51 protein-coding genes, 1 pseudogene and 1 riboswitch (2 of these 53 cut by a window edge) are annotated in these 56533 nt (G+C 68.2%); of the genes and pseudogenes, 19 read left to right on the forward strand and 33 right to left on the reverse strand.

What is annotated here, in order from left to right:
- Both murU and JYG32_RS16990 read right to left on the reverse strand, forming a co-directional pair.
- A protein-coding gene (gene murU / locus JYG32_RS16985) for an N-acetylmuramate alpha-1-phosphate uridylyltransferase MurU (protein WP_213264165.1) crosses the window boundary here: on the reverse strand, nt 1–129 show its 5' end (the start). 591 nt of this gene lie to the left of the window's left edge; the window shows 129 of its 720 coding nt (coding positions 1–129); the start codon lies at nt 127–129; its stop codon lies off the left edge, out of view.
- A gap of 31 nt (nt 130–160) precedes the next feature.
- On the reverse strand, nt 161–1210 hold the full coding sequence (locus JYG32_RS16990) for an aminoglycoside phosphotransferase family protein (protein WP_213264166.1): 1050 nt from the start codon (nt 1208–1210) through the stop codon (nt 161–163).
- A 223-nt stretch (nt 1211–1433) separates the two neighbouring features.
- On the opposite strand from JYG32_RS16990, the gene JYG32_RS16995 reads away from it, so the two are divergent.
- From JYG32_RS16995 to rsmA, 4 genes are read left to right on the forward strand one after another with little or no spacing between them, the layout of a single operon-like run.
- Nucleotides 1434–3794, forward strand: a complete 2361-nt coding sequence (locus JYG32_RS16995) for an LPS-assembly protein LptD (protein WP_213264167.1) — start codon at nt 1434–1436, stop codon at nt 3792–3794.
- A 51-nt stretch (nt 3795–3845) separates the two neighbouring features.
- Entirely contained in the window at nt 3846–5204 is a 1359-nt protein-coding gene (locus JYG32_RS17000; protein ID WP_174381563.1) for a peptidylprolyl isomerase, read from the forward strand.
- 11 nt (nt 5205–5215) lie between these two features.
- Nucleotides 5216–6202, forward strand: coding sequence for a 4-hydroxythreonine-4-phosphate dehydrogenase PdxA (pdxA, locus tag JYG32_RS17005; protein ID WP_213264168.1), 987 nt, complete (start codon nt 5216–5218; stop codon nt 6200–6202).
- 47 nt (nt 6203–6249) lie between these two features.
- Nucleotides 6250–7077, forward strand: a complete 828-nt coding sequence (rsmA, locus tag JYG32_RS17010) for a 16S rRNA (adenine(1518)-N(6)/adenine(1519)-N(6))-dimethyltransferase RsmA (RefSeq protein ID WP_174381565.1) — start codon at nt 6250–6252, stop codon at nt 7075–7077.
- 101 nt (nt 7078–7178) lie between these two features.
- Here the strand turns inward: rsmA and JYG32_RS17015 are convergent, their stop codons facing one another.
- Nucleotides 7179–8114, reverse strand: coding sequence for a DMT family transporter (locus tag JYG32_RS17015; RefSeq protein WP_213264169.1), 936 nt, complete (start codon nt 8112–8114; stop codon nt 7179–7181).
- A 334-nt stretch (nt 8115–8448) separates the two neighbouring features.
- Here JYG32_RS17015 and gloA point away from each other — a divergent pair, with 334 nt between their 5' ends.
- Nucleotides 8449–8838 carry a lactoylglutathione lyase gene (gene gloA, locus JYG32_RS17020; RefSeq protein ID WP_174381567.1) on the forward strand — a complete coding sequence of 130 codons (390 nt, stop codon included), beginning with the start codon at nt 8449–8451 and terminating at the stop codon, nt 8836–8838.
- A 109-nt stretch (nt 8839–8947) separates the two neighbouring features.
- Here the strand turns inward: gloA and JYG32_RS17025 are convergent, their stop codons facing one another.
- From JYG32_RS17025 to glyQ, 5 genes are read right to left on the reverse strand one after another with little or no spacing between them, the layout of a single operon-like run.
- The gene (locus JYG32_RS17025) at nt 8948–9835 is read right to left on the reverse strand and encodes a M48 family metallopeptidase (RefSeq protein ID WP_174381568.1); all 888 of its coding nucleotides are present in this window, start codon (nt 9833–9835) and stop codon (nt 8948–8950) included.
- A 46-nt stretch (nt 9836–9881) separates the two neighbouring features.
- Complete coding sequence (locus JYG32_RS17030) at nt 9882–10646, reverse strand: lysophospholipid acyltransferase family protein (RefSeq protein WP_174381569.1); 765 nt, start codon at nt 10644–10646, stop codon at nt 9882–9884.
- Between the two features lie 43 nt (nt 10647–10689).
- On the reverse strand, nt 10690–11253 hold the full coding sequence (gmhB, locus tag JYG32_RS17035; protein ID WP_213264170.1) for a D-glycero-beta-D-manno-heptose 1,7-bisphosphate 7-phosphatase: 564 nt from the start codon (nt 11251–11253) through the stop codon (nt 10690–10692).
- Nucleotides 11254–11263: 10 nt separating this feature from the next.
- Nucleotides 11264–13363 carry a glycine--tRNA ligase subunit beta gene (gene glyS, locus JYG32_RS17040; RefSeq protein WP_213264171.1) on the reverse strand — a complete coding sequence of 700 codons (2100 nt, stop codon included), beginning with the start codon at nt 13361–13363 and terminating at the stop codon, nt 11264–11266.
- A 22-nt stretch (nt 13364–13385) separates the two neighbouring features.
- Complete coding sequence (gene glyQ / locus JYG32_RS17045) at nt 13386–14390, reverse strand: glycine--tRNA ligase subunit alpha (protein WP_174381572.1); 1005 nt, start codon at nt 14388–14390, stop codon at nt 13386–13388.
- 319 nt (nt 14391–14709) lie between these two features.
- Here glyQ and JYG32_RS17050 point away from each other — a divergent pair, with 319 nt between their 5' ends.
- A complete protein-coding gene (locus tag JYG32_RS17050) occupies nt 14710–16365 on the forward strand; it encodes a hypothetical protein (protein WP_213264172.1) in 1656 nt (551 codons plus the stop codon).
- Between the two features lie 112 nt (nt 16366–16477).
- Here JYG32_RS17050 and lnt read toward each other — a convergent pair whose 3' ends face one another.
- From lnt to JYG32_RS17090, 8 genes are all read right to left on the reverse strand, one after another.
- Complete coding sequence (lnt, locus tag JYG32_RS17055; RefSeq protein WP_213264173.1) at nt 16478–18169, reverse strand: apolipoprotein N-acyltransferase; 1692 nt, start codon at nt 18167–18169, stop codon at nt 16478–16480.
- A 52-nt stretch (nt 18170–18221) separates the two neighbouring features.
- Nucleotides 18222–19109, reverse strand: a complete 888-nt coding sequence (locus tag JYG32_RS17060; protein ID WP_174383292.1) for an HlyC/CorC family transporter — start codon at nt 19107–19109, stop codon at nt 18222–18224.
- 304 nt (nt 19110–19413) lie between these two features.
- On the reverse strand, nt 19414–19563 hold the full coding sequence (locus tag JYG32_RS17065) for a hypothetical protein (protein ID WP_213264174.1): 150 nt from the start codon (nt 19561–19563) through the stop codon (nt 19414–19416).
- A gap of 70 nt (nt 19564–19633) precedes the next feature.
- Nucleotides 19634–20266 carry a gamma-glutamylcyclotransferase gene (locus JYG32_RS17070; RefSeq protein ID WP_065499222.1) on the reverse strand — a complete coding sequence of 211 codons (633 nt, stop codon included), beginning with the start codon at nt 20264–20266 and terminating at the stop codon, nt 19634–19636.
- Between the two features lie 12 nt (nt 20267–20278).
- Nucleotides 20279–21055, reverse strand: coding sequence for an rRNA maturation RNase YbeY (ybeY, locus tag JYG32_RS17075; RefSeq protein ID WP_174383294.1), 777 nt, complete (start codon nt 21053–21055; stop codon nt 20279–20281).
- Between the two features lie 142 nt (nt 21056–21197).
- A complete protein-coding gene (locus tag JYG32_RS17080; RefSeq protein ID WP_213264175.1) occupies nt 21198–22241 on the reverse strand; it encodes a PhoH family protein in 1044 nt (347 codons plus the stop codon).
- 29 nt (nt 22242–22270) lie between these two features.
- The gene (miaB, locus tag JYG32_RS17085) at nt 22271–23644 is read right to left on the reverse strand and encodes a tRNA (N6-isopentenyl adenosine(37)-C2)-methylthiotransferase MiaB (RefSeq protein WP_213264176.1); all 1374 of its coding nucleotides are present in this window, start codon (nt 23642–23644) and stop codon (nt 22271–22273) included.
- 214 nt (nt 23645–23858) lie between these two features.
- Entirely contained in the window at nt 23859–24791 is a 933-nt protein-coding gene (locus tag JYG32_RS17090; RefSeq protein WP_213264177.1) for a LysR family transcriptional regulator, read from the reverse strand.
- A gap of 146 nt (nt 24792–24937) precedes the next feature.
- Here JYG32_RS17090 and JYG32_RS17095 point away from each other — a divergent pair, with 146 nt between their 5' ends.
- From JYG32_RS17095 to ribB, 3 genes are all read left to right on the forward strand, one after another.
- Nucleotides 24938–26113 (forward strand): MFS transporter, encoded by a 1176-nt coding sequence (locus JYG32_RS17095; protein WP_174383298.1) that lies wholly within the window; start codon nt 24938–24940, stop codon nt 26111–26113.
- A 228-nt stretch (nt 26114–26341) separates the two neighbouring features.
- A complete protein-coding gene (locus JYG32_RS17100) occupies nt 26342–27025 on the forward strand; it encodes a helix-turn-helix domain-containing protein (RefSeq protein ID WP_174383299.1) in 684 nt (227 codons plus the stop codon).
- A 186-nt stretch (nt 27026–27211) separates the two neighbouring features.
- Nucleotides 27212–27360, forward strand: a riboswitch (FMN riboswitch).
- A 118-nt stretch (nt 27361–27478) separates the two neighbouring features.
- Complete coding sequence (gene ribB / locus JYG32_RS17105; RefSeq protein ID WP_174383300.1) at nt 27479–28189, forward strand: 3,4-dihydroxy-2-butanone-4-phosphate synthase; 711 nt, start codon at nt 27479–27481, stop codon at nt 28187–28189.
- A gap of 91 nt (nt 28190–28280) precedes the next feature.
- On the opposite strand, the gene JYG32_RS17110 is transcribed toward ribB, so the two are convergent.
- The 6 genes from JYG32_RS17110 to JYG32_RS17135 form a co-directional block, all read right to left on the reverse strand.
- Nucleotides 28281–28967: an HAD family hydrolase gene (locus JYG32_RS17110; protein WP_174383309.1), complete on the reverse strand. Its 687-nt coding sequence runs from the start codon at nt 28965–28967 to the stop codon at nt 28281–28283.
- Nucleotides 28968–29152: 185 nt separating this feature from the next.
- Nucleotides 29153–30139 (reverse strand): inositol 2-dehydrogenase, encoded by a 987-nt coding sequence (gene iolG, locus JYG32_RS17115; protein WP_213264178.1) that lies wholly within the window; start codon nt 30137–30139, stop codon nt 29153–29155.
- 71 nt (nt 30140–30210) lie between these two features.
- Entirely contained in the window at nt 30211–31311 is a 1101-nt protein-coding gene (locus JYG32_RS17120) for a porin (protein WP_249744561.1), read from the reverse strand.
- A 144-nt stretch (nt 31312–31455) separates the two neighbouring features.
- Nucleotides 31456–32283, reverse strand: a complete 828-nt coding sequence (locus tag JYG32_RS17125; protein WP_213264180.1) for a TIM barrel protein — start codon at nt 32281–32283, stop codon at nt 31456–31458.
- 39 nt (nt 32284–32322) lie between these two features.
- Nucleotides 32323–33357 carry a xylose isomerase gene (locus tag JYG32_RS17130; RefSeq protein WP_213264181.1) on the reverse strand — a complete coding sequence of 345 codons (1035 nt, stop codon included), beginning with the start codon at nt 33355–33357 and terminating at the stop codon, nt 32323–32325.
- A gap of 136 nt (nt 33358–33493) precedes the next feature.
- Nucleotides 33494–34558 carry a LacI family DNA-binding transcriptional regulator gene (locus JYG32_RS17135; protein WP_213264182.1) on the reverse strand — a complete coding sequence of 355 codons (1065 nt, stop codon included), beginning with the start codon at nt 34556–34558 and terminating at the stop codon, nt 33494–33496.
- A 174-nt stretch (nt 34559–34732) separates the two neighbouring features.
- Here JYG32_RS17135 and JYG32_RS17140 point away from each other — a divergent pair, with 174 nt between their 5' ends.
- The 3 genes from JYG32_RS17140 to JYG32_RS17150 are packed head-to-tail and all read left to right on the forward strand — an operon-like array spanning nt 34733 to nt 37415.
- Nucleotides 34733–35815: a fatty acid desaturase family protein gene (locus tag JYG32_RS17140; protein WP_213264183.1), complete on the forward strand. Its 1083-nt coding sequence runs from the start codon at nt 34733–34735 to the stop codon at nt 35813–35815.
- Between the two features lie 36 nt (nt 35816–35851).
- Complete coding sequence (locus JYG32_RS17145) at nt 35852–36160, forward strand: non-heme iron oxygenase ferredoxin subunit (protein ID WP_174383307.1); 309 nt, start codon at nt 35852–35854, stop codon at nt 36158–36160.
- Nucleotides 36161–36164: 4 nt separating this feature from the next.
- Entirely contained in the window at nt 36165–37415 is a 1251-nt protein-coding gene (locus JYG32_RS17150; RefSeq protein WP_213264184.1) for an NAD(P)/FAD-dependent oxidoreductase, read from the forward strand.
- Between the two features lie 77 nt (nt 37416–37492).
- Here the strand turns inward: JYG32_RS17150 and JYG32_RS17155 are convergent, their stop codons facing one another.
- From JYG32_RS17155 to glpD, 3 genes are all read right to left on the reverse strand, one after another.
- Entirely contained in the window at nt 37493–38209 is a 717-nt protein-coding gene (locus JYG32_RS17155; protein WP_213264185.1) for an MIP/aquaporin family protein, read from the reverse strand.
- An 82-nt stretch (nt 38210–38291) separates the two neighbouring features.
- Complete coding sequence (gene glpK, locus JYG32_RS17160; RefSeq protein ID WP_213264186.1) at nt 38292–39794, reverse strand: glycerol kinase GlpK; 1503 nt, start codon at nt 39792–39794, stop codon at nt 38292–38294.
- 391 nt (nt 39795–40185) lie between these two features.
- Nucleotides 40186–41709, reverse strand: a complete 1524-nt coding sequence (glpD, locus tag JYG32_RS17165) for a glycerol-3-phosphate dehydrogenase (protein ID WP_174383436.1) — start codon at nt 41707–41709, stop codon at nt 40186–40188.
- Nucleotides 41710–41871: 162 nt separating this feature from the next.
- Between glpD and JYG32_RS17170 the strand changes: the two genes are divergently transcribed.
- Nucleotides 41872–42240 carry a hypothetical protein gene (locus JYG32_RS17170; RefSeq protein ID WP_174383435.1) on the forward strand — a complete coding sequence of 123 codons (369 nt, stop codon included), beginning with the start codon at nt 41872–41874 and terminating at the stop codon, nt 42238–42240.
- 125 nt (nt 42241–42365) lie between these two features.
- Here the strand turns inward: JYG32_RS17170 and JYG32_RS17175 are convergent, their stop codons facing one another.
- A complete protein-coding gene (locus JYG32_RS17175) occupies nt 42366–42563 on the reverse strand; it encodes a hypothetical protein (protein ID WP_006477892.1) in 198 nt (65 codons plus the stop codon).
- A gap of 314 nt (nt 42564–42877) precedes the next feature.
- Nucleotides 42878–43657: a DeoR/GlpR family DNA-binding transcription regulator gene (locus JYG32_RS17180; protein ID WP_006493999.1), complete on the reverse strand. Its 780-nt coding sequence runs from the start codon at nt 43655–43657 to the stop codon at nt 42878–42880.
- Nucleotides 43658–43870: 213 nt separating this feature from the next.
- Between JYG32_RS17180 and JYG32_RS17185 the strand changes: the two genes are divergently transcribed.
- The 3 genes from JYG32_RS17185 to JYG32_RS17195 all read left to right on the forward strand — a co-directional run bounded on the left by JYG32_RS17185 (nt 43871) and on the right by JYG32_RS17195 (nt 47244).
- A complete protein-coding gene (locus tag JYG32_RS17185) occupies nt 43871–45511 on the forward strand; it encodes a gamma-glutamyltransferase family protein (RefSeq protein ID WP_213264187.1) in 1641 nt (546 codons plus the stop codon).
- 328 nt (nt 45512–45839) lie between these two features.
- Nucleotides 45840–46667: a ferritin-like domain-containing protein gene (locus JYG32_RS17190; protein WP_174383433.1), complete on the forward strand. Its 828-nt coding sequence runs from the start codon at nt 45840–45842 to the stop codon at nt 46665–46667.
- Nucleotides 46668–46737: 70 nt separating this feature from the next.
- Entirely contained in the window at nt 46738–47244 is a 507-nt protein-coding gene (locus JYG32_RS17195; RefSeq protein ID WP_174383432.1) for a hypothetical protein, read from the forward strand.
- Here JYG32_RS17195 and JYG32_RS17200 read toward each other — a convergent pair.
- From JYG32_RS17200 to JYG32_RS17210, 3 genes are all read right to left on the reverse strand, one after another.
- On the reverse strand, nt 47238–48686 hold the full coding sequence (locus tag JYG32_RS17200) for a DEAD/DEAH box helicase (protein WP_174383431.1): 1449 nt from the start codon (nt 48684–48686) through the stop codon (nt 47238–47240). The genes JYG32_RS17195 and JYG32_RS17200 overlap by 7 nt on opposite strands.
- Before the next feature lie 125 nt (nt 48687–48811).
- Nucleotides 48812–50110: a c-type cytochrome gene (locus tag JYG32_RS17205; protein ID WP_174383430.1), complete on the reverse strand. Its 1299-nt coding sequence runs from the start codon at nt 50108–50110 to the stop codon at nt 48812–48814.
- Between the two features lie 19 nt (nt 50111–50129).
- Entirely contained in the window at nt 50130–50894 is a 765-nt protein-coding gene (locus JYG32_RS17210) for a c-type cytochrome (RefSeq protein ID WP_072443436.1), read from the reverse strand.
- A 378-nt stretch (nt 50895–51272) separates the two neighbouring features.
- Between JYG32_RS17210 and JYG32_RS17215 the strand changes: the two genes are divergently transcribed.
- Nucleotides 51273–52205, forward strand: a complete 933-nt coding sequence (locus JYG32_RS17215; RefSeq protein WP_174383429.1) for a CopD family protein — start codon at nt 51273–51275, stop codon at nt 52203–52205.
- A 156-nt stretch (nt 52206–52361) separates the two neighbouring features.
- On the opposite strand, the gene dgoD is transcribed toward JYG32_RS17215, so the two are convergent.
- Nucleotides 52362–53510 (reverse strand): galactonate dehydratase, encoded by a 1149-nt coding sequence (gene dgoD / locus JYG32_RS17220; RefSeq protein ID WP_213264188.1) that lies wholly within the window; start codon nt 53508–53510, stop codon nt 52362–52364.
- A gap of 170 nt (nt 53511–53680) precedes the next feature.
- On the opposite strand from dgoD, the gene JYG32_RS17225 reads away from it, so the two are divergent.
- Nucleotides 53681–54349, forward strand: coding sequence for a FadR/GntR family transcriptional regulator (locus JYG32_RS17225; protein ID WP_213265444.1), 669 nt, complete (start codon nt 53681–53683; stop codon nt 54347–54349).
- Between the two features lie 27 nt (nt 54350–54376).
- On the opposite strand, the pseudogene JYG32_RS17230 reads toward JYG32_RS17225, so the two are convergent.
- Nucleotides 54377–54637 (reverse strand): annotated as a pseudogene (locus tag JYG32_RS17230) (DUF1272 domain-containing protein).
- Between the two features lie 153 nt (nt 54638–54790).
- On the opposite strand from JYG32_RS17230, the gene JYG32_RS17235 reads away from it, so the two are divergent.
- Nucleotides 54791–55138, forward strand: a complete 348-nt coding sequence (locus JYG32_RS17235; RefSeq protein ID WP_174382201.1) for a GFA family protein — start codon at nt 54791–54793, stop codon at nt 55136–55138.
- A gap of 34 nt (nt 55139–55172) precedes the next feature.
- Here JYG32_RS17235 and JYG32_RS17240 read toward each other — a convergent pair whose 3' ends face one another.
- Nucleotides 55173–56533: the 3' portion of a biosynthetic peptidoglycan transglycosylase gene (locus JYG32_RS17240; protein ID WP_213264189.1), read on the reverse strand. It continues 1747 nt past the right edge of the window; 1361 of the gene's 3108 nt are visible here — the last part of the coding sequence; its start codon lies off the right edge, out of view — the gene reads right to left on this strand; it ends in the stop codon at nt 55173–55175.

The raw sequence follows: 56533 nt of genomic DNA on the forward strand, positions 1-56533 counted from the left end.
GATCTGCCAGACGATCAGCGGCTTGCCGCCGGCTTCGAGCAGCGGCTTCGGGCGGGTGTCGGTCAGCGGGCGCATCCGTTCGCCGCGCCCGGCGGCGAAGATCATCGCCGTGGTCAGGGTGTCGCTCATGTTCGGCTGGGTGTCAGGACAGTCAGGACGGTCAGAACGTATAGCCCACGTCGGCCGCCGCGTTGCCCTCGAGTTCGTCGAGCAGCTTTGCGAACGGCACGAGCGGGCGGTAGCGCAGCGCGACCTTGCGCGCGTACGCGAGGAAGCGCGGCAGGTCGTTCAGGTAGTGCGGCTTGCCGTCGCGGTAATTGATGCGCGCGAACAGGCCGAGGATCTTGATATGGCGCTGCAGCCCCATCCATTCGAGCTGGCGGTAGAACTCGCCGAAATCGGGATCGACCGGCAGGCCGACCTTTTTCGCCTTTTCCCAGTAATACGCGAAGCAGTCGAGCTCGAACTCCTCGTCCCAGCTGATGAACGCGTCGCGCAGCAGCGACACGACGTCGTAGGTCAGCGGCCCGTACACGGCGTCCTGGAAGTCGAGCACGCCCGGATTCGGCTCGCAGACCATCAGGTTGCGCGGCATGAAGTCGCGCAGCATGAAACCCTGCGGCTGCGCGTGCGCGCTGGCGACCAGCAGCGCGAAGGTGCGCTCGAGCGTGCCGCGCATCGCGTCGGTGACGGGCTTGCCGAGGTGGCGGCCGACGAACCATTCGGGCAGCAGCTCCATTTCGCGGCGCAGGAACGCTTCGTCGAACGGCGGCAGCACGTCGGGCTTCGACGTGAGCTGGAAGCGGATCAGCGCGTCGAGCGCGTCGCGCATCAGCGGCCGCGCGGCGGCCGGGTCGGCCGGATCGAGCACCGAGATGTACGACGTGCGGCCGAGGTCCGTCACGAGCATGAAGCCTGCGTCGAAATCGTGGGCCAGCACGTCCGGCACGTGATCGCCGGCCGCGGCGAGCAGTTGCGCGACCTGGACGAACTCGCGGCACTTCTCGGGCGGCGGCGCGTCGACGGCGATCAGCGTGCCGCCGGGGCTCGTGGCCGACGCGACACGGAAATAGCGGCGGAAACTGGCGTCCGACGATGCGGGCGCGAGGGTCGACAGGTCGAGCGCGTAGCGCCCGGCGAGCGGGTGCAGCCACGCGGTGAGTGCGTCGAGGCGGGCGTCGGACTGGGATGCGGCGGATGGGGGCGTCATGAAACTCGGGGGAGGGGGGAACGTCTTGCCATATAATACCCCACGACTTTTTTGACGCGCCCCGCGTCAGCTTCCGCCGTGCAGGCCCGCTGCCTGTCGCGCCGTCCGCCCGATCGCCTCCCCGGTTTGCGCTCAGCCGCAGTCGCGGTTCGACGGCGCGGCCCGCCGTGCGCGAATGTGCCGTGAAGGCGCGGTTGACAAGGGGCGATTCGCCAAACGATAGATGCCGCCCAAACCGCTATTCCCGAATGTTTTCCCCGGTGACGGGGCGCCGCGCAAACGGCGGCTCGCGCTCGCGCTCCTGGCCGTGCCCGGCCTCGTGCCGGCCGTGTCGTACGCGCAGCTGTCGGGCGCGGCTGCGCAGCCGCAGCCGCTCGACACTCCGTGGGATCTGCGTCTCGCACCCCAGCTCGAGGATCATCCGCTGAAGGACGGCGCGAAGCCTTCTGCCTTCGTGATCGCCGACCACACGAGCGGCACGGCCGAGCAGGACCTGGCCGCGAAGGGTTCGGCCGAGCTGCGGCGCGGCGACGCCATCGTGAAGGCCGACGCGATCCACTACGATCAGGATACCGACATGGCCGATGCGTACGGCCAGGTCAGGGTGATCAATGGCGGCACGTCGTTCGCGGGCCCCGAGGCGCATCTGAAGATCGAGGCGAACCAGGGCTTCATGACGGCGCCGAAGTACCACTTCAACATGACGGGCGGCTCGGGCAGCGCGGAGCGCGTCGACATGGTCGACAACGAGCGCTCGGTGTTCGTCAACGGCACGTACACGGCGTGCCAGTGCTCGACGAACCCCGCGTGGTACATCAAGGGCAGCCGCTTCGACTTCGATACGGGCGCCGACGAAGGCACCGCGCGCAACGGCGTGCTGTTCTTCCAGGGCGTGCCGATCTTCGCAAGCCCGTGGATGACGTTCCCGCTGTCGGGCGAGCGGCGCAGCGGCCTGCTGCCGCCGACGTTCTCGGTGAACTCGAGCAACGGCTTCGAGCTGACGCTGCCGTACTACTTCAACATCGCGCCGAACCGCGACCTGACGCTCACGCCGCGCATCATCTCGCGGCGCGGCGTGATGGCCGAAGCGACGTTCCGCTACCTGTCGCCGTCGTATTCGGGCACGTTTACGGCCAATTACCTGCCGGATGACCGGCTCGCGCACCGCAACCGCTACGCGATCTACTGGCAGCACCAGCAGAACTTCGGTGGCGGCTTCGGCGGCTACGTCTACTACAACAAGGTCTCGGACAACACGTATCCCGAAGATCTTGGGTCGATGAACCAGTTCGTCAACGGGACGCAGACGCTGTACCAGCAGGAAGCCGGCCTCACGTACAACACCGGCCCGTGGTCGGTGCTTGCGCGTTACCAGCACTGGCAGACGCTGCCGCCGTCGATCGCGCCGTACAGCCGCGAGCCGCAGTTGAACGTGAAGTACACGAAGTACAACGTCGGCGGCTTCGACTTCGGCGCGGAAGCCGATTATTCGCGGTTTCGCATCACGACGGCCGATGCGACCGAAGGCGACCGGATCGCCTTCAACCCGTACATCGCATACGGCGTGTACGGCCCCGGCTACTTCGTCGTGCCGAAGGTCCAGTACCACTTCGCGTCGTACGACCTGAGCCACCTGTCATCGAGCACGCCGAACAACCCGAAGCGCTTCACCGAGTCGATCCCGACCGTGACCTTCGATTCGGGCCTGATCTTCGACCGCTCGGTGCGCCTGTTCGGGCAGGACTTCATCCAGACCCTCGAGCCGCGCCTGTACTACGTGTACACGCCGTATCGCGACCAGTCGAACGCGCCGCTGTTCGACACCGCGGAATCGGACTTCGGCCTCGCGGAGATCTACCAGCCGAACACGTTTGTCGGCAACGACCGGATCGCCGATGCGAACCGGATCACGGCCGGCCTCACGTCGCGCTTCATCGATCCGCGTACCGGCGACGAGCGCGCGCGCTTCGTGATCGCGCAGCAGTACTACTTCGCCAATCAGCGCGTCACGCTGAATTCCGGGCAGACCGCGGCGCAGGCGCGCCACTCGGACCTGATCGTCGGCGCCGCGCTGAAGCTCGGCTCGGGCTTCATGTCGGAGACGGCGTTCCAGTACAACCAGAACAACAACCAGCTCGTGAAGTCGAGCGTCGGTTTCGGCTACAGCCCGGGCGAGCGCCGCGTGATCAACGTCGGCTACCGCTATACGCGCGCGAACACCACGCTCGACGGGCAGCCGATCAACCAGTTCCTGGTGTCCGCGCAATGGCCGCTCACGCGCCGCCTGTATGCGATCGGTCGTTTCAACTACGATCTCGCCGGCGATCGCGTGGTCGACGGTCTGCTCGGCTTACAATACGACGCGGATTGCTGGGCGCTCGGGGTCGGCGTGCAGCGGGCTGCGAACGGCGTGAATTCGTCGGGGCAGCAGAACTCGTCGACGCGATTCATGATGCAACTGACGCTCAAGGGCTTGTCGACCGTCGACAACGGCCTCGTGTCCGCATTCCGCGCCGGGGTGCCGGGCTACACGCCGCTGCCGCCGCCGCCACCGCCGATGTCCCGCTTCAGCAACTACGAGTAACGCCGGCTTGTCTGCACCGGTCAGCACGATTTCAATGGAGTTTCAGTGGCAATGAAGAAAACCCTTCGTTTCGCGGCAGTCGTGTCCAGTCTCGCCGCGTCCGCCGCGCTGCTCGCCGCCGCGCCGGCCGCGGCGCAGGCGCTCGGTTCGCAAGGTGCGCAACTCGCCGACGAAGTCGTCGCGGTCGTCAACAACGACGTGATCACGGGCCGCGAACTCGACCAGCGCGCCGGCCTGATCGCGCGCCGGCTGCAGCAGCAGAACGCGCCGGTGCCGCCGGCCGACCAGCTGCGCGCACAGGTGCTGAACCAGATGGTGCTCGAGCGGATCCAGGTGCAGAAGGCCAAGGACGACGGGATTCGCGTCGACGACGCGACCGTGCAGTCGACGCTGCAGCGTCTCGCGCAAGCGAACGGGATGACGCTCGAACAGTACCGCGCGCGTCTCGAGGCGCAAGGCGTGCCCTGGAGCATCTTCACGAGCGATGCGCGTACCGAGCTGATGCTGTCGAAGCTGCGCGAGCGCGAGGTCGACGGCAAGATCACCGTGTCGGACGCCGAAGTCGCGAACTACATCGCCAGCCAGCGCGGGCCGAATGCGTCGCAGCAGCAGGACCTGCGCTTCCAGCACATCTTCATCAAGGCGCCGACCAACGCGCCGCAGGCCGACATCGAAGTCGCGCAGAAGAAGGCCGACGCGCTGCTGCAGCAGGCGAAGTCGGGCGCCGATTTCGAGCGGCTCGCGAAGAACAATTCGGAAGCGAACGACGCGAAGAAGGGCGGCGATCTCGGCTTCAAGGCGCCGAGCGCGCTGCCGGCCGAGGTCGTCGATGCCGCGTCGAAGCTGCGCCCGGGCCAGGTCAACCCGACGCTGATCCGCGTGCCGGACGGCTTCGAGATCGTGCGTCTCGTCGACCGCCGCCAGAGCCAGGGCGCAACCGCCGCGGCACCGAAGATCGTCCAGACGCACGTGCGCCACATCCTGCTGCGCGTGGGCGAAGGCAAGTCGGAAGGCCAGGCGCGCCAGCAACTGGTCGACATCCGCAACCAGGTCGAGGCCGGCGGCGATTTCGCGAAGTTCGCGCGCACCTACTCGCAGGACGGTTCGGCGTCGCAGGGCGGCGATCTCGGCTGGATCAGCCCGGGCGAGACCGTGCCGGAATTCGAGCGTGCGATGAACAACCTGCAGGACGGCCAGATCAGCCAGCCGATTCGTACCGAGTACGGCTACCACCTGATCCAGGTGCTGAACCGCCGCGAGGCGGAAGGCTCGGTGCAGCAGCAGATGGACATCGCGCGTCAGGCGATCGGCCAGCGCAAGGCCGAGCAGGCATATGCCGACTGGCTGCGCGAGCTGCGCGACTCGTCGTACGTGCAGTACAAGATCGGCGGCGTCGGCCCGGCGAACTGAACGAGCTTCACATGACCACGCCCGCGCTGCAGATCGCGATCACCACCGGCGAACCCGCGGGGGTCGGCCCGGAGCTGACCGTGCAGGCGCTGCGTGACGCCGCGCAGCGCTGGCCCGACGCGCATTTCACCGTGCTCGGCGATGCGGCGCTGCTCGATGCGCGCGCGGCGGCGGTCGGCGCCGACCCGGCAACGCTCGCCGGCGGGCAGGTGTCGATCGCGCATCGCGCGCTTGCCGCGCCCGCGCAGGCGGGCAAGCTGGACGCGGCGAACGGCCGGTACGTGCTCGACTTGCTCGATGCGGCGATCGACGGTGCGCTGGCAGGCCGGTACGACGCGATCGTTACCGCGCCGCTGCAGAAGAGCACGATCAACGATGCGGGCGTGCCGTTCACCGGCCATACCGAATACCTGGCGGAGCGCACGCATACGCCGCGTGTCGTGATGATGCTGGCGGGCACCGGCGACAAGCCGCTGCGCGTCGCGCTCGCGACCACGCACCTGCCGCTGAAGGACGTATCGGCCGCGCTGACGATCGACGGGCTCGTCGAGACGCTCGCGATCATCGATCGCGACCTGCGGCGCGACTTCGGTCTCGCCGCGCCGCGCATCCTCGTGACGGGCCTGAACCCGCACGCGGGCGAGAACGGCTATCTGGGCCGCGAGGAGATCGACGTGATCTCGCCGGCGCTGGCCCGTGCGAACGCGCAGGGTATCGACGCGCGCGGCCCGTATCCGGCCGACACGCTGTTCCAGCCGCGCCATCTGGCCGATGCCGATTGCGTGCTCGCGATGTTCCATGACCAGGGGTTGCCCGTGCTGAAGTATGCGACGTTCGGCGAGGGCATCAACGTGACGCTCGGGCTGCCGATCATCCGCACGTCGGTCGATCATGGCACCGCGCTCGATCTGGCCGGCACGGGCCGCGCGGATCCGGGCAGCATGATTGCCGCACTCGATACGGCCGTCACGATGGCACGCCATCGCCGCGCGGCCTGACGCGGTCCGACCACCACATTCGTCGTATTTTTCGTTTTACTCAGTCGATGTCGAACAGCAGACAGCACCAAGGCCACTTCGCGCGCAAGCGCTTCGGGCAGAACTTCCTCGTCGATCACGGCGTGATCGACTCGATCGTGTCGACGATCGGTCCCGCGCGCGGCCAGCGCATGGTCGAGATCGGCCCCGGGCTCGGCGCGCTGACCGGGCCGCTGATCGAGCGTCTCTCGACGCCCGAGTCGCCGCTGCATGCGGTCGAGCTCGACCGCGACCTGATCGGGCGCCTGCAGCAGCGCTTCGGCGCGCTGCTCGAACTGCACGCGGGCGACGCGCTCGCGTTCGATTTCCGTTCGCTCGCGGCGCCCGGCGACAAGCCGTCGCTGCGGATCGTCGGCAACCTGCCGTACAACATTTCCAGCCCGCTGCTGTTTCACCTGATGACGTTCGCCGACGTGGTCATCGACCAGCATTTCATGCTGCAGAACGAAGTCGTCGAGCGGATGGTCGCGGAGCCGGGCACGAAGGCGTTTTCGCGGCTGTCGGTGATGCTGCAGTACCGCTACGTGATGGAAAAGATGCTCGACGTGCCGCCGGAATCGTTCCAGCCGCCGCCGAAGGTCGATTCGGCGATCGTCCGGATGATTCCGTACGAGCCGCACGAGCTGCCGGACGTCGATCCGGTGCTGCTCGGCGAAATCGTCACTGCCGCGTTCTCGCAGCGCCGCAAGATGCTGCGCAATACGCTCGGCGACTATCGCGAGACGATCGATTTCGATGCGCTCGGCTTCGATCTCGCGCGTCGTGCGGAGGACGTGAGCGTGGCCGAATACGTCGGCGTCGCGCAGGCGCTCGCGACGGTGCGCAAGGCCGGGTAACGCGCGTCGCGCGAGCTCGACCGGATGTCGCGATGAGGCTGCCCCGCGGGGCAGTTTTTTTATGTGCGCGTGTCGTTCGCATGTCGGGCTGCCGCCCGCCGTCATGCCCGCCTGCGTGGCGGCGCGTTGACGAGCGCGATGCCGGTCAGCACGAGCGCGGCCGCGGACATGAAGCGCCAGCCGACCGATTCGCCGAGCAGCAGCACGCCGAACGCGACGCCGAACAGCGGCGACAGGAACGTGAATACGGACAGCCGCGACGCGCTGTAGCGCGTCAGCAGCCAGAACCACGACAGGTAGCTGACGAACGCGACGATCACCGACTGGTACGCGAGGCTCGCCACCGCGACCGGCGTGACGTGCGCGAACGACACCTGGCCGAACAGCGCGGCGAGCGCGACCAGCACGACCGCCGACACCGCGAGCTGGTAGAACAGCGTCTTGCTCGCACTTGCGTGCGCGAGCGCCGTCGAACGCACGACGACCGTCGTCGCGGCCCACATCGCGCCGCCGAGAATGCCGAGCGCGTCACCGGCCAGCCCCGCCAGAACGGATGCGTCCGGCGCGCGCGGCTTCAGGAAGCCGTCCGCGAACGCGAGCGCGATGCCGGCGAACGCGAGGCCGACGCCGGCCCACTGCGCGCGCTGCAGCCGTTCGCCCGGCGCGAACAGGTGCAGGCCGAGCGCGGTGAAGCAGGGCGCCGTGTACAGGAAGATCGCCATGTGCGACGCGCTGGTCAGCGTCAGCCCGAAGAACACGCAGACGAATTCGCCGGCGAACAGTGCACCGGCCGCGAGGCCCGCGCCGAACGTGCCGTCCGCGCGGAACAGCGGCGTGCCGCGCGCGCGGGCCCAGCCCCACAGCAGCACCGCGGCGATCACCGAGCGCAACCCGGCCTGGAACATCGGTGCAATCGCGGCGTTCGTGCTCTTGATCGCGACTTGCTGGAAGCCCCAGATCGCGCACAGCAGCAGCATCAGGCCGACGGCGCGCATGTCGAGCGCGCGGCGCTTGGGCGTGGCGGCAAGCGTGGTCATCGGCGGGCCCCGCCGGTTCGATACGGTGGCAGCGAAATCAGGTGGGCGGCGCGTCCGGCGCGCTCGAATCGGCGGATTCGCACGGCAGTGTGGCTGGTCGGGAGGGTGGTCGCGTTCGGGCTGCATGCCCGCTTTTGGTGCGAAGTGGAAGGATGTTACCCGATCGGCCAGCCCGAAGGGGGCGCGTCGAGCGCGGCCGGTTCTGCCGGCGTACCCGCTCGCGCCTGTCGGACCGATGCCCCATATCGGCCGCGCCGGCCAGGCGCCCCCGACGGGTTTCACCCGACTCTGGTAGAGTTTCTGGTTCTGGAAAGTCCCCACAGGAGTACACAACATGCGTTTGCTGCATACGATGCTGCGAGTCGGCGATCTCGACCGCTCGATCAAGTTCTATACCGAATTGCTCGGCATGAAGCTGCTGCGTCGCGAGGATTATCCGGAAGGCAAGTTCACGCTCGCGTTCGTCGGCTACGAAGACGAAAGCACGGGCACCGTGATCGAGCTGACCCACAACTGGGATACGCCGGCTTACGACCTCGGCAACGGCTTCGGCCACCTGGCGGTGGCGGTCGACGACGCGTACGCGGCCTGCGACAAGATCAAGGCGCAAGGCGGCAAGGTCACGCGCGAAGCGGGCCCGATGAAGCACGGCACGACCGTGATCGCGTTCGTCGAGGATCCGGACGGCTACAAGATCGAGTTCATCCAGAAGAAGGCGCACTGAGCGCCGGATGAGCGGGCCGCGGTGTGCGATGCACGCGGCGGCCGGTACGAACGGGCGGTGCGGGGTGACCCGCATCGCCCGTTTGCGTTGACCGACAAGACCGTGCGCGTTACAGCGACGGCAGCAGCTCGGGCGGGTGATGCTTGAGCGTGTGCCGTGCTTCGCGGAACTCGGGGAAGATCGATTCGACGGTCTGCCAGAAGGCCGGGCTGTGGTTCATCTCGCGCAGGTGCGACAGTTCGTGCGCGACGACATAGTCGATGATCGACATCGGGAAATGGATCAGCCGCCAGTTCAGGCGGATCTTGCCGTCGCTCGAGCAACTGCCCCAGCGCGTCGCTGCCGACGACAGCGCGTACATCGAATACGTGACGCCGAGCATTTCCGCATAGACCGCGAGGCGTTCGCCGAAGATCCGTTTTGCTTCGCCCTGCAGCCAGCCCTGCACGCGATCCTTGATCTGCTGCATGTCGGCTTGCGCGGGCAGCGGCAGCGACAACCGCAGCGCATCGGCGTCGAACGCGACGGCGCCCGCGCCGAGCGCGATCGTCACCGTCTTGCCGAGATACGGAAGCTGCGCGCCGTCGCGCCAGTCGATCTGCGGCAGCGCGCGCTGCTCGGTGCGCGTCTTCCACTCCGCGAGCTTCGCGAAGATCCAGCGTTGTTTCTCGGAGATCGCGGCCTCGATGTCGGCGAGCGTGACCCAGCGCGGCGCGGTGATCGACAGCCCGCTGCCGTCGATCGTGAAGCCGATCGTACGGCGTGCCGAGCGCTTCAGGCGGTATTCGAGCACGCGGCTGTCGAGGGCGAACGTGCGCACGCGCGAGCGGTCGGGCGCCGGACCCGGATCGAGCGGTGCGGCGGGCGCTGCTTCAGGCGGCGCCGGCGGCGTGGCGGGCGCCGACGGTGCGGCGGCCGGCCCGTCGAAGAGCGGCAGGTCCATCTGGCGATGATCGAGAGCCACGACGGCTGGCCGTGGCCGCGGACGCTGTTTCATCAGTTCGCTTCTTTTTGTGGTGCGCAACGGCTGCAATCCGGGGGATTCAGGCACGCGCGGCATCGCGCGTGCCTGCATTGCCCGCCTGGCGATAGGAATCGGGATCGATGCGGCGCATTTCCGCTTCGATCCATGCTTCGACCTGCGAGTTCAATGCATCGGGCGTCAGCCCGTCGACGGGGATCGGCTTGCCGATCGACACGGTGACGACGCCCGGGAATTTCGTGAACGAGTTGCGCGGCCACACCCGCCCTGCATTGTGCGCGATCGGCACGACGGGCGTGCCGGTTTCGATCGCGAAGCGCGCGCCGCCCGTCTTGTACTTGCCCTGCTTGCCGACCGGCGTGCGCGTGCCCTCGGGGAACATGATCATCCATGCGCCTTCCGACAGGCGCTTCTTGCCCTGGCGGATCACCGAGACGAACGCGTTCTTGCCTTCCTTGCGGTTGATGTTGACCATGTGCAGCAGCCCGAGCGCCCAGCCGAAGAACGGCACGTACAGCAGTTCGCGCTTGAACACGTAGCAGAGCGGCTTCGGCATCAGCGCCGGAAACGCGAGCGTCTCCCACGCGGACTGGTGCTTGGACAGCAGCACGGCCGGGCCGTCGGGCAGGTTCTCCATCCCTTCGATCCGGTAGCGGATGCCGTTCAGCCAGCGCACGACCCACAGCGTCGACTTGCACCAGCCGGCCGCCATCCAGTAGCGCGCGTCGGGACGCATGAACGGGAAGGCGATGAAGCACGCGGTGGCGTACGGCACCGTGTACAGGATGAAGTAGATCAGCAGCAGCAGGGAGCGGACGAAGCGCATCGGCGTGAGTCTGGTGTTAGGGAGGATGCGCGCGGCAGCCGCATCACTCGTGTTCGTGTGAAAGGAAATCGAGCGCAAACGCGCGCAGGTCGTCGTGGACCTTCGTGCCGGGCGGCAAATTGCCCGCGGCGAGCGTTTTCTTGCCCTTGCCGGTCAGCACGAGGTGCGGCTGGAAGCCGACCACGACACCGGCCTGCAGGTCGCGCAGCGAATCGCCGACGACCGGCGTGTGATCGGGATCGATCTCGAAGCGCTCGGCGATCATCTGCATCATGCCGGGCTTCGGCTTGCGGCAGTCGCAGTGATCCTCGGCCGTGTGCGGGCAGAAGAACACCGCGTCGATGCGCGCGCCGACCGCGGCCGCCGCGCGATGCATCTTCAGGTGCATCGCGTTGAGCGCGGCCATGTCGAACAGCCCGCGACCGATGCCGGACTGGTTGGTCGCGACGACCACGCGATAGCCCGCGTGGTTGAGCCGGGCGATTGCTTCGAGGCTGCCGGGCAGCGCGATCCATTCGTCGGGCGTCTTGATGAACGCATCCGAATCGACATTGATCACGCCGTCCCGGTCGAGGACGACGAGCTTTCGGTTGGGGCTGATCGGCATCGTGCGGCCCTTATGCGGCGAGCTTCGAGATGTCGGCGACGCAGTTCATCTGCTGATGCAGCGCCGACAGCAGCGCGAGACGGTTCGCGCGCAGCGCGGGATCGTCCGCGTTGACCATCACGTCGTTGAAGAACGTGTCGACCGGCGCGCGCAGCGCGGCGAGCGCCGACAGCGCGCCCGTGTACGCACGCGCCTCGAGCTGCGACTGCACGTGCGGCGTCACGGCCGCGAGCTGTTCGTGCAGCGCCTTCTCGGCGGCCTCGACGAGCAGCGCCGGCTGCACCGTGCCGTTCACGCTGCCTTCCGACTTCTTCAGGATATTCGAGATCCGCTTGTTCGCGGCCGCGAGCGCTTCGGCTTCAACGAGGCGCGTGAATTCGCGCACCGCGTCGAGGCGTGCGACGAGATCGTCGACGCGCGTCGGGTTCAGGCTCAGCACCGCGTCGACTTCGCCGGCCGAATAACCGCGCTCGCGCAGCAAGCCGCGCAGGCGATCCATGAAGAACGCGAAGATCGCATCGGTCGATTCGGCGACGCCCGGCACGCCTTCGAAGCGCGCGTGGGCCGTGCGCAGCAGCGACACGAGATCGAGCGGCAACTGCTTCTCGAGCAGCAGGCGCAGCACGCCGAGCGCGTGGCGGCGCAGCGCGAACGGATCCTTCTCGCCGGTCGGCGCGAGGCCGATGCCCCAGATGCCGACGATCGTCTCGAGCTTGTCGGCGAGCGCGACGGTGGTCGACACGGGCGTGGTCGGCAGCGCGTCGCCGGAGAAGCGCGGCTGGTAGTGCTCGGCGCACGCGAGCGCGACGTCGTCGGCTTCGCCGTCGTGGCGCGCATAGTACGTGCCCATCGTGCCCTGCAGTTCCGGGAACTCGCCGACCATGTCGGTCAGCAGGTCGGCCTTCGCGAGGCGCGCGGCGCGCTTCGCGTGCGCGGCGTCGGCGCCGATCGCGAGTGCGATCTCGCCGGCCAGCGCCTCGAGGCGCTCGACGCGCGCGAGCGCCGAACCGAGCTTGTTGTGATAGACGACGTTCGCGAGCAGCGGCACGCGGTCGGCGAGCGGCTTCTTCTTGTCCTGCTCGAAGAAGAACTTCGCATCGGCGAGGCGCGGGCGCACGACGCGCTCGTTGCCTTCGATGATCTCGCCCGGCGTCTTCGTCTCGATGTTCGACACGATCAGGAAGCGCGAGCGCAGCTTGCCGCCGACGTCGGTCAGCGCGAAATACTTCTGGTTCGTCTGCATCGTGAGGATCAGGCATTCCTGCGGAACCTGCAGGAATTCGTCCTCGAAGCGGCACGGGTAGACGACCGGCCATTCGACCAGCGACGTCACTTCGTCGAGCAGCGATTCGGGCATCACGACCGTGTCGCCGTTCGCGTGTTCGTTCAGTTGCGTGCGGATCGTTTCGCGGCGATCGACGAAGTGCGCGATCACGCGGCCCCTGTCGCGCAGCGTGTCGGCGTAGGCGCGCGCATGCTGGATCGCGACGAGTCCGTCGGACAGGAAGCGGTGGCCGAGCGTGGTGTCGCCGGCGTCGATGCCGAACGCGGTGACGGGCACGATGCGATCGTCGTGCAGCACCGTCAGGCGATGCACGGGGCGCACGAATTTCACGTCGGAGCCGTCCGGGCGCTGGTAGGTCATGAACTTCGGGATCGGCAGCTTCGCGAGCGTTTCGTCGAGCGCAGCCTGCAGCCCGTCGGCGAGCGTCGCGCCGGCTGCCGAATAGTTGACGAAGAACGCTTCGGCCTTGCCGTCCTGCGCGCGCTCGAGATCGGCGATCGACAGGTTCGGGTGGCCGAGCGCCGCGAGCTTCTTCGCGAGCGGGGCCGTCGGCTTGCCTTCGGCGTCGAGCGCGACCGACACGGGCAGGACCTTTTCGCGGACCTGCTTGTCAGGCGCGACGGCGCGCACGTTCTGCACGACGACGGCGAGGCGGCGCGGCGTGGCGTAGCGTTCGAATACGAGTTCGCCTTCGACGAGGTCGCGCGCCGCGAGGCGTTGCGCGAGACCTTCGGCGAATGCGTCGCCGAGGCGCGCGAGCGCCTTCGGCGGCAGCTCTTCGGTCAGCAGTTCGACGAGCAGGGGGGCGGGATGATTGTGCGTCATGTTTGGAGGAAATCTCGTCTCGTCAGTCTTGGTCGATCTTGCGTTCGACCTTGAGCGGCGGCGCCCATGCCGGCTGCGCGGCGTCCTGGGCGTCGGTGGTGAGGCCCGGCACGCCCGGCGGGTTGCCGAGCATCGGGAAGCCGAGCTTCTCGCGCGAGTCGTAGTAAGCCTGCGCGACGAGACGCGACAGCGCGCGGATGCGGCCGATGTATGCCGCACGCTCGGTCACCGAGATCGCGCCGCGCGCATCGAGCAGGTTGAACGTGTGGCCGGCCTTCAGCACGAGTTCGTACGCGGGCAGCGCGAGCTGCGCGTCGATCATCCGCTTCGCTTCCGCTTCGTAGCTGTTGAAGAACGTGAACAGCAGGTCGACGTTCGCATGCTCGAAGTTGTAGGTCGACTGCTCGACCTCGTTCTGGTGGTAGACGTCGCCATACGACAGGCGGCGCAGCTCGGGGCCGTTCGGGCCCTGCTCTTCCCACTCGGTCCACACGAGGTCGTACACGTTCTCGACCTTCTGCAGGTACATCGCGAGGCGCTCGAGGCCGTACGTGATCTCGCCGAGCACGGGCTTGCATTCGAGGCCGCCGACCTCCTGGAAATACGTGAACTGCGTGACTTCCATCCCGTTCAGCCACACTTCCCAGCCGAGGCCCCACGCGCCGAGCGTCGGGTTTTCCCAGTCGTCCTCGACGAAGCGCACGTCGTTCTGCTGCAGGTCGAAGCCGAGCGCTTCCAGCGAGCCGAGGTACAGGTCGAGGATGTTCTCCGGCGCCGGCTTGAGCACGACCTGGTACTGGTAGTAGTGCTGCAGGCGGTTCGGGTTCTCGCCGTAGCGGCCGTCCTTCGGGCGGCGCGACGGCTGCACGTATGCGGCGCGCCACGGCTCGGGGCCGATCGCGCGCAGGAACGTGTGGACGTGCGACGTGCCCGCGCCGACTTCCATGTCAATGGGCTGGAGCAGGGCGCAACCCTGCTTGTCCCAGTAGGACTGCAGCGTCAGGATGATTTGCTGAAACGTAAGCATGAAGAGCCTTCGTGGCGCTGGCGCTCCGTTGCGGGCGGCGCTCCGGGCGGGGCCCGGAGGGTCGGCTCGCGCGGCGGCGCGGCTTGTTAGTGTGCTGAAACGCGTAATTTTACCGGATCGGCGACCGGATGCGGCCGGAACGCAGGCAAGAGCGCCGCCAACCCGCTTCCCGCGGCCTGCGCACGCGTGGCCCGTGCGCTCGGCGCGGCTGCGTGCGGCCGGTCGCGACGCGTGTGCCGCGCCGCTTCGTACGGGCGTTAAGATGCGCGTATTGCGGCGCGCGACGCGTGCCGCGTCACCGCTTGCCGACTCCGATTGCATGGACGATTCGACCGACATCCTCATTCCGCTGCTTCCGCCGTTCCTCGCGCTGCTCGGGCAGGCCGCCGACGCGCAGGCACGCGGCGAGCGCGCCGCGCACGATCAGTGGCTCGCCGCAGCCGCCCATCTGCATGCGGTCGACGCCGATGCGCTCGCGCAGCTCACGGCGACGCTCGTCGCGCGGCAGCGTACGGCCGACGCGCTCGCGCTCGCCGAATGCGCGGCGCGCGTGCGGCCGGGCGCGGCCGCGCACTTCAATCATGGCTACGCGCTGCAGATGGCCGGCCGTCACGCGGACGCCGTCGCGCCGTACCGCGCGGCGCTGGCGGCCGATGCCGGCTGGCCGTCGCTGCGCAACAACCTCGCGATCGCGCTGCGGTTGTCGGGCGGCGATCGCGCGGAGGAAATCGCGCTGCTCGACGCGGCCGTGAACGCCGATCCGCGCGACGTGCAGGCGTGGATCAACCTCGTCGTCGCGCGGCTCGCGACGCAGGACCTCGACGGCGCGCTCGCGTGCGCCGCGCGGCTTGCCGACCTTGCGCCCGACAATGCGCTCGCAATGAACAACGTCGCGATGGCGATGAAGGAGGCGCAGCGCTGGGACGATGCCGAGCGTCATGCGGCGCGTGCGTGCGAGCTGGCGCCCGACGATGCGTCGTTCCGGTTCAACCTCGCGATCATCCAGCTCGTGCGCGGCAACTACGCGGCCGGCTGGCGCGGCCACGAGGCGCGCTGGGACGGTGCGGGCGAACTGCGCGGCCGCCGGCCGGCGCTGCCGGGCCCACGCTGGCAGGGCGAGCCGCTCGCGGGCAAGACGCTGCTCGTCTGGGGCGAGCAGGGGCTCGGCGACGTGCTGCAGTTCTGCCGCTTCGTCGCGCCGCTCGCCGAGCGCGTGCATCGCGAGGGCGGCCGGCTCGCGTGGAATACGTTCCCGCAGGTGGGCACGCTGATGCAGCGCAGCCTCGGCGCGCAGGCGGATGCGTTCGGCGCGGGTGGCGGCGTCGATATGCTGCCGGCATTCGATTACGAAATGCCGCTGATCGGCTTGCCGCTGATGCTCGACATGGAAGCGTCGACGCTCGCGTCGTCGGTGCCGTACCTGCGGGCCGATCCGGATGCGCGCGATGCGTGGCGCGCGCGGCTCGCGGGCGACCGTCGGCTGAAGGTCGGGCTCGTATGGACGGGCAGCGCGGGCCACCAGCGCAATCCGTTCCGGCGCGTCGGGCTCGAACGCTATGCCGACGCGTTCCGCGGGATCGACGGCGTCGCGTTTTATTCGCTGCAGCCGGGCGCGAACGCGGATGTCGCGGCGGCGCGCGCAGCCGGCTTCGAGATCGAGGACTTCACGGCGGAACTGACGAGCTTCGACGATACGGCCGCGTTCATCGGCGCGCTGGATCTCGTGATCACCGTGTGCACTTCAGTTGCGCACTTGTCGGGCGCGCTCGGTGCGCGCACCTGGGTGCTGCTCGACGTGAATCCGCACTGGCCGTGGCTGCTCGAACGCAAGGACAGCCCGTGGTATCCGACCGCGACGCTGTACCGGCAGCGGACGTTCGGCGCGTGGGAACCGGTGATGGAGGCGGTGAGCCGCGATCTGCGGAGCCTGGCCGCGCAGCCGGCACGATCGGATCGATCGGCCCGGCAGGCCTGAGCGGCCGACCGCTTTGCGGTCGCGGGCCGCGTCGCGCAGCGGGGTCTCCACGCAGCGCGCGGCGGCGGCCCAGGGCCTGTTCCCGCTATTAGCGTGAACAGGCCCTAGTGTGTCATGCCTGCTGGTCGTCGCCGTTCTTCCGGCCGTTGCGCCGGCGCAGCCCCGGCCCGAACGTGAAGCCGAACGCGAGCAGCACGAACGACACCGCGAGCACGATGTTGTTGCCGCTCGTCACGTACGGCGTGAAGCCGCTCGTGCCTTCGATCCGCACGTCGAGCGAGCCGATCGTGAACGGCTTCAACTGGCCGAGCACGCGCCCGTGCGCGTCGATCGCGGCCGTCATCCCGGTGTTGGTCGAGCGCAGCATTGGCCGGCCCGTTTCGAGCGAGCGCATCCGCGCGATCTGCAGGTGCTGGTCGAGCGCGATCGTGTCGCCGAACCACGCGAGGTTCGTCACGTTGACGAGCACGCCCGGCGGCTGCGGGTTGTCGCGGATCGTCGCGGCGATTTCCTCGCCGAACAGATCCTCGTAGCAGATGTCGGCCATCACGGGCTGGTTGTGCACGAGGAACGGCTTCTGCACCGGCGCGCCGCGTGCGAAGTCGCCGAGCGGCATCTTCATCAGGTCGACGAACCACCGGAAGCCCCACGGGATGAACTCGCCGAAGGGCACGAGGTGGTGCTTGTCGTAGTGATAGATGTCGCGCGAATTCGGCGTCACGCCGTACAGGCTGTTCGTATAGTCGACGTAGCGGCCGTCCTCGGTCACCGATGCGCCGACCGCGCCGAACAGCACGGCCGAACCGGTCGTGTCGCTGAACTTGCGGATCGCGACGGCGAACGGCTCGGGCAGTTCCTGGATCATCACCGCGATCGCGGTCTCGGGCGTGACGATCAGGTCGGCCGGCTTGTCGACGATCATCTGCTGGTACATCTTGATCGCCGCGTCGATGCCTTCCTGCTCGAACTTGATGTCCTGCTTTACGTTGCCCTGCAGCAGCCGCACCGTGAGCGGCGCGTTCGCGGGCACGGTCCACGTGACCTGCGACAGCCCGAGGCCGGCCGCGACGAGCGCGACGGCGATACCGGCCGGCGCGGCGATGCGCACGCGCGCGTTGCCGCCGGCGCTGCTGTCATGCGCGGGCGACGGGCGCGCGGCGGCGAGCGCCTGCACGACCAGCGCGGCGAACAGCGCGAGCACCCACGCGATTCCGTACACGCCGACGACCGGCGCGAAGCCCGCGAACGGGCCGTCGACCTGCGGGTAGCCGCTCGCGAGCCACGGAAAGCCGGTGAGCAGCGTGCCGCGCAGCCATTCGCCGCAGGCCCACGCGCTCGCGAACGCGAACGCGCCGTGCCAGGTCGGCGAGAACGGCCGCGGGTCGGGGTCGCGGCGATGCCACGCATGGCCCGCGCAGAACGACCACAGCCCGGCCGAGAACGCCGGGTACAGCGACAGGTACAGCGAGAACAGCACGAGCGCGCCGCCCGCGAGCGGCGCGGCCATCTCGCCGTACACGTGCATGCTGATGTAGAGCCACCAGATGCCGCTGATGAAGTTGCCGAAGCCGAACGCGCCGCCCGTGAGCGCGGCGCCGCGCCAGCTCGCCGTGCGCGTCAGTTGCGCGAAAAACCAGACGAATACGACGAGCTGCAGCCAGCCGCCGTGCGGCGTCGGGGCGAAGCTGAGCGTATTGGCCGCGCCGGCGAGCAGCGCGGCCGGATAGTGCCAGCGCGGCAGCGCGCGGCCGGGCGGCGGCGCGAGCAGGCCGCCAGCCGGGCGGGACAGGATCGGATCGTCCATGTGAAGCGGAAGTGGGCGAGCGGTTGAAGGAGCCGCGGCTGGCGCGGGACGGTCAGTCCTCGTGCGAGGTTTCGGCGCGACGGCTGGCGAGCGGATTGCGGCGCACCAGCAGCACATGAACCTGGCGCGCATCGCCGCGCTGGATCTCGAACATGAGGTTGCCGAGCTGCAGCTTCTCGCCGCGGTGCGGCACGCGTCCGAAATGATGGGTGATCAGGCCGCCGATCGTGTCGACTTCGTCGTCGGGGAAATCGGTGCCGAACGTCTCGTTGAACTGTTCGATCTCGGTGAGCGCGCGCACGCGGTAGCGGCCGTCCGGCCCCGCGATGATGTTGCCGGCTTCCTCGTCGAAGTCGTATTCGTCCTCGATGTCGCCGACGATCTGTTCGAGCACGTCCTCGATCGTGATCAGGCCCGCGACGCCGCCGTATTCGTCGACGACGATCGCAAGGTGGTTGCGGTTCACGCGGAAGTCGTGCAGCAGCACGTTCAGGCGCTTCGATTCGGGAATGAACACGGCCGGGCGCAGCATCCCGCGCACGTCGAACTCTTCTTCGGCGTAGAAGCGCAGCAGATCCTTCGCGAGCAGTACGCCGATCACGTTGTCACGGTTCTCCTCGAACACGGGGTAGCGCGAGTGCGCCTTTTCGAGGACGAACGGGATGAAATCTTCGGGTTTGTCGGCGATGTTGATCGCGTCCATCTGCGCGCGCGGCACCATGATGTCGCGCGCGCACAGGTCGGATACCTGGAACACGCCTTCGATCATCGACAGCGAATCGGCGTCGATCAGGTTGCGTTCGTGGGCGTCCTGGAGGATTTCCAGCAGCTCGCCGCGGGATTCGGGCTCGGGCGAGATGAAGTCGGTCAGGCGCTCGAGCAGCGAGCGCTTTTCTTGCGGTTTGTCGGTTGACTTACGACTGGGATACGAATCGTTCATGGTGGTGCGCCCGGGTCGTGCCGGGGCGCGCTGTCACGGAGTAGGCAAGGATACACCAAGGGCACGACGCCACCGTGTCACCCCGGCCGCACGGCCAGGGTGCGCGGCCCGCGCGGGCCCCGCTCGCGGACGGGCGCGCCGGGCGCGATATCGTCCTCATGTCCATCCTATCTCAGAAAAGGGCGGCGGCGCAGCAGCGGCAAAAAACGGCTATGGGAAGGGCGGGCAGGCGCGACGCGGGAAGGCGACCGGCCGGCCGGTGCCGGCGGCATTCCGCCGCATGCGATCGCCTCGGGCGCGCGGCTCAGAACCGCATGCCGGCCGAGCAGCCGCCAGCGGCTCCGCCGTTGCTCGCGGCGCCGCCGCAGCCGAATATCCCGCAGCCGGACAGCGCGACGCTCGCGGCGACGATCAGCGCGGCGACCTTGCAGCTCGACCAGTGTGACGGTTTCATCGGCAGGGACCTCGTTCGAATGGGCAGGGAGCGCGGCATCGCGTGGCGGCAAGCCGGGCGTCGCGTTGCGTCACCGGCATCGCGCGAGCAGCCCTTCCAGCGCGCGATCGGGAATGCCGCTCGCGCGCAGCGCGTCGACCGTTCGGCTCACATAGTCGAGCGTCGTGCCGTAACGGCCGGCCGCGCAGCCGAACACTTCCTTCACGACGGGGTCGGACAGCTTGCCCGTATAGGTCGGTGCGTCGCGGCGCATCACGAACGCGAGCGCGTTGACGCGTTCGCCGTTCTCGAGCGAGCACGGCAGCCACGCGGGCCGGTACGAACCCATCGGCATTTCGCGCTTCCACAGCGTCTCGAGGTGCGGCTGCGCGGTCGGGCCCGCGAGCCGGAACGCGATGCCCGAGCACGAGCCGCCGCGATCGAGCGCGAGCACGAGGCCCGGGCGTTCGGGCGTGCCGCGGTTCACGCGCGACCATAGATAGAGCCCGCGATGGTAGCCGTGCACCTTGCCGCGCACGGCGGCGACGGTCGGCAATCCCGGGTTCCAGATCAGCGAGCCATAGCCGAACAGCCAGAGGTCCTGCCGGCCGTCCCAGTCGCGCATCGTGTGCGCGAGCGACGCCGCGAGCTCGTCTTCCGTCAGCAGCCGCCCGTCGCCGATCGACGGCGGGTAGGCGGGCGGGAGCATTGCGGCGTTGCGCATCGTGCGGACGGCTTACTGGTACGGATTCGGGAAGCCCAGCTTCGCGAGGATGTCGACCTCGAGCGCTTCCATTTCGGCCGCGTCCTCGTCGCTCGTCTCGTGGTCGTAGCCCTGCGCGTGCAGCGCGCCGTGCACCAGCAGGTGCGCGTAGTGGGCCGTGAGCGGCTTGTCCTGGTCGTGCGCCTCCTTCTCGACGACCGGGCAGCACAACACGAGGTCGCCGATCACGGTGCCGTCGGGCGCCGCGTCGTACGCGAAGGTCAGCACGTTGGTCGGGTAGTCCTTGTGGCGGTAGCCGGCGTTCAGCGTGCGGCCTTCGTCTTCACCGACGAAGCGCACGGTGAGCTGCGCGCTGGCGAACAGCGCCGGCTCGATCCATTCGGCAATCAGCTTGCGCTTGGGCAGCGTCTTGCGCACGTCGCTCGTGATTTCGTCGCCGTACTGGACGGACAGGTCGAGTTCCGGCTCGCGCAGCGCGTCTTCGATTTCGTCTTCGCGCGGCGCCGGCTCGGCGCCCACGTGCAGCGTCACGCTGTCGTAGTGCTCGGGCTGCAGCGCGAGCTTCGCGCGCATCGCCGGATCGTTGTGCTGCGCGACGATCGCGACGGCTGCTTCCCCCGAGCTGCCCGACAGGTCGAACATCAGGCTGCGGCCGTCCGGGAAGTCGATTCGCAGCCCCTGCGCGTTGACGGTGCGGGCCTTGCCCTTCGCGTCGAACAGCGAAAGACGGGGAGATTCGGGTGCGGCCGGCTGGGCGCGCCCGGCCTTGCGAGAACGGGAGGATTTCATGACGCGTGCGGCGATTGGAACGCGTTGAGGATACACCAAACGGCCGATCGCACCCGAATTCGCGCGGGCGAAAAAAAGCCCGGCGCGCCGTCTGGCGGGCCGGGCCGGCAGGCCGGGGGTAGCGCGCGGGCGCGCTGGCCGGTCAGCCGTCCTGGTGCTGCGCGTGGAACTCGTCGTACGCCTCGACGATGCGCGCGACGAGCGGATGGCGCACGACGTCCGCGCTCGTGAAACGCGTGAGCGCGATGCCGCGCACGCCGCCGAGTACCTGCTGCGCCTCGACGAGGCCGCTCTTGTGGCCGCGCGGCAGGTCGACCTGGCTCGTGTCGCCGGTCACGACCGCCTTCGAGCCGAAGCCGATCCGCGTGAGGAACATCTTCATCTGCTCGGGCGTCGTGTTCTGCGCCTCGTCGAGGATGATGAACGCGTGGTTCAGCGTGCGGCCGCGCATGTACGCGAGCGGCGCGATCTCGATCATCTGACGCTCGAACATCTTGGCCGTCTTGTCGAAGCCGAGCAGGTCGTACAGCGCGTCGTACAGCGGACGCAGGTACGGGTCGACCTTCTGCGCGAGATCGCCCGGCAGGAAGCCGAGCCGCTCGCCGGCCTCGACGGCCGGGCGCGTCAGCACGATCCGCTTGACCTGGTCGCGCTCGAGCGCGTCGACCGCGCACGCGACCGCGAGGTAGGTCTTGCCGGTGCCGGCCGGCCCGATGCCGAGCGTGACGTCGTGCGACAGGATCTGCTTCAGGTATTCGCGCTGCGCGGGCGTGCGGCCGCGCAGGTCGGCGCGCCGCGTGTAGAGCTTCGGTCCCTGCTCTTCGAGCGCCTCGTCGTCGAGCTGCACGACAGGCTCGTCGAACGGATGGTCGGGGTCGCCGCGGAAGCGCACGTCGAGCGTGTTCTCGCGGCCGTTGCCGGCGGTGTGGCGCACTTCGACCAGCGCGAGCTGGATGTCGTCGACCGACAGCGGATCGCGCGCGCGGTTGTAGAAGTTATCGAGCGCCGCAAGCGCGAGCTTGGCGCCGCGCCCGCGGATCGTGATCCGGTGGCCGCGCCGTGCGAGCGTGACGTCGAGCGCCTGTTCGATCTGCCGCAGGTTTTCGTCGAGCGGGCCGCAGAGATTGGCAAGGCGCGCGTTGTCGTCGCGCGGCGCGATGAATTCCAGGGGTTGGGTGGTCTTCAAAGTGGCGTCGGGCTCCGGTGATGCGTCAGTCAGTGGGTGGCCGCGCTCGCGTCGTCGCTGACGAGCACGAGCTCGCCGCGCAGCGAGTGCGGGTACGCATGGTTGATCTTCACGTCGATCATCTGGCCGATCAGGCGGGGGTGCGACGCGAGCGGCGCCGGGAAATTCACGACCCGGTTGTTCTCGGTGCGGCCCGCGAGTTCGTTCGGGTCCTTGCGCGACGGGCCCTCGACGAGGATCCGCTCGACCTTCCCGACCATCGACTGGCTGATGCGCGCGACGTTCTCCTCGATGGTCGCCTGCAGATGTTGCAGGCGTTTGAGCTTCGCTTCGCGCGGCGTGTCGTCGTGCAGGTTCGCGGCCGGCGTGCCGGGGCGCGGGCTGTAGATGAACGAGAAGCTCGTGTCGTAGCCCATCTCGTGCACGAGCGCCATCATCTTGTCGAAATCGTCCTCGGTCTCGCCGGGGAAGCCGACGATCATGTCGGTCGACAGCGACAGGTCGGGGCGGATCGCGCGCAGCTTGCGGATCACCGATTTGTATTCGAGCACCGTATAGCCGCGCTTCATCGCCATCAGGATGCGGTCGGAACCGTGCTGGACGGGCAGGTGCAGGTGGCTCACGAGCTTCGGCACCTTTGCGTAGGTGTCGATCAGGCGCTGCGTGAATTCCTTCGGGTGCGACGTCGTGTAGCGGATCCGCTCGATGCCGGGGATGTCGGCGACGTATTCGATCAGCGTCGCGAAATCGGCGATTTCCGGCGAGCCGGCCGTCAGCGCGCCACGATAGGCGTTGACGTTCTGGCCGAGCAGCGTGACTTCGCGCACGCCCTGGTCGGCGAGGCCGGCCACTTCGGTCAGCACGTCGTCGAGCGGGCGCGACACTTCATCGCCGCGCGTGTACGGCACCACGCAGTAGCTGCAGTACTTCGAGCAGCCTTCCATGATCGACACGAACGCGCTCGGCCCCTCGACGCGCGCGGGCGGCAGGTGGTCGAACTTCTCGATCTCGGGGAACGTGATGTCGACCTGCGCGCGGCCGCTCGCGCGGCGCGCATCGATCATCTGCGGCAGGCGGTGCAGCGTCTGCGGGCCGAACACGAGGTCGACGTACGGTGCGCGCGACACGATCGATGCGCCTTCCTGGCTCGCGACGCAGCCGCCGACGCCGATCAGCAGGCCGGGCTTCGCTTCCTTCAGCTCGCGCACGCGGCCGAGATCGGAGAACACCTTCTCCTGCGCCTTTTCACGCACCGAGCACGTGTTGAACAGGATGATGTCCGCGTCTTCCGGGGTATCGGTCTTTTCGAGGCCTTCGGCCGCATTGAGCACGTCCACCATCTTGTCCGAGTCGTACTCGTTCATCTGGCAGCCGAAGGTCTTTACGTAAACTTTCTTGGTCATGGGGGTTCGCCGTTCGCAGTGGTTGACCTGGGGGCGTCGTCAAGGGTGAATCGGGACGGCCGTGCGCTGCACGCAGGTTGCGCGCATCCAGCATGAAAGGCCGTCGGGAAAGCTTTCCATTATAGCTTTTCACGCTGCCCCGGACGGCCGGCAGGTTGCGGCCGCGCGACGTCGATCGCCGGGTTCCGACCCTTGAACGGCGGCATGCCGGCCGTCAGCGGCACGCGTTCAGCAGGTCGTCGAGCGCGGCTTCCTCGCGCGCGAAGCGTTCGGCGAGAAAGTCGAGCAGCACGCGCACGCGCGGCGCCATGTAGCGCTTGCTGTGATAGATCGCGTGCAGCGGCGCGTCCTGGTGCCGCCAGTCGGGCAGCAGCACGCGCAGCCGGCCCGCGCGGACGTCGTCGGCGATGTCCCACAGCGATTTCAGCGCAATGCCGTGGCCGCGCAGCGTCCATTCGCGCGTGAGGCCGCCGTCGTTGGTCTCGAACGCGGTCGCCACCGGCACCGTGTGGATCTGCACCTCGTCGCCGCGCGTGAAGTGCCACGTGTTCATCGGGCCGGACGCGATCGTGATCACGTTGCATGGAAAGCGGGCCAGATCGTGCGGATCGGCCGGCACGCCGTGGCGTTCGACGAACGACGGCGCCGCGCACAGCACGCGTCGGTTCGTCGCGAGCCGGCGTGCGATCAGCGCGCCGTCGGGCGGTGCGGCGAAGCGGATCGCGAGGTCGATCTCGTCCTGCCACAGGTTCGACGACGAATCGGACGCCGTCAGCGAGAACGTGACGTCCGGATGGCGCGTCGTGAATTCGTCGAGCCAGTCGAGCAACTGGTTGCGGCCGAAATCGGATGTCGACGACAGCCGCACCTTGCCGCCGACGACGTTGCGGCCTTCCTGCAGCATCGCGTCCGCGTCGTCGAGTGCCTGCAGCGCCTGGCGGCAGCAGTTCAGGTACAGCCGGCCCTCGTCGGTGAGCCGCAACTGCCGCGTCGAACGCTCGAACAGCCGCGTCGCGGTCTTCGCCTCGAGCTTCGCGAGCCGCGCGCTCGCGGCGGCCGGCGTGAGGTTCAGCTTGCGCCCGGCAGCGGACAGGCTGCCCAGTTCCGCCGCCTCGACGAACAGCCGGATATCGCCCAGTCGATCCATTCGATTTTCCACAATTTTTTGAAAATGATTCAAATGCCACGCCAATTATCAAATATAGGCGTCTTCGGGACAATGCGCGCACATCCCGCTTCTTGTGCGGTGCGGCACCGACCGGGCGCCGCGTCCGCCGCCTTCCGGAGAACGTCATGCCCATCCCGTTACTGGCGCTTGCGATCAGCGCCTTCGCCATCGGCACCACCGAATTCATCATCATGGGCCTGTTGCCCGAAGTCGCGCACGACCTCGCGGTATCGCTGCCGTCGGCCGGCCTGCTCGTCACGGGGTACGCGCTCGGCGTCGCGGTCGGCGCGCCGCTCCTCGCGGTGCTGACGAGCCGCATGCCGCGCAAGGCCGCACTGCAGTTGCTGATGGCGATCTTCATCGTCGGCAACGTGCTGTGCGCCACCGCGTCCGGCTACGCGATGCTGATGGTCGCGCGCGTGATCACGTCGTTCGCGCACGGTTCGTTCTTCGGGATCGGCGCGGTGGTTGCCGCGTCGCTCGTGCCGGCCGACAAGCGGGCGAGCGCGATCGCGCTGATGTTCACGGGGCTCACGCTGTCGAACGTGCTCGGCGTGCCGTTCGGCACGTTCGTCGGCCAGTTGCTCGGCTGGCGCGCATCGTTCTGGATCGTCGCCGCGCTCGGCGTGCTGGCGCTCGGCGGCGTGGCCGCGCTGGTGCCGAACCGCCACGACAGCGGGCCGGTCGGCCTCGGCCACGAAGTGCGCGTACTGAAGGACCCGCAGGTGTGGCTCGCGCTGCTGATGACCGTGCTCGGCTTCGGCGGCGTGTTCGTCGTGTTCACGTATATCGCGCCGATTCTCGAGACCGTGTCGGGCTACTCGCCGCGCTCGGTCGCACTGATCCTCGTGCTGTTCGGTGCAGGGCTGACGATCGGCAATACGCTCGGCGGCAAGCTCGCCGACCGCGCGCTGATGCCGTCGCTGATCGCGATCCTCGTCGCGCTGATGGCCGTGATGGCCGTGTTCGCGAAGACGAGCCACTTGCCGGTCGCGGCCGCCGTCACCGTGTTCGTGTGGGGGATCGCCGCGTTCGCGACGGTGCCGCCGCTGCAGGCGCGTGTGGTCGAGAAGGCCGCGAGCGCGCCGCATCTCGCATCGACGCTCAATATCGGCGCGTTCAACGTCGGCAATGCGGGCGGCGCGTGGCTCGGCGGCCTCGCGCTGGAACACGGCTTCGCGCTCGATGCACTGCCGTGGGTCGCCGTCGCGGTGACGTTCGCGGCGCTCGTCGTCACGTGGTTCGCGATGCGGCTCGACGCGCGGGCGCCGGCTCGCGGCGCGGCGCCGGCGGCGCAATGAGCGGCGCCGTGGTGACGTAACCGCAACGTGACAGCGACGCCATAGCGGCAGGAAAAGGTTCGCGAGAAACGCATTCCTCCGCGATGCTGATAACGGTGTGAAGATAACTTCGTTTGCCCGCACAAGGCCGGGTGATAGCGTCTCGATACGCGCCATTGCTGGCGCAACGCGATTCCGATCCCGGCTTACCCCATACGCAGGGCCGCGCAGCGGCCCGGAGGCAATGCTATGTCTTCACCCCTGGCGCTGGTGCGCGATGTGTCTTCCTTCGAGTCCGGCGATGCCGCCGACGCGCGGACGTCCGCGTCGCTCGACCTTCTCGAGCAGGTCGTCGGCGTGAATCTCGCGCGCTTGCGCGCCGAGCGGCAGCTGTCGCTCGATGCGCTCGCGCGGCTGTCCGGCGTGTCGCGCGCGATGCTCGCGCAGATCGAGTCGGCGCGCAGCGTGCCGTCGATCAAGGTGCTCTGCAAGATCGCCGCGGCGCTGAAAGTGTCGGTTGCCGCATTCCTGCGCCGCCATGCGGTGAACGGCTTCGAGCACCTGGCGGCCGAGCGCGCGTCGCGCGTCGTCAGTTCGAACGGCCGTTTCTCGGCGCGTGCGCTGTACCCGGAAGGCGAGCCGGCCGCGGCCGAATTCCACGAGCTGCGGATCGCGCCGCTGCATACGGAGCCCGGCACGCGCCGCGCGCCCGGCACGACGGTCAACCTCGTCGTCAGCGAGGGCACGCTCGAAATCAGCGTGCATGACCGCCGCCAGTTGCTCGCGACCGGCGACGCGATCGTGTTCGATGCCGACCAGCCGTACAGCCTGCGCAACCCGGGCGACAGCGAGGCGCGCGCGTTCCGCGTGACGGTGAGCCCCGAGGTGCCGCCCCGCTGGCTCGTGCCCGATGCGGCGCACGCGGCCGGCTGATCGGGCGGGCCGCACGGAACGGTTGCTGTCCCCGTATCGGGCGGGATCGCAGCGCGACCGTCGGCCGTTTGGACGATGCCGTTAGACGGAGTCGTCAGTAAGGTTTTAGGTGTGGTTCGCTGCGCCATGCGCGCGGCTGTTGTATGCTTGGCCCGCCGGTGATGGGCAGCCCCCATCCGGCAATCAGTGCGTCTTCAGGGCGGGGCGAAATTCCCCACCGGCGGTAGGCTGGCGTAAGCCGGCGAGCCCGCGAGCGCCCGCGCCACCGCGCGGGGTCAGCAGATCTGGTCGAATGCCAGAGCCGACGGTCACAGTCCGGATGAGAGAAGATGTGCAGATAGTCATGTCCGCCAGGGCCGCTTCGCGATGCGTGCGAAGCGGGTTGTCGTTCTGTCTGTTTGCAATGCCCTGAAACGTTTTTCGCCCAAATCGTATTTGCGAGGAGCGTTTCACATGTCCTTGATGTCCCTTTCGTCGGCACCGGCCGACGCCTTTGCCGATCTCCCGTTGCTGGATTCCGAACCGGTGCCGCCGCGCATCGCCGCTGCGCTCGAAGCGATGCGCGCGGGCCGCGCGGTCGTGCTGCAGGACGATCACGACCGCGAGAACGAGGCCGACCTGATCGTCGCCGCCGAGCGCATCACGCCCGAGACGATGGCGCTGCTGATCCGCGAGTGCAGCGGCATCGTGTGCCTGTGCCTGACCGACGACACGGTGCGCGCGCTCGAGCTGCCGCCGATGGTGCAGACCAACGAAAGCCGCAACGGCACCGCGTTCACCGTGTCGATCGAGGCGCGCGAAGGCGTGCATACGGGCGTATCGGCGGCCGACCGCGTGACGACGATCCGCGCGGCGATCGCCGACAACGCGAAGCCGCACGACATCGTGCGCCCCGGCCACGTGTTTCCGTTGCGTGCGCAACCGGGTGGCGTGCTGGCGCGCCGCGGTCACACCGAAGGCACGGTCGACCTGTCGATCCTCGCGGGCCTGAAGCCGGCCGGCGTGCTGTGCGAGCTGATGAATCCGGACGGCACGATGACGCGCGGCGACGACGTCGAGCGTTTCGCGAAACAGCACGGGTTACCGATGCTGACGATCGCGGAGCTTGTCGAATTCCGCGCAGCGCTGGCGGCCGCGCGCGAGCGTTGCTGCGAACCGGCCTGAGGGCGGTGCGAGCGGGCGCGTTCGCGCGCCCCCGACCTGGCGTGCGTGAACCGGCGCGCGCCGGGGCGGCCTGATCCGGCCTGAATGAAGGTCAGGACTGCACGTCGCCGAATTCGCCACGCATGCCGGCTTCGACGAGCGCCGGCAGTTCGTCCATCTTGCGCATGATCCGCGTGATGCCCATCGCGCGCAGCGCGTCCGCGTAGTTGTCGGGGATGTGGCTCGCGCCGACGAACGCGATCGTCTTCATCCCCGCCGCGCGTGCGGCATTCAACCCCGATATGCTGTCCTCGACGACGATGCAGCGCTCCGGCACCACGCCGAGCGTTTGCGCCGCATACAGGTAGACGTCGGGGTAGGGCTTCGGCCGCGACACTTGCTCCGAACTGAACACGCGCTCGGCGAAGATCTCGGTGAGCGATGCGCGCTTCAGCGAGCTGCGCACGCGCACGAGCCGGCTGTTCGACACGACGGCGGCCGGCAGGCTGACCTTCAGCAGTGCGTCGCGCACGCCGGTGATCGGCGCGAGCGATTGCGCCAGCGCGATCTCGATGTTGTGCTCGATGGTCTCGATGAAGTTGGCAGGCATCTCGATCCCGAAGCGGGATTCGAGCCCCGTGAGGAAACGCGACGTCTGCTGGCCGAACGCCGACTTCGCGGCGGCTTCGAAATCGATGTGCGGGAACGTGGCGGTCAGCGTTTCAAGCAGCACGCGGTCGGCGATGACTTCGCTGTCGACGAGCACGCCGTCGCAGTCGCAGATGAGGTGATCGAGCATGATGGTGAACAAGCGGGATATCGGCGACGCCGATCAATTCGTCATCATACGTGCTTTCACGCGCATGCCGCGTGACGTTTCGGCAAATTTGCCCGATGCGGCCGTACCGTCGCAGCCTGTCGTACAGGCGGGCTGCCGATCGTGCGACGATGGCGGCCCGCTTGCACCGGCCGCCATCGTTTGCGTCACACCTCGATCGTGCGCCCCGTTTTCCACGACGTCATCGCGGCCTCGGCCAGCTCGAGCGCGGCGAGCCCGTCGTCGATCGTCGTCCTGACCGGCGTGCCGTCGCGCAGCGCGTCGACGAAGTGCGCGATCTCGGCCGCGTACGCATGCCGGTAGCGCTCGAGGAAGAACGGCTCCGGCACGTCCGTCGCGATGCCGCCGGCCAGCCACGCGCTCACCTCGGTCGACCGCACGTTGCCGGCCTGCAGCATCCCGTTGCTGCCGAGCAGCTCGAAGCGCTGGTCGTAGCCGTAGGCCGCGCGGCGCGACGTGTTGATCTGGCACAGCAGCGCGCGCCGGGTGCGGATCGTCACCGCGGTCGAATCGATGTCGCCGGCATCGAGCACGGCCGGGTCGGTCAGGCAACTGCCGGTCGCGTGCAGCGTCTGCGCTTCGTCGCCGAGGATCCAGCGGAACACGTCGAAGTCGTGGATCAGCATGTCCTTGAAGATCCCGCCCGAGCTGCGGATGTAGTCGACGGGCGGCGCGCCCGGGTCGCGGCTCGTGACGACCAGCATCTCGGGTTCGCCGATCTCGCCGCGTTCGACCCGTGCCTTCAGCGCGGCGAACGTCGGGTCGAAGCGGCGCTGGAAGCCGATCATGCAGGTCACGCCGGTGCGCCGCACGACGTCCGCGCATGCGCGCGAGCGCTCGACGGTCAGGTCGACCGGCTTCTCGCAGAACACGGCCTTGCCCGCGTTCGCCGCCGCGACGATCAGGTCCGCATGCGTGTCGGTGCTCGACGCGATCACGACCGCCTGCACCGCCGCATCGCCGAGCGCGCGCTCGATGTCGGCGACCTGCGCGCCGTGCGCATGCGCGAGCGCTTCGGCCGACGGCGCATGCCGGTCGATCACGTATTTCAGCTTCGCGCCCGGGTGGCGCGCGAGATTCGCCGCATGGATCTTGCCGATTCTTCCCGCGCCGAACAAAGCGAATTCGATCATCCTGTTCTCCTGTTGAGTCCGTTGTCTTCCGATAGGGCGCGGCCCGCACTGGCCGCGGCCCGTGTTGCACGTCAAAACGAATGGTTGATGCCGATGTTCACACCTGTCTGCGAACGGCCCGGCAGCGGGTTCGCGAGATTGTCGTTGTCCGTGCCGGGGTTGTTGTTCGCGACCGAGAAATTCGAGCCGCTCGCGTTGCGCACATGCGCGACGGTCGCGTAGAGCAGCGTGCGCTTCGACAGGCTGTATGCGGTGCCGAGCGCGAACATCGACGCGTGGCCGGACGGATCGTGCGTCGCATCGCCCGCGCCCGATCCGACGTGCACGTAGTACGCGGCGGCGCCGAGCGCGAGCGCGGGCGTCACGCGGTACTGCGCACCGACCCAGTAGTGGTCCGCATTGCGCGCGAGGCCGGCGGGCGTATCGGGTGCGTTCAGGTGCGTGTACGCGGCCTGCAAGGTCAGCGCGCGCCAATAGAGGTTCGCGCCGGCGAAGACTTCGCGCGAGCTCGTGAACACGTTGTTCATCCGGCCGTTCGCGTCGCGCAGTTCGTCATACATGGCGCGCAGCATCACGAAGTCGTTGCGGTACGTGAGCTGGATCCCGTCGCTGCGGCCGAACTCGTTCGCCGCGCCGAGATTGAAGCCGCCGGCCTGGTTGCCGAGCGCATACTGCGCATGCACGCTGAAACCGTTCCACGACGGCGACCGGTATTCGATGTTGTTGCTGGTGATCGGCACGTTGCGGCTGCGTACCAGCGCGGTCGCCGAATACGCCTGCTGCAGCAGCGGGTCCATGTCCCACTGGTCGTTCGCGATGAACAGGTTGCGGCCGAACGTCAGCGTGCCGAGCCGGTCGTTGCGCACGCCGACGAGCGCCTTGCGGCTGAACAGGCGGCCGTTGCCTTCGCCCGCGGTGCCCGACATCAGGTTGGTGCCCGATTCAAGGTTGAAGATCACGCGATAGCCGCCGCCGACGTCTTCCTGGCCGAGCAGCCCGAACCGGCTCGCGCCCCAGTCGCTGCTTTGCGCGCGCAGCCGCGACGCGGTGGCGCCGTTGCCGGCCTGCACCTGGCTCACGTAGTCGAGGCCCGCGTCGGCGACGCCGTACAGCGTGACCGACGTCTGTGCAAAAGCGCCCGAACAACAGAGGATTCCTGATAATACCAGCATGGATGGCGCGATTCGTTTCATGTCGTCTCCAGACCAGTCGTCGTTTTGTTGTGGATTGCCTGCTTGCCTGCATCGCATCGTGCGCATCTCCGTGCGCGGCGCGATGCGCGGTGGTTGCCGCGGCGGCGTGCGCCGCCGCGATGCTCAGCGCGTTGCCAGCTCGCCGCGCACGTAGTCGATGCTCGCGCGCAGCCGGTCTTCGATGTCGTCGGCCTCGGCGATTTCGTTCGCGAACGGCTCGAACGAGAACGCGCCGCGATAGCCGCGCGCGAGCAATTCGCGCAACTGCCGGATGTTGCCGAGCCGGTCGGCGTCGCCGACCAGCACGCGATGCCCGTCGCGCATCCGGTCGACCGGCAGGTCGCTGTCCTCGACGCCCGAGATGTGCACGAGGCCGGTCAGGTTCGGGAACAAGATGTCCTCGCCCGACAGGTGATGATGGAACGTGTCGTGCACGAGCCGGAACACCTGTTCGCCGGCTGCGGCATAGATGCCTTTCACCGCGTCCGACTTGCGGCGCAGCGCGCATTCCTCGAAACCGAGCGGCTCGATGAAGCCGAGCAGGCCGCGCGCTTCGAGGATCGGCTTGAGCGCCTTCAGCGCCTTCACGAGATCCGCATGGCGAGCGTCCGCGCCGCGTGCATCGCCGCGGCTGTTGGTCGGGCACAGCACCAGCGCGCGCGCGCCGCATTGCGCCGCGTAGTCGGCCAGCACGGTGGCTTCGTCCGCTCGCTCGGCGTTCCATTGCTCGAAGCGCTGCAGCGCGTTGATCGTCAGGATCGTCACGCCGCCGGCTTCGGCCGTCGCGCGCACGGCGGCGGCCGGCGTGCCGTCGACGATCTCGACGCCGTCGAGATCGTTGCGGATCTCGATCGTGTCGATGCCGAGGCGCCGGCACAACGCGACATAGCGGTCGAGCGGCAGGCGCGGCGCGCTCATCCGGTTCAGCGAAAAGTGGAATGCTTGCGTCATCGTTCTGTCCTTGTGTGTCGAGTGGAGGCGGGGGCCGAATCAGGTGAGGTCGCGCGCGGTGGCGTCGGCCGGCGTATCCGCCGGTGCCGCGGCGAGCGCGTGCCATGTGTCGCGCAGCCATTGCGCGCACGCGACGTTGTTGTCGAAGATCGAATAGCGGGCGCCGCCGCCGTAGTCGGGAAACGGGATGAACTCGCAGCTGATCTGTTCGAGCCGCATCGGCCGCGCGTGAACCTGCGATTGCAGCAACTGGCGCAGCGCGGCCTTCCACGTGTCGAGCGGCTCCGCGCGCCATTCGCCGTGATAGGCGCCCGGCGCCGGCGCGACGAACGGATACTGGATGCCGCGGCCGGGCCGGCCGTCCGCGCGGCGCATCCAGCGGTTCTCCGGGTTGTCCGGAATCACGCTGCGCGCATGCGCATGCCGGACCCAGCCGCGCGCGATCCAGTCGGCGTAGACGGCCGACGGCGATGCGGGGTCGAGCATGCGGCGCACGCTGTCGGTGGGCTCACGCAGGCCCGACGCATCGAGTTCGGCGCGATTGCCGATCTTGAACAGCAGGTGCGAATGATCGAGCGTGATACGGAACGGTGCACCGGCCTGCTCGACATGCCGTGCGACACGCGCGATGCGCGCGAAATCCTCGCTCCACATGTCGACGTGCACTTCGAGGCTCGGCAGGCAGCCGACCGGCTCGCCGCGTTCGTACGTCCGCAGGTAGAAATCGGCGACTTCGCGGTCCGACAGCGGATGGCCGGCCGCGTGATGCGCGTAGAGCTGGCAGTTGAGTACCGTGCTGCCGAACCGCGCACCGGCATCGATGATTTCGGCGACGTGCGCCTCGTCGTGGCCCGCGCGCCAGATGCCGCCGATCACGCGAATCGGCAGCGCATGGCGGTCGACCAGCGCGAAATACGGCGACAGGTCTTCGCCGCGCGCCGGGTTCTTTTCGACGTAGTCGAACACGCTGGCGCCGGCGACCATCCGGAAGCGTTCTGCGGGCGTGGGCAACGGCAGGCCGTCGTGTTCGAGCACGCCGTCGAGGTTCACGCCGATAAGGATCGGTTCAGCCATCGTCTCCGGTCCGTTGTTGTCCTGGGGATGGCTGTCCAATGTACGGATGCGCCGCGCGGGCTGCATGACAAACGTTGACGAAAAATCGCCAATGCGGCGGTCGATTTTTTCGCCACGCCGCGATGCGCGGCGACGTTCAGGGCTGCAGGTAGGCGCTCGTCCTCACGTTCGCCGGACAGAACACGCGGAATTCGACCGGGTCGCCCGGCGGCGGCGGCTCGACGATCCCGCACGCATGCAGCACGTGCTGCAGCGCGGAAATCGCCTGTCCGTCCGGATCCTGGTCGATCGCGAGGTCCATCGCGCCGGCTTCGATGAAGGTGCGGTGCTGGTCGAGCATCTCGTGCCCGATCCAGACGACGCGACCGGCCGCGCCGGCCTTGCGCAGCGCCGCTTCGATGCCGGCCGAGCCGGCGCCGCTGTTGTAGATCGCGACCACGTCGTCGTGCGCCTGCAGTGCCTTCGCCACCGCGCGGTAGCAGCGGTCGTCCTGGTCGAGCGTCTCGACCGGCTCGTCGTCGCAGCGCAGCGCGGCGAACGCGTCGGCGAGCTGGTCGCGGCAGCCGGCGATCCGGTCGACGTGCGCGCGGTAGCCCATGCGCCCGCCGAGCAGCAGCACGCGGCCGGGGCGTGCCGTCAGGCGGCCGATGTAGTAGCCGGCCGTGCGTCCGGCGCGGTAGTTGTCGATGCCCGCGTAGTGCACGCGGTCGATGCCGCCGATGTCGGTGACCATCGTGACGACGGTCTCGCCGCGCGCGATCGCGCCGGCCAGCGCGTCGCGCACGCGGGCGGTGTCGCGCGCCGTGACGATCAGCGCCGCGCGCCGGTATGCGGGCCGCTCGATCAGCGCGGCGGCGCGTTCGTCGTCTGCGGCGGGCAGGATCGTCCGGTGCACGACCACGCGCCGGTCGAGCATCTGCAGCGAGCGCTGCAGCGCCTGCTGCAGCCGCCGGAAGAACGGCGTGTCGGTGTCCGGCAGCAGCACGTCGACGTGGATCAGCCCGTGCCGCGTGTCGGGCAGTTGCCGCGGCACGCCGAGCTGCCGCGCCGCCGCGACCACGCGCTCGCGGGCTTGCGCCGACACGCTGCCGCGCTCGTTCAGTACGCGATCGACGGTGGTCGTGCTGACGCCGGCGAGCGCCGCGATCTCGTCGAAGCGCGCGGTGCGCTTGCGCCAGCGCGGCCCGGATTCACCTGCCATGGTCGTCTCCATCGTTGTGGTCGCCATCGGTCACGTGGCGCTGCCTGGAACGCTAAAGCGATGGCGAAATTTCGTCAATGTTTCGATTGAGCGGAGGCGGCCCGTCGCCTAATTTTGGTTCCATGAGGAAGCGCTTGCCGCGCTTCCCACGCACAAGCAAACCAGGAGACACGAGTGGCCCATACCGACGACCAGGCGCACGACCGCACGGCGGCGCGCCGTCAGGCATACCGGATGATCGGCGGCGCCGGCGAGCACGCGCGTGCGGCGGGGCTTGTCAACGCTGAGTGGTACCGGTGCGCGGTGCCGCGGCCGCTGATGAAGCAGCTGATGCAGCGCGGCGACGCGCGCGCGATCCGCGACACGCTGATCTGGTACGCGGCGATCGCGGCCAGCGGCGCGCTCGCGTGGCTCGCCTGGCGCGCGCATTCGGCGTGGGCCATTCCCGCATTCTTCGTGTACGGCACGCTGTACTGCAGCCCGGCCGACTCGCGCTGGCACGAATGCGGGCACGGCACCGCGTTCCGCACGCGCTGGATGAACGATGCGCTGTACCAGGTCGCGTCGTTCCAGGTGTTCCGCCGCGCGACGGCGTGGCGCTGGAGCCATGCGCGCCATCACACCGACACGCTGGTCGTCGGGCGCGATCCGGAAATCGCCGCGCCGAAGCCGACCGACTGGCTCGCGCTCGCGCTGAACGTCGTCGCGCTGAAGCATGTGGCCGGCGAACTGCGCAAGATGATCGCCGTCGCGTTCACCGGCCGGCTCGACGACGAGGAGCGCACCTACGTGCCCGAATCGGAATGGCCGAAGGTCGTGCGCGAGGCGCGCATCCATCTCGCGGTCTATGCGCTCGCGGCCGGTGCCTCGCTGTACTGGCACACGATCCTGCCGCTGCTCTACATCGGGCTGCCGAGCCTCTACGGCGCGTGGCTGTACCTGTACTTCGGCCTCACGCAGCACGCGGGCATGCCCGAGAACGTGCTCGATCACCGGCGCAACTGCCGGACCGTGATGATGAATCCGGTGTTCCGTTTCCTGTACTGGAACATGAACTACCACGTCGAGCACCACATGTTCCCGATGGTGCCGTTCCACGCGCTGCCGAAGCTGCACGAGGCCGTGAAGGCCGACATGCCGCCGCCGTACCGCAGCACGCTTGCCGCGTATGCGGAGATCGTGCCGGCGCTGGTCCGGCAGACGCGCGACCCGTCCCACTACGTCGTGCGGCCGGTGCCGGACACCGCGCGCGCGTGACCTGCATCGCACAACCCAATCAAGGAGACACGCATCATGACGCAATGGATCGACACCGGCGCGCTCGACGACATCGACGATGAAGACGTCGCGCGCTTCGACCACGCAGGCCGCACGTACGCGATCTACCGGATCGACGGCCATGTCTATGCGAGCGACGGCCTGTGCACGCACGAGCGCGTGCATCTCGCGGACGGGCTCGTGATGGACCATGTGATCGAATGCCCGAAGCACAACGGGCGCTTCGACGTGCGCGACGGCCGGCCGCTGTCCGCGCCCGCGTGCGAGAAGCTGCGCACCTACCGCGCGAAGATCGAGGGCGGCCGCATCCTGATCGAGGTGTGATGCGATGACCAACGACCGGGTGATGGCGATCGTCGGCGCGGGCCATGCGGGCGGCCGCGCAGCACAGGTGTTGCGCGAGTCCGGCTGGCGCGGGCGCATCGTGCTGATCGGCGCGGAGGCGCACCTGCCGTACGAGCGGCCGCCGTTGTCGAAAGGGGTGCTGACGGGCGAGCGCAGCGCGGCGCAGTGCCGGTTGCGCGACCCGGACGCATGGGCGGCCGACGCCATCGAGCCGGTCGTCGCGACGGTCGAGCGCATCGATCCGCACGCACGCGAAGTGCGTGTGTCCGGCGCTCGGGTGTTCGGCTACGATGCGCTGCTGCTCGCGACCGGCGCTCGCGTGCGCCGCCTCGCGATTCCGGGCGCGGCGCTCGACGGTGTATTTGCATTGCGCACGCTCGACGACGCGGCTGCGCTCGGTGCGCGGCTCGTGCCCGACGCGCGGATCGTGCTGATCGGCGGCGGCTTCATCGGTCTCGAAGTCGCGGCGTCGGCGCGGCTGTGCGGCTGCCGCGTGACCGTGCTCGACGCCGCGCCGCGCCTGCTCGGGCGCGCGGTGCCGGAGACCATCGCGTCGCGCGTGCAGGCGCTGCACGAGGAGCAGGGCGTGGCGATCCGCGTGAACCGCAAACCCGTTGCGATCGAGCGGACCTCGGGCGGCGCGCTGGCCGTCGTGCTCGACGACGGCGACACGTTGTTCGCCGATACGGTCGTGGCCGGCATCGGCATCGAACCGGCCGACGAACTGGCGCGCGACGCGGGCCTCGCGGTCGATCGCGGCATCGTCGTGAACGCGCGGCTCGAGACGTCGGCGCGCGGCATCTATGCGGCCGGCGACGTCGCGGTGTTTCCGAGTGCGTTGTCGGGGCGACCGGTCCGCCAGGAAACTTGGCACGGCGCCGAGACCCAGGCGCGCGCCGCCGCGCGCAACATGCTCGGCGCCGACGCACCGTATCGCGAGCTGCCGTGGTTCTGGTCGGATCAGTACGACGCGCAGTTGCAGGTGGCCGGGGAGCCGGCGCTCGGCGAGCTGGCGGTCGCGCGCAGGCTCGAGGGCGACGCCGAAATCCATTTCCATTTCGATGGTGGCGGACGGCTCGTCGCGGCGAGCGGCTTCGGCCGCGCGTCCGGATTCGTCAAGGAGATGAAGCTGGCGAGGAGGCTGGTCGAGTTCGGCGTCGCGGTGGTGCCCGCGGCGCTCGCCGATGCGAACGTGAAGCTGAAGTCGTTGTTGCCGGCGTCGGGCGGCGGGTAGGCGGAACGCGCGATGAAAAACAGCCCGCGGCCTTCCGGCACGCGGGCTGTGTTGCTTCGTCGGTGCGACGGTGCGCGTCAGTGCGGCACGTGCAGTTGCAGATAGAGCACGGACGCGAGCGAGCCGCCGATCAGCGGGCCGACCACCGGAATCCACGCATAGCGCCAGTCGCTGTCGCGCTTGCCGGGAATCGGCAGCAGCGCATGCATGAGGCGCGGCGCGAGGTCGCGCGCGGGGCTCATCGCGTAGCCGGTCGGGCCGCCGAGGGAGATGCCGATGCCCAGCACCAGCAGACCGACGGGCAGCGCGTCGAGCGCACCGAGGCCGACCTGCGGCGACGCGAGATACAGCACGCCGAGGATCAGCACGAACGTGCAGATCGCCTCGGTCAGCACGTTGTGCCGGACGCTGCGGATCGCGGGCGCCGTGCAGAACACCGCGAGCTTCAGGTCCGCATCGGCTTCCTTCGCGAAGTGCTGGCGATACGCGAGCCACACGAGCAGTGCGCCCGCCATCCCGCCGAGCATCTGCGCGAGGATGTAGCCGCCGACTTTCGACCACGTGAACTTGCCCGCGAGCGCGAGGCTGATCGTCACGATCGGGTTCAGGTGCGCGCCGCTGAACGATGCGGTCACGTAGACGGCGACGAATACGGCCATCGCCCAGCCCCACACGATCACGATCAGGTCCGCGCCCTTGCCCTTGGTCTTCGCAAGCAGCACGTTTGCGACCGCGCCGTTGCCGAGCAGCACGAGGATCGCGGTGCCGATGAATTCTGCAATATAAGGTGACATGGTTGTCTCTCGTATGTCACGGCGGACTCGCGCGCGAGCGCGGTCCGCCGGTGTTGTTGTATTTCGTATGGAGGGCTGACGATTACTGGGTATCGTCGGCCCACGCCTTCGCGGCGCGCACCGCACGCTGCCAGCCGGCCATGCAGCGTTCGACCTGCTCCTTCGGCATCGACGGCGAGAAGCGGCGATCGAGCTGCCACTGGCTGCGCACTTCGTCGAGGTTCTTCCAGTAGCCGATCGCGAGGCCCGCGAGGTAGGCCGCGCCGAGCGCGGTCGTCTCGGTGATCTGCGGACGCACCGCGTCGACGCCGAGCAGGTCGGCCTGGAACTGCATCAGCAGGTTGTTCGCGCTCGCGCCGCCGTCGACGCGCAGCTCGCCGATGCTGATACCCGAATCGGCTTCCATCGCGGCCAGCACGTCGAGCGACTGGTACGCGATCGCGTCGAGCGCCGCACGCGCGAGGTGTGCGGACGTCGTGCCGCGCGTGACGCCGAACACCGAACCGCGCGCCCGCGCGTTCCAGTGCGGTGCGCCGAGGCCGGCGAACGCGGGTACGAGATAGACGCCGTCGGTGTGCGGCACGCTCGCGGCGAGCGCTTCGATTTCCGCGGCCGTCTTGATGACGCCGACGCCGTCGCGCAGCCATTGCACGACTGCGCCCGCGATGAAGATGCTGCCTTCGAGCGCGTACTGCACGTCGTCGCCGATCTGCCACGCGATCGTCGTGACGAGGTTGTTCTTCGACTCGATCGGCTTGTCGCCGGTGTTCATCATCAGGAAGCAGCCGGTGCCGTAGGTGTTCTTCACCATGCCCGACGTCGTGCACATCTGGCCGAACAGGGCGGCCTGCTGGTCGCCCGCGATGCCTGCGAGCGGGATCTTCGATGCGAACACGGTCGTCTTCGTGTAGCCGTAGATTTCCGACGACGCCTTCACTTCCGGCAGCATGCTGCGCGGGATGTCGAGCAGTTCGAGCAGCTCGTTGTCCCACTCGCGCGTGTGGATGTTGAACAGCATCGTGCGCGACGCATTCGTGACGTCGGTCACGTGCAGTTCGTGCTTGGTGAAGTTCCACACCAGCCAGCTGTCGACGGTGCCGAATGCGAGCTTGCCCTGGCGCGCCTTGTCGCGCGCGCCCGGCACGTTGTCGAGGATCCAGCGGATCTTCGTCGCGGAGAAGTACGAGTCGATCGGCAGGCCGGTCTTCGCGCGCACCTTCGCTTCGAGGCCCTGCTGCTTCAGCGAATCGCAGAAGTCGGCGGTGCGGCGATCCTGCCAGACGATCGCGTTGTAGACGGGCTGGCCCGTCTCGCGATCCCAGACGATCGTCGTCTCGCGCTGGTTGGTGATGCCGATCGCGGCGATCGACGTGCCGTTCAGGCCCGTGCGCGTGACGGCTTCTGCGGCGACGCCGGCTTGCGTCGACCAGATTTCCTGCGGGTCGTGCTCGACCCAGCCGGGTTGCGGGTAGATCTGTTCGAATTCCTTCTGGGCAATCGACACGATATTGCCCTGGCGATCGAACAGCATCGCGCGGGAACTCGTGGTGCCCTGGTCAAGCGCGAGGATGTACTGGTCCTGCATGTCTCTCATCTCCATCCGTGGATTGGCTTAGTTGTGATGCGCGCCGCATGGTGGGCGGCGCGTCGGTGAGTCAACATCGGTAAGACAACTGCAACTGCATTAGGGTCTGTTTACATATGGAACGCGCATGCGTTGCCACGAGAACGGCCGCTCGCGAGGCGCGCGACGCTGCGAATACTGGACGTATCGCCAAGGAGCGCAACGCGGCGAGCGGCCGTTCTCGTGGCAACCCCAAATTAAAAAAATCACGTCACGGGAATGCCCGAAATCGCCCGTATGGCGGCGTCGCTCGTCGCTTGTTTGGCAAGGCCAAACGGCGCTCCTCACTTCTTGCCCTACGAGCGATTTCGGGCATTCGCATGTGCGTTCCATATGTAAACAGACCCTAGGATCACGCGTGCGGCGCGTGCGCGGCGGCGAACCACGCATCGACCGCGGCCGTCACCGCATCGAGCGTGCCCGGCGTGACGTGCAGGCCGAGCTTCGAGCGGCGCCACAGCACGTCCTGCGCGCAGGTCGCCCATTCGGCGTCGCGCAGGTAGCGCAGTTCGGCGTCGTGGATGCCCGGCGCGATTTCGGTGCCGAGATCGGCGAGCGACTTCGCGCCGTCGACCACGCGCTCCGCGCGCGTGCCGTAGGCGCGCGCATAGCGGCGGGCGAGCGCGGCGGGCAGCCACGGATAGCGTTTGGCGAACGAGCCGGCGAACACGTCGAACTTTGCGTTCGCGATGTCGCCGCCCGGCAGCGCGGCGCCGGCCGTCCAGGTTTTCGCGTCGCGGCCGAGCGCGCCGCACAGCATGTCGCCGGCTTCTTCCGCGAGCTTGCGGAACGTCGTGATCTTGCCGCCGAACACCGACAGGAGCGGCGCGCCCGCGCCGTCGTCCAGTTCGAGGCGGTAGTCGCGCGTGACGGCCGATGCGTTCGTCGCGTTCTCGTCTTCCAGCAGCGGGCGCACGCCCGAATAGGTCCAGTGCACGTCGGCCGGCGAGATCTTGCGCTTGAAGTAGCGGTTGATCGAATCGCACAGGTACTGCGTCTCGTCGCGATCGATCGCGACCTTCGCGGGATCGTTCGTGTATTCGACGTCGGTCGTGCCGATCAGCGTGAAGTCGTGTTCGTACGGAATCGCGAAGATGATCCGCTTGTCCGGGTTCTGGAAGATGTACGCGTGATCGTGATCGAACAGGCGGCGCGTGATGATGTGGCTGCCCTTCACGAGCCGCACGCTGTGCTGCGCGCCGCGGCCGAGCGCGCCGTGCAGCACGTCGCCGACCCACGGGCCGGCCGCGTTCGCGATCGCGCGCGCATGCACGACGCGGATCGAACCGTCGGCGCGCTGCAGCCGCGCTTCCCATTCGTCGCCGCGGCGTTCGGCGGATACCAGCTTCGTGCGCGTCAGGATCTCGGCGCCGCGTTCCTTCGCATCCATCGCGTTCAGCACGACGAGGCGCGCGTCGTCGACCCAGCCGTCCGAATATACGAAGCCGCGCTTGATCGAATCGATCAGCGGTGCGCCGGCTGCATGGCGGCGCATGTCGATGCCGCGCGAGCCGGGCAGCAGTTCGCGTTTCGCAAGGTGATCGTAGAGGAACAGGCCGATGCGGATCAGCCAGGCCGGACGCAGGTTCGGCATGTGCGGCATCACGAAGCGCAGCGGCCACATGATGTGCGGCGCCGCGCGCAGCAGCGTCTCGCGCTCCTGCAGCGCCTTGCGCACGAGCCCGAACTCGTTGTACTCGAGATAGCGCAGGCCGCCGTGAATCAGCTTCGTGCTGCACGACGACGTGTGCGACGCGAGGTCGTCCTGCTCGCAGAGCATGACCGACAGGCCGCGGCCGGCCGCATCGCGCGCGATCCCCGCGCCGTTGATGCCGCCGCCGACGACGAGCAGATCGTAGCGATTCCGTTGGGTCACCTGCTGTCCTTATCGTCTGATGGAAATGGGTGAACACGAAATGTTCGAATTCGAAATTTAACGAACGAAATCGAAAAAGTAAAGTTCGATAAAGCGGGGCCAGTAGCGCGCGGCACGATCCCGGACGATACTGGCGGAATCGACCGTTTCGCGAGGTGAATCATGCGTATTGGGATGTGGGCCGGCGTGTGCGCCGTCCTTCTGGCGGGGTGCAGCGCGGGCACGCCGCCGCTCGCCGGCAACTGGCGGGCGCCGTCGTTCGCCGACCTGCAGACGTCATGCGGCGGCACGGCGCGCGACTGGGGCGCGGACGCGCAGCCGGTCTACTCGACGCTGTACGACGCGTACGTGGCGAAACGGTATCGCGGGCTGACCGAAGCGAACTATTGTGCGTTCGTAAACGAACTTTCGACGCGCTATGCGGCGCCCGACGCGGCGGCGCGCGCCGGCTGGATCGCGTATTTCAACGGTGCGCGCGCGCAGGCCATCAGTTGGCGGGCGGCGGTCGATCCGACGCTGCGCGGCGGCTGAAGCCGGCTGCGGCGAACGGGCGGGGAAAGCGGAAACGACCGCGCGGCCGGGAATCCGGCCGCGCGGTCAAGTCAGGAACAACGGGCCGGGGATCCGGCCGCGGGTCAGGTCAGGAACAACGGGCTTCACGAATAGCGGTACTTGATGGATCGCAGCGCGGCGTCGCCGGTCTCGGTCACGCAGTATTTGCGCCCCGAGCCGAGTCCTTCGAGGCGGACAAGCTGCTGTTCGAGCAGTATGTCCAGTTCATCCCGATCCATATCGCGCTGGTCAGGCGCGTCCTTCACAAGCAATAGCGTGGCGAATTCATGCGGACTCAGCATCGTTCTCTCCATGGCATCCGGTCTGCCCGCGCGGCCGGCGCAAACGCCGACGCACGATACCCCGGGGGGTATGGCTTGGGGGGAAAAGCTGCATTCGCCGGCCCTGAAATTCGCACACGCCCTGGCACAGGCGGTCGGGCGAACGGACCGGGGAACTGGAGTCTAGTCGAGCGCGCACGCAACGACAAATCGTGCCCCGTTAATTTTCCGTTTGACAGGAGAATGCACCGCAAGCGGTTTGCTCGCGGCGCCAACTTCTTGATTTCACTTGAAGTTTCGGGTGCGGTGCAGCATCGCGAGCGTCTTCGCAAGCGTCATTCCGCGACGTACACCTGGGTGCCGGCGGCGGCCACCGTGTCGGCCATCTCGGGCGGCAGCGGCTTGTCGGTGAAGAGCGCGTGCACCTGGCTCAGGTGGCCCTGGCGTACCAGCGCGGGGCGGCCGACCTTCGAATGGTCGGTCACGAGGTAGACCGTGCGCGCATGCTGCATGATCGCCTCGGCGACGCGCACCTCGCGCGTGTCGAAGTCGCGCAGCGTGCCGTCGGCCTCGATCGCCGACGTGCCGATGATCGCGTAGTCGACCTTGAACTGGCGGATGAAGTCGATCGCGAGCTCGCCGACGATGCCCTTGTCCCACGGCCGCACGATGCCGCCGGTGATCAGCACTTCGCAGTCGGGGTAGCCGCTCATCATCGACGCGACGTTCAGGTTGTTCGTGATCACGTGCAGCCCGTGGTGGCGGTTCAGTGCGCGCGCGACTTCCTCGGTCGTCGTGCCGAGGTTGATGAACAGCGACGCCTGGTCGGGGATGTGCGACGCCGCGAGCGCCGCGATGCGCCGCTTCTCGTCGTGGAACATCCGCTGGCGCGCCGTGTACGACACGTTCTCCGAACTGGTCGGCAGGCTCGCGCCGCCGTGGTAGCGGCGCAGCAGGTTCAGGTCGGCGAGCCAGTTCACGTCGCGGCGGATCGTCTGCGGCGTCACCGCGAAGTGCGCGGCGAGATCGTCGACGGTCACGAAGCCGTCGCGCTGCACCCATTCGAGCAGTTCCTGCTGGCGCGCGTTGAGGGTGAGGCGGGGATCTCGGGTCATGGCTCGATGGTCGTGTCGTGAGACGGAGCGGGTATTGTAAGGGCGGCAACGGCGTTCGGCCGGCCTGGCCGGCACGGTCGCGTGCAATTCATGCGGAAATTGCATGGATTCATGTGACAAATGAATTTGTGCGATTGCGCTGATCGCGCTGCAATGGCGGACTGCCTGCACACGCGGGCGCGCATTCATTCAGCTTTCGACGAGGTGGCACCGATGACTGGCTTCAACTGGCACAACCCGTATCCGACGACCCGCATCCCGGTATTTGCGCGCAACGTCGTGTCGACGTCGCACCCGCTCGCTGCGCAGGCCGGGCTGCGGATGCTGTGGAAAGGCGGCAACGCGGTCGACGCGGCGCTGGCCGCCGCAGCCGCGATCACGGTGGTCGAGCCCGTGTCGTGCGGGCTCGGCGGCGACGCGTTCGCGCTCGTATGGGACGGCGAGCGGCTGTCCGGGCTGAACGCATCGGGCGTCGCGCCGGCCGCGTGGAACGTCGACTATTTCCGCAAGCGCCACGGCGAGGATGCGCACGGCATTGCGAACAAGCCGACCCGCGGCTGGGATACCGTCACCGTGCCGGGCGTGATCGCCGGCTGGGAAGCGCTGCACGCGAAGTTCGGTTCGCTGCCGTTCGCGGATCTGCTCGAGCCGGCGATCGAGATCGCGGAGCGCGGTTATGCGGTGCCGCCGATCGTCGCGCACAAGTGGGCGGCGGCGGTGCCCGCGCTGCAGGGCCTGCCGGGCTTCGCGGAGACCTTCATGCCGCGCGGCCGTGCGCCGCTCGTCGGCGAACGCGTCTGCCTGCCGGGCCATGCGCAGACGCTGCGCACGCTCGCGAAGGACGGCGCCCGTGCGTTCTATGAAGGCGCGCTCGCCGAGCGCATCGCGGCGTTCGCCCGCGAGGGCGGCGGCGCGATGACCGAAGCCGACCTGCGCGCATACCGGCCGGAATGGGTCGAGCCGATCGGCAAGCGCTTCGGCCGCCACACGATTCACGAGATCCCGCCGAACGGGCAGGGCATCGCTGCGCTGATCGCGCTCGGGATCGCCGAGCATGCGGGCGTGACGGAATGGCCGCTCGATTCGGTCGACTCGCAGCATCTGCAGATCGAGGCGATGAAGCTCGCGTTCGCGGATGTCTATCGCTACGTCGCCGATCCGCGTGCGATGGAAGTCACGCCCGAGCAGATGCTCGACGATGCGTATCTCGCCGAACGCGCGAAGCAGATCGATCCCGCGCGTGCGACGCACTTCGGTGCCGGCCGGCCGCATTCGGGCGGCACGATCTACCTGTCGGCGGCCGACGAGCGCGGGATGATGGTGAGCTTTATCCAGTCGAACTACATGGGCTTCGGTTCGGGGCTCGTCGTGCCCGGCACCGGCATTGCGCTGCAGAACCGCGGGCACGGCTTCTCGATGGATCCGGCTTCGCCGAACGTCGTCGCGGGCGGCAAGCGGCCGTTCCACACGATCATCCCGGCGTTCGTGACCGAGGACGTCGACGGCCGCACCGAGGCCGTGATGAGCTTCGGCGTGATGGGCGGCGACATGCAGCCGCAGGGCCATCTTCAGACCGTCGTGCGGATGCTCGGCTACGGGCAGCAGCCGCAGGCCGCATGCGATGCGCCGCGCTGGAAGGTCAACCGCGACTTCACGCTCGACGTCGAAGCGACGATGAATCGTGCGACGGTCGACGCGCTGGCCGCCCGCGGCCATACGATCGAGTCGATCGACGATCCTTACATGGATTTCGGTTCGGGGCAGTTCATCTGGCGTCTCGATCGCGACGATCGCGAGCGTGGCTACGTCGCCGCGAGCGACAGCCGGCGCGACGGTCTGGCGGCCGGTTTCTGACGGATCGCTTCCGGTTTTCTCCTGGCGGTCGATGCGCTCGACGGGCGGCCGAAGGGCCGCCCGTTTCGTTTGGTGCGGCCCGTACCGTCGAATGGCTGCAAGCCGTTCGAAGGACTCGTCTAACGAACGGCAACAGACGCCGTGGAACTGCGCTTGTCGGCCATGGTCAGTGCTCTGGAGCACGAACATCAAAGTCCGGCTAAGATGCCAGGATGGTTCGGCCGGACCAATTCACTATAAACGCATGTAAGACGCCGCCTGCGGGACGGTTGGCGCCTGTGCCGAAGGCATGGGCCGGCCCCCGCGCGACGATTGGGAGCGCACCACCATGGACACTAAAACGACGCATGTCATGCCGTGGCGAATCGAGGACATCGACCTGAACCGGATCGATCGTCAGCGTGCCGCCGCGAACGAGGATCTGCTGCTGCTGCTGTGCGCGTCGTCGTTCATCGAAAGCGGCTCGGATCTCTACACGAGCAATCTGAGCGAATTCTTCAACGACGATCCTGAAGTCTCCGCGTGGCTCAACAATGCATGGGAGCACGAAGAATTGCAGCACGGTCGCGCGCTGAAGGCGTACATCGCGCACGTGTGGCCCGAGTTCGACTGGGATACCGCGTTCGCGAATTTCTTCGCCGAGTATTCGAAGACCTGCTCGGTCGAGGCGTTCGAGAAGACCCGCGCGCTCGAGATGGTCGCGCGCTGCGTCGTCGAGACGGGCACGGCCACGCTTTATCGCGCGATCAACGAATGCTCCGACGAGCCCGTGCTGAAGGAAATCACCGACAACATCCGCACGGACGAAGTGCGTCACTACAAGCACTTCTTCAAATTCTTCAAGAAGTACAACCAGCTCGAAGGCAATGGCCGGCTCGCGGTGCTCGGCGCGCTGACGCGCCGTGTGATGGAAATCAAGAACGAGGATTCCGAGATCGCGCTGCGCCACGTGTTTGCGGTCCGCTATCCGGATCGCGTCGGCGACAGCCAGTACAACCGCGAGCGCGCTGCGCGCATCAGTACGCTCGTGCGGCGCAACCTGTCGGCCGACATGTGCGTGAAGATGCTGCTCAAGCCGCTCGACCTGCCCGCGAAGATCCAGCCGGGCGTCCACTATCCGCTCACGAAGATCACGCGGCACGTATTCCTGCGCTGATCGCCGCGGCGCGGCCCGTCGGGCGTATGCTGCCGCATCGTCATCCGATCTGCACCAGGGCCACGCCACCATGACCGATACCCATCGCCACGCGCTCGAACAATGGACGTTCGACGCGTGGCCGCCGGCCGTCGTATCGCTGTTCGACGGCACCGCGCTCGAGCGTCATGCCGACCTCGCCGCCTCGTTGATCGTCGCGACCGACGACGGCCAGTTGCGCACGACGCTGCTCGGCGTCGGCGAGATCTATGCGCACGATGCGCGCACGCTGCTGGTCGCGTTATGGCCGCAATCGCGGGCGGCGCGCGCGCTCGCGCAACGGCGCGCGGCCGCATTGACGCTCGTCGCGGACGGCGCATTCTTTCAGGCGCAATTGAGGATCGAGCCGCTCGAAGGCGACTTCGGCGGACTGGCCGGATTCGCTGCGACGATCGCGCACGGCGATGCGCAGCGGGTCGGCTATGCGCGTCTCGCGACAGGCGTCACGTTCACGCTGGAAGGGGAGCGCACCGCGGTGCTCGCGCGCTGGCAACGCCAGGTCGAGCACCTGCGGCGCGCGTCCGCGCGGCTTCAGTGACCGCGCTGGCCGCTGCGCGACGAACGGTTGCGGTTCGGGTGCGCGGCGTTGCCGTTCGCCGGACGGGCGCTGTTGCCGCCGCCCGAAGGGCGTCCGCCGTTGCCGCCGGCGCCGCCTTGCGTACGCGGCTTCGCGGCCTTCTGCTGCGATGCTTTCGGTTGCGCGTTGCCGTCGCGCTTCGCGGCCGGCTGCTGGCCTGAGCCGCCTGCGCGCGGCTGGCGATTGCCGCCGCCGCCACCACCGCCGCTGCGCGGCTGTTGCTGCCCGCGGCGCTGCTGGATCGGCTCCGCCTTCGCATTCGGATCGGGCTCGAAGCCCGCGATCACTTCCTGCGGAATCTCGCGCTTGATCAGCCGTTCGATGTCGCGCAGCAGTTGCTTCTCGTCGACGCACACGAGCGATACGGCTTCGCCGGTCGCGCCCGCGCGCCCCGTGCGGCCGATCCGGTGCACGTAGTCCTCGGGCACGTTCGGCAGGTCGAAGTTGACGACGTGCGGCAACTGGTCGATGTCGATCCCGCGCGCGGCGATATCGGTCGCGACGAGCACCTGCAGCGTGCTGTTCTTGAACTCCGCGAGCGCGCGCGTGCGTGCCGACTGGCTCTTGTTGCCGTGGATCGCCATCGCGCTGATGCCGTCCTTCGTCAACTGTTCGGCGAGCCGGTTCGCACCGTGCTTGGTGCGCGTGAACACGAGCACCTGGAACCAGTTGTGTTCGCGGATCAGGTGCGTGAGCAGCTCGCGCTTGCGGTCGCGGTCGACCGGGTGGATCTTCTGCGCGACGCTCTCGGCGGTCGTGTTGCGGCGCGCGACCTCGATCAGCGCGGGCGAATCGAGCAGGTTGTCCGCGAGCGCCTTGATCTCGTCGGAGAAGGTCGCCGAGAACAGCAGGTTCTGGCGGCGCGGCGGCAGCTTCGCGAGCACGCGCTTGATGTCGTGGATGAAGCCCATGTCGAGCATCCGGTCGGCTTCGTCGAGCACGAGGATGTCGAGATTCGACAGGTCGATCGTCTTCTGCTGCATGTGATCGAGCAGGCGCCCCGGCGTCGCGACGACGATGTCGACGCCGCGCTTGAGCGCATCGATCTGCGGATTGATGCTGACGCCGCCGAACATCACGGTCGAGCGCAGCTTCAGGTACTTGCTGTACGCGCGCACGCTTTCCTCGACCTGTGCGGCGAGTTCGCGCGTCGGCGTGAGGATCAGCGCACGCACCGCGCGCTTCGCGTTGTGGTGCTCCGCGTAGAACGTATGCAGGCGCTGCAGGATCGGCAGCGTGAAGCCTGCGGTCTTGCCGGTGCCCGTCTGCGCGCCGGCGAGCAGGTCGCCGCCGCCGAGGACCGCAGGGATCGCCTGCTGCTGGATCGGAGTCGGCGACGTGTAGCCGAGCTCGTTGACCGCCTTGACAAGCGGTTCGGCCAGGCCGAGAGATTCGAAAGACATAGATACCACTCTTGAGTTTTATGATCGGCGACACCTCGCGCGGCCCGCGCGGGCTGGCGTCGCAAAAAGCAAAGGGGCGCGACTGCGGTTTCCCGCAGCCGCGCCCCGTTTGCGTCACGCATTATTTAGTCAAGCGGCGCAGAACGCAGGTCGCTCACCTGTTGCGGCGAGATCGGCGTACCGTTGTTGCCCCACGACATCCGGATGTACGTTACAACTGCTGCGACTTCCTGGTTCGACAGCGACTGCGCGAACGGCGGCATCCCGTACGGACGCGGATTCTTGAACGTGCTCGGCGGATAGCCACCATTCAGCACCATGCGGATCGGGTTGACCGCCGATTCCATCATGATCGAGTGGTTGCCCGCGAGCGGCGGGTACGCGGGCGGCTTGCCGGCGCCGGTTTCGGCGTGGCAGGTCGCGCAATTGTCCGCGTAGATCTTCTTGCCCTGGTCGAACAGCGCATTGCCAAACTGCTTCGACGGCTCGTACTGCATGTTCTTCGGCGCTTCAGCCTTCTGCGGGATCGACTTCAGGTACGTCGACATCGCGCGCGTATCTTCGTCGGTCATGTACTGCAGGCTGTTGTGGACCACGTCCGCCATCGGGCCGAACACCGCGCCCTTGTGCGACACGCCGGCCTGCAGCAGATCGGACAGTTCCTGAACGTGCCAGTCGCCGAGGCCGAGTTCCTTGTCGTTCGTCAGCGACGGAGCATACCAGTTCTGCAGCGGGATCAGGCCGCCGGCGAACGCCGACGAGCTCACCGGGCCACCCATCATGTTGATCGACGTGTGGCACATCGAGCAGTGGCCGAGGCCTTCGACGAGGTAAGCGCCGCGATTCCATTCGACCGACTTCGTCGGATCCGGCTTGTACTCGCCTTCCTTGAAGAACAGCGTGCGCCAGCCGATCAGCAGGTTGCGGTTGTTGAACGGGAACTTCAGTTCGTGCGGACGGCTCGGCACCGACACCGGCGCGACCGAGCGCAGGTACGCGTAGATCGCGTCCGAATCGGCGCGCGTGACCTTCGTGTAGCTCGCGAACGGGAAGCCCGGGTACAGCAGGCTGCCGTCCTTCGAGCGACCCGTGTGCATCGCGCGGTAGAAGTCGTCCGACGTCCACTTGCCGATGCCGTTCTGGTCGTCCGGCGTGATGTTCGGCGTGTACATCGTGCCGAACGGCGTCGCCATCGGCAGGCCGCCCGCGAACGACTTGCCGCCGCGCACGGTGTGGCACGCGATACAGTCGCCGACGCGCGCGAGGTATTCGCCCTTCTTGATCAGCGCGGCCTGGTCGGCCGGCGTGGCCGCGACGGCGGCAGCGCCGTGGAGCGTGTCGTTGCCCGGCCACAGGACCGGCACGAGGGCGGCAGCCGCGACGATCGCGACAGCCGAGAGTGCAAACAGGGACTTGCGTTTCATTGTGTCTGTCTCCCTTGCCTTATTGCGGTTCGCTGCCGCAGGCGAGCGGAGTCTTCATCGAACGCGCCGGTGCCGGCACGGGGTTGGCGGGCGCCGGTTGCGCGGCGAGCCACGCGGTCACGGCCGTCACGTCTTCGTCGGAAAGCTTTGCTGCGATGTCATGCATGCAGTCCGGTGCCTTCGCGTGGCGGTTGCCCGAGCGCCATGCGCCGAGCTGTGCGCTCAGGTAATCGGCGTGCAGGCCGACGAGGCCCGGGATCGCCGGCTGCATGCCGGTCAGCCCTGCGCCGTGGCAGGCCACGCAGGCCGGCAGCTTGCGGGACGGATCGCCTTGCGTGACAAGCTGCTTGCCGCGCGCGAGCGTGGCGGCCGGCAGCGTCGGCTTCGCCGGCGTCGGGTACGGCGGACGCTCGGCCGAGAAGTGCTCGGCGATCTCGCGCAGGTAGTCGTCGTTCAGGTACGTCAGCAGGTAGTTCATCGGCGGATACTTGCGCCGGCCGTCACGGAAGTTGACGAGCTGGTTGTACAGGTACTCGGCCGGCTTGCCGGCAAGACGCGGGAAGTAGTCGTTGTCGGTGCCCTGGCCGTGGACGCCATGGCATGCAGTACAGCCGCGCACGCGCTCGGCCATCGTATCGGGTGCCTTGAGCGGCGCCTGCTGGGCGTGCGCTTGCTCCGTGGGCTTGGTCTGCGCTTGGGCAGCGCTCATAAGGCCCGCGCCGCCGATCAACAGAACGGCGAGCAGCGGACGGAAGAGGCGTCTTGAAGACACACGAGACTCCATGTTTATTCGTCGGGGACCTTGTCCGGGCTACGATCGGCTCGGCGCATGGACGGCAGGACAGCCGGGCTGCTGCGACGCGGCATTCTATCATCGATGGGTAATGACGGCTATTTGGCAAAAGGACATCGGTTCCTGCCTGTTTGCGACTTGCGACAATTTGACGCGCGTTGCACAACGGTCGAGTGAACCGGCGTGCGCTTTCACCATCGAAGACCGTACACTCGCGGGTCGCGCGGCGCCGCCTCCGCCGCAGGTCCAGTCATTTCTCCCGTTTCCGGATTCATCGATGACGTTTTCTACCGTGCCGTTGCCTCGTTCCCACTGTCTGTCCCGTTGCCGCCGCGCTGCCGGCCGGCCGTTTCCGGGAGGGCGTGCGCGATGAGGTTCGACAGCTTGTGGATCGGGCAGGTCGCGCTCGCGGCGCTGACGGACGCCACGTTCGCGATGGCGATCGGCTCGGCGCTGCTCAAGGCGTGGCTCGGCAAGGACGGCGCGCGGCCGGTCGTCTCGCCTTCGCATCCCGCGTGGGTGCGCGCGCAACATTCGCTGGTCGCGGCGGCGCTGGCGCTCGTGCTCGCGGATCTCGGCTGGCTGGTCTACGAGGCCGCGACGATGAGCGGCGCGGGGCTCGGCGGCGCGTTCGCCGCGATCCCGACCGTGCTGATGCAGACGCACGCGGGCTTCGCGTGGAGCGTCGCGTTCGCCGGCGCGGTGGTGCTCGCGATCGTCGCGCTGGCGAAGCCGGACGGCCCGGTCGCGCACGCGGTGCTGTGGCTTGCGGTGATCGTGGTCGCGGCCGGCAAGGCATCGCTCGGCCATGCGGCCGATACGGGCGCGCTGTCCGCGGCGGTCGGCGTGCAGACGCTGCACCTGCTCGCGACGGCCGTGTGGGGCGGCCTCGTGCTCGCGGGCGGGCTCGCGGTGCTGCCGGCACTCGGTTCGTCGGTCGCACGCGGCGCGCTGATCCGCATCGGCCAGCACCTGTCGCGTACGTCGATCGTCGCGGTCGTATTCGTGCTCGGGACGGGCATGCTCAATGCGGTGCGCGGGCTCGGTGGTTCGCTCGTGCCGCTCGACGGCAGCACGTGGGGGCGCGTGTTGCTGCTGAAGCTGCTGCTCGTCGCGCTCGCGCTCGTGCTCGGCGGCCTGAACCGCTTCTCGGCGCTGTCGCGGCTGCGCCGCACTGCGTCGACCGAGGATGCGCACACGTTCCGCAACATCCTGCATCTCGAAGCGATGACGATGATCGGCGTGTTCGTCGCGGCCGCCGTGCTGTCGTTCAGCGTGCCGGGGTTCGCGGCGCTCGGCTGACGGCGGGTTCCGCGCGGCGCGACGCAAGGTCGCCGGCGCGCGTCCGGCACGTGCCGCTCGTCGCGCGGCGCATGCAAAAACGGCCGCCTGTCGGGCGGCCGCGCTGCAATCGATGCGTACCGCGCGGGCCGCAGCCGCACGTGCTGCGCATCGCGCTCACCACTCGGCGACGCTGCCGTCCGCGTGGCGCCACACCGGGTTGCGCCAGCGGTGGCCCGACTTCGCCATCTCGCGCACCTTCTCCTCGTTGACGTCGATGCCGAGCCCCGGGCCCTGCGGGATCGCGACGAAGCCGTCGTCGTAGCGGAATACCTCGGGGTTGCGCAGGTAGTCGAGCAGGTCGTTGCCCTGGTTGTAGTGGATGCCGAGGCTCTGCTCCTGGATGAACGCGTTGTAGCTGACCGCATCGAGCTGCAGGCACGCGGCGAGCGCGATCGGGCCGAGCGGGCAGTGCAGCGCGAGCGCGACGTCGTAGCTCTCCGCGAGCGTCGCGATCTTGCGGCACTCGGTGATGCCGCCCGCATGCGATGCGTCGGGCTGGATGATGTCCACGTAGCCGCCCGCGAGGATGTGCTTGAAGTCCCAGCGCGAGTACAGCCGTTCGCCGAGCGCGATCGGCGTGCTGGTCTGGTTGACGATGTCGCGCAGCGCCTCGACGTTCTCCGACAGCACGGGCTCCTCGATGAACATCAGCTTGTACGGGTCGAGCTCCTTCGCGAGTACCTTCGCCATCGGCTTGTGCACGCGGCCGTGGAAGTCGACGCCGATCCCGACATGCGGGCCGACCGCGTCGCGCACGGCCGCGACGTTCGCGATTACCTGCTCGACCTTGTCGTAGGTGTCGACGATCTGCAGCTCCTCGGAGCCGTTCATCTTCACCGCCTTGAAGCCGCGCTCGACGACCGCGCGCGCATTGTTCGCGACGTCGCTCGGCCGGTCGCCGCCGATCCACGAATACACCTTGATGCGATCGCGCACCTGGCCGCCCAGCAGTGCGTGCACGGGCACGCCGTGATGCTTGCCCTTGATGTCCCATAGCGCCTGGTCGACGCCCGCGATTGCGCTCATCATGATCGGGCCGCCGCGGTAGAAGCCCGCGCGGTACATCACCTGCCAGTGATCCTCGATCAGCAGCGGGTCGCGGCCGACGAGGTAGTCGGCCAGCTCCTGCACCGCGGCCTCGACCGTGTGCGCGCGGCCTTCGACGATCGGCTCGCCCCAGCCGACGATGCCTTCGTCGGTTTCGATCTTGAGGAACAGCCAGCGCGGCGGGACGACGAAGGTTTCGAGGCGGGTGATTTTCACGATGCGAGTCTCCATGGTTGACCGGCGCGGGCGCTCGGGCGCAGCGCACGGTCGCGTGCTTTCACGGTTATCCTAGCGTAGTCCGATAAAAAATAGTATTAATAGCACTATTGTGCAGATAGTGGGTAGCCGGCACGCCGGCGCAACGGAGAACGAACATTCAACGCGACCTGCATGGACAGACGGCCTTCCGGCTTGCGACGGCGATCCTGCGCGGCGACTATCCGCCCGAGTCGCTGCTGCCGCGGGAGCCCGACCTGATGGAGATGTACGGCGTGAGCCGCACGGTGATGCGCGAGGCACTGCGCACGCTGACGTCGAAGGGGCTGGTCGAATCGCGGCCGAAGGTCGGCACGCGCGTGCGGCCGCGCCACGCGTGGAACCTGCTCGACGCCGATCTGCTCGACTGGTACGCGCGCGTCGCGCCGCCACTCGCGTTCGCGCTGAAGCTGCAGGAGATGCGCGAGATGGTCGAGCCGTATGCGGCCGCGCTGGCCGCGCGCGCGCATACGCCGGAAGCGTTCGACGCGATCGACGACGCGGCGCGCGCGATGGCCGCCGCGCGCAACGTCGACGAATGGGTGCGCGCCGACCTGCGCTTTCACCTGAGCGTGCTCGCGGCCGGCGGCAACGAGCTGCTGGTGCCGCTCGGCGCGCTGATCGATCGCACGCTCGAGGCGCAACTGCATCTGAATGCGCGCCGCGCGGACGTGTACAACGCGTCGCTCGCCGAGCACACGACCGTCAGCGACGCGATCCGCGTGCGCGACGAGGACGGTGCGCGCCGCGCGATGGCGGCGCTGCTCGCGGTGACGCGTGCGCGGATCGAGATGTCGTGACGGGCCGGGGCGGGCGGCGCGGCGCCGTCAGGCGTTCGCGCAGCCGCCCGGCTTGTGGATACGCTCCGTCGACGCCGGGTACTTCGCGAGCAGGCTCGCCGGCCGCCGCGGGGCGCGCGACCAGGTCGCCGCCGCAGTTCGGGCAGCGGCCTTTCAGCACGTCGTCGGCGCAGGTCGCGCGGAACGACTGGCCGCCCGCGTGCACTCGAAGGTACAGATGCGCGCCTCCGCCGAATCGGGCGGCAGGTCCTTGTCGCAGCATTCGCAGCCGGGGCGCAGTTCGAGCATGACGGTTTTCCTTGGTCGGGGAGGGGCGGGACGGGCGCCGCCGGACATTGCGTGCGGCGCGGGTGCGCGCTACCGTACCCGCTTGGATCGGCCTGGCCAACGGTGTCCCGTTCGGGTGCCGTCGACGCGCACGGGCCGCACCGGGAGACGACCATGCTTTATCGCGGAAGCTGTCAATGCGGGGACGTGAAGTTCGAGGCGGAAGGCGACCTGCAGGGCGTGATGGCGTGCAACTGCTCGATCTGCCAGCGCAAGGGCGCGCTGATGTGGTTCGTGCCGCGCGACCACCTGAAGCTCCTCACGCCCGACGAGAATCTCGCGACCTACCTGTTCAACAAGCACGTGATCAAGCATCGCTTCTGCAAGCGCTGCGGGATTCATCCGTTCGCCGAGGGCGTCCATCCGGACGGCACCGCGATGGCCGCGATCAACGTGCGCTGCCTCGAGGATGTCGACCTCGACGCGCTGCCCGTCACGCACTACGACGGCCGCTCGCACTGAGCGGCGCGCCACCGCATGAACGTTTGTGCCGCGCTCAGGACGGTTGCCCCGCGGCGGCGTCCGGCGCCGGCATTTCGGCCTGCGGCGCGGGGCCCGCGGTGCGCTTGCCGGTGCCGGCCGGGCGTTCGATCAGCGGGGCGAGCGCCGGCGCCATCGACTTCAGCAACTGCACGGCCATCGCGCTCGTGAAGTCGTAGCGCGCCGCGTACGGTTCGTGCGCGGTCGCCGTCAGGACCCCGAAGAACCGGTCGCCGATCACGAACACGAAGGTGCCGCTGCGGTTGACCTTGCGCGACTCGATCAGCCGCGCACCGCGCGCGTAGACGTTGAAGCGCTGGTCGCCCGTCCCCGTCTTGCCGTATACCTCCAGCGTCTTGCCGTCGGGCAGCGTGAAGCCGCCCGCGAGGCGGCGCGCGGTGCCGTTGAGCACGACGTCGCGCAGCAGCGTGCGCGTCACGTTGACGATTTCCGGCGACAGCATCGGCTGCGGCTGCGCGGCCGCGCGCACGAAGCGCGTCTCGTACGGCGTGCCCTTCGCGAAGTCGAGCCGCGTGATCGTCTCGGTCGGCGCTTTCTGGCCGCCGTTCGCGATCAGCCCGATCAGTTTCGCGAGTGCGTCGGGCTGGTCGCCCGATGCGCCGATCGCGGCCGCATAGGACGGCGTGACTTCCGCGAACGGATAGCCGAGCGCACGCCACGACTTCGTGATCTCCGCGTATGCGCGCAGCTCGACCATGCGGCGGATGCGCCGGTCCTGGGTCGCGTGGTAGCGCGTCTTGTACAGCCACGAGTACGTGTAGAAACGCGCATCGCGGCTGTCGCGCTGGACATCGCCGAGCGATGCGCCCGGGTGCGCACGCAGGTAGTTGAGCGTCCACAGCGCGAGCGGGTGCACGCTCGCGATATAGCCGCGATCGTTCAGGTTGAAGCGGTCGATCGCGTACTTCGCGTAGAGCGCGGCGAGATCGTCGTCGGACAGCGTCGCGGCCGGCGTGCCCTTCAGTTGCGCGCGCATCTGCGCATCGAACCACGCGAGCGATTCGTTCGGCGCGACGCTGCGCAGCACCGTCGCGATCTTCGGCGGCGACTTGCGCACGTCCTTCAGCATCAGCGCGAGCGCGTCGTCGGCCGCCTTGCCCGCATAACGCGTGTAGTAGCGCTTCACATAGACCTGGCTTTCGCCGTCGACGAACTGCTGCAGGTAGTGCCGGCGCTGCTCGGGATCGCCGAGCCACGACGACGACGGGCCGGCCGCCTGCAGCGTCTCGTAGTGGACGATGTCGCGCATCAGCCGCACGAACACGAGGTTGACCGAATGCTCGAACGCCGCGTGCAGCGTCAGGATGCGGCCGTTGTCCGACTTCTCGAAGTTCGAGAACACCTGCGCGCCGCCGC

The organism is Burkholderia pyrrocinia, from assembly GCF_018417535.1.
In the GTDB taxonomy this organism is placed as follows: domain Bacteria; phylum Pseudomonadota; class Gammaproteobacteria; order Burkholderiales; family Burkholderiaceae; genus Burkholderia; species Burkholderia pyrrocinia_E.

Bases quoted from the DNA above. Each gene is read 5' to 3' on its own strand.
- JYG32_RS17070 (WP_065499222.1), bottom strand. From the start codon at position 20,266: ATGCGCAACGCCGCAATGCTCCCGCCCGCCTACCCGCCGTCGATCGGC.
- rsmA (WP_174381565.1), top strand. From the start codon at position 6,250: ATGTCGAACAGCAGACAGCACCAAGGCCACTTCGCGCGCAAGCGCTTC.
- JYG32_RS17200 (WP_174383431.1), bottom strand. From the start codon at position 48,686: ATGTCTTTCGAATCTCTCGGCCTGGCCGAACCGCTTGTCAAGGCGGTC.
- JYG32_RS16995 (WP_213264167.1), top strand. From the start codon at position 1,434: ATGCCGCCCAAACCGCTATTCCCGAATGTTTTCCCCGGTGACGGGGCG.
- JYG32_RS17190 (WP_174383433.1), top strand. From the start codon at position 45,840: ATGGACACTAAAACGACGCATGTCATGCCGTGGCGAATCGAGGACATC.
- JYG32_RS17090 (WP_213264177.1), bottom strand. From the start codon at position 24,791: ATGGATCGACTGGGCGATATCCGGCTGTTCGTCGAGGCGGCGGAACTG.
- miaB (WP_213264176.1), bottom strand. From the start codon at position 23,644: ATGACCAAGAAAGTTTACGTAAAGACCTTCGGCTGCCAGATGAACGAG.
- gloA (WP_174381567.1), top strand. From the start codon at position 8,449: ATGCGTTTGCTGCATACGATGCTGCGAGTCGGCGATCTCGACCGCTCG.
- JYG32_RS17030 (WP_174381569.1), bottom strand. From the start codon at position 10,646: ATGCGCTTCGTCCGCTCCCTGCTGCTGCTGATCTACTTCATCCTGTAC.
- JYG32_RS17095 (WP_174383298.1), top strand. From the start codon at position 24,938: ATGCCCATCCCGTTACTGGCGCTTGCGATCAGCGCCTTCGCCATCGGC.
- JYG32_RS17000 (WP_174381563.1), top strand. From the start codon at position 3,846: ATGAAGAAAACCCTTCGTTTCGCGGCAGTCGTGTCCAGTCTCGCCGCG.
- JYG32_RS16990 (WP_213264166.1), bottom strand. From the start codon at position 1,210: ATGACGCCCCCATCCGCCGCATCCCAGTCCGACGCCCGCCTCGACGCA.
- JYG32_RS17185 (WP_213264187.1), top strand. From the start codon at position 43,871: ATGACTGGCTTCAACTGGCACAACCCGTATCCGACGACCCGCATCCCG.
- JYG32_RS17130 (WP_213264181.1), bottom strand. From the start codon at position 33,357: ATGGCTGAACCGATCCTTATCGGCGTGAACCTCGACGGCGTGCTCGAA.
- JYG32_RS17125 (WP_213264180.1), bottom strand. From the start codon at position 32,283: ATGACGCAAGCATTCCACTTTTCGCTGAACCGGATGAGCGCGCCGCGC.
- JYG32_RS17235 (WP_174382201.1), top strand. From the start codon at position 54,791: ATGCTTTATCGCGGAAGCTGTCAATGCGGGGACGTGAAGTTCGAGGCG.
- JYG32_RS17215 (WP_174383429.1), top strand. From the start codon at position 51,273: ATGAGGTTCGACAGCTTGTGGATCGGGCAGGTCGCGCTCGCGGCGCTG.
- JYG32_RS17135 (WP_213264182.1), bottom strand. From the start codon at position 34,558: ATGGCAGGTGAATCCGGGCCGCGCTGGCGCAAGCGCACCGCGCGCTTC.
- JYG32_RS17180 (WP_006493999.1), bottom strand. From the start codon at position 43,657: ATGACCCGAGATCCCCGCCTCACCCTCAACGCGCGCCAGCAGGAACTG.
- JYG32_RS17145 (WP_174383307.1), top strand. From the start codon at position 35,852: ATGACGCAATGGATCGACACCGGCGCGCTCGACGACATCGACGATGAA.
- iolG (WP_213264178.1), bottom strand. From the start codon at position 30,139: ATGATCGAATTCGCTTTGTTCGGCGCGGGAAGAATCGGCAAGATCCAT.
- gmhB (WP_213264170.1), bottom strand. From the start codon at position 11,253: ATGCCGATCAGCCCCAACCGAAAGCTCGTCGTCCTCGACCGGGACGGC.
- JYG32_RS17025 (WP_174381568.1), bottom strand. From the start codon at position 9,835: ATGAAACAGCGTCCGCGGCCACGGCCAGCCGTCGTGGCTCTCGATCAT.
- glyS (WP_213264171.1), bottom strand. From the start codon at position 13,363: ATGACGCACAATCATCCCGCCCCCCTGCTCGTCGAACTGCTGACCGAA.
- JYG32_RS17120 (WP_249744561.1), bottom strand. From the start codon at position 31,311: ATGCTGGTATTATCAGGAATCCTCTGTTGTTCGGGCGCTTTTGCACAG.
- JYG32_RS17155 (WP_213264185.1), bottom strand. From the start codon at position 38,209: ATGTCACCTTATATTGCAGAATTCATCGGCACCGCGATCCTCGTGCTG.
- JYG32_RS17150 (WP_213264184.1), top strand. From the start codon at position 36,165: ATGACCAACGACCGGGTGATGGCGATCGTCGGCGCGGGCCATGCGGGC.
- ribB (WP_174383300.1), top strand. From the start codon at position 27,479: ATGTCCTTGATGTCCCTTTCGTCGGCACCGGCCGACGCCTTTGCCGAT.
- JYG32_RS17015 (WP_213264169.1), bottom strand. From the start codon at position 8,114: ATGACCACGCTTGCCGCCACGCCCAAGCGCCGCGCGCTCGACATGCGC.
- JYG32_RS17065 (WP_213264174.1), bottom strand. From the start codon at position 19,563: ATGAAACCGTCACACTGGTCGAGCTGCAAGGTCGCCGCGCTGATCGTC.
- JYG32_RS17210 (WP_072443436.1), bottom strand. From the start codon at position 50,894: ATGGAGTCTCGTGTGTCTTCAAGACGCCTCTTCCGTCCGCTGCTCGCC.
- glpK (WP_213264186.1), bottom strand. From the start codon at position 39,794: ATGCAGGACCAGTACATCCTCGCGCTTGACCAGGGCACCACGAGTTCC.
- JYG32_RS17170 (WP_174383435.1), top strand. From the start codon at position 41,872: ATGCGTATTGGGATGTGGGCCGGCGTGTGCGCCGTCCTTCTGGCGGGG.
- JYG32_RS17205 (WP_174383430.1), bottom strand. From the start codon at position 50,110: ATGAAACGCAAGTCCCTGTTTGCACTCTCGGCTGTCGCGATCGTCGCG.
- glyQ (WP_174381572.1), bottom strand. From the start codon at position 14,390: ATGCTTACGTTTCAGCAAATCATCCTGACGCTGCAGTCCTACTGGGAC.
- ybeY (WP_174383294.1), bottom strand. From the start codon at position 21,055: ATGAAATCCTCCCGTTCTCGCAAGGCCGGGCGCGCCCAGCCGGCCGCA.
- pdxA (WP_213264168.1), top strand. From the start codon at position 5,216: ATGACCACGCCCGCGCTGCAGATCGCGATCACCACCGGCGAACCCGCG.
- JYG32_RS17110 (WP_174383309.1), bottom strand. From the start codon at position 28,967: ATGCTCGATCACCTCATCTGCGACTGCGACGGCGTGCTCGTCGACAGC.
- JYG32_RS17050 (WP_213264172.1), top strand. From the start codon at position 14,710: ATGGACGATTCGACCGACATCCTCATTCCGCTGCTTCCGCCGTTCCTC.
- JYG32_RS17175 (WP_006477892.1), bottom strand. From the start codon at position 42,563: ATGCTGAGTCCGCATGAATTCGCCACGCTATTGCTTGTGAAGGACGCG.
- JYG32_RS17195 (WP_174383432.1), top strand. From the start codon at position 46,738: ATGACCGATACCCATCGCCACGCGCTCGAACAATGGACGTTCGACGCG.
- JYG32_RS17060 (WP_174383292.1), bottom strand. From the start codon at position 19,109: ATGAACGATTCGTATCCCAGTCGTAAGTCAACCGACAAACCGCAAGAA.
- lnt (WP_213264173.1), bottom strand. From the start codon at position 18,169: ATGGACGATCCGATCCTGTCCCGCCCGGCTGGCGGCCTGCTCGCGCCG.
- JYG32_RS17100 (WP_174383299.1), top strand. From the start codon at position 26,342: ATGTCTTCACCCCTGGCGCTGGTGCGCGATGTGTCTTCCTTCGAGTCC.